Genomic DNA, 51,266 nt, shown 5'->3' with positions numbered 1-51,266 from the left:
GGGGGTTGCGGCCTGGGCGGTGACGGCGGTCAGGGCGAAGGCGGCGGCGGTAAGAGCGGTCTTGAACATTTGAGATTTCCTTTTCGAGGGTTGGTGTGTGTCTGTCTGCGTCGTCATAATGTAGTTTTTACACGAACAGTAAGTGTTGTAAAGACACTTAATGTCGGCCGCATGCAGAAATCTTATAACCCATTGATATATAATGATTTAAAATTTCAGATTCCGGTGGCTGAAGCGGCACGCCAGGTGGAATCAGCCCGACTCACACCGCCGACTCAGCGATTTGGACCCGTCACGGGCAGGCATTCCGAGCGAGAGACTCCACCTGCGGCGGCGTGCCCGGCGCCCCCCTTGTGCTCTTTACAAGCAGGGCGGACAAAAAATAGTGTCCACATCACACAAAGAGGTTCCGATGCCCTATTCCTATGAATACCCGCATCCGGCCGTCACGGCGGATGTCATCGTCTTCTCGATCATCGAGGGACGATTGAACGTCGTCCTGATCCGGCGGGCGGCGGAGCCGTTCAAGGACTGCTGGGCCTTGCCCGGCGGGTTCGTGCAGATGGACGAAGACCTCAAGGCCGGCGCGCGCCGGGAGCTTGCGGAAGAGGCGGGCATCTCTCCCGATCAGCTGGCGGGGCTGCCGTTCTTCCAGATCGGCGCCTATGGCCACCCGGACCGCGACCCACGCGAACGCGTGATCACGGTGGCCTTCGCGACACTGGTCCCGATGGACCGGGTGTCGCTCGTCGCCTCCACGGATGCGGCAGAGGTGCAGTGGTTCCCGCTGGACGACCTGCCGCCGCTCGCCTTCGACCACGCCACGATCCTGTCGGACGCGCGCGCGGCGCTCGCGCGCATGGTGGAGACCCGGCTGACCGACGAAGCCACTGCCGTCTTCGCCTTCCTGCCCGAGGCGTTCACGCTGGCGCAGGCACAGTCGGTGTTCGAGATCGTGAAGGGCCAGGACCTGGACAAGCGCAATTTCCGCAAGTGGATCGACGCGAACTGGGAGATCGAGGATCTGAAGCGCAAGACAACCGGCGGCCGCCACCGCCCGGCAGCGCTGTTCCGGCTGGTGGGACTTAAGGCGGGGTAGGACGGCCGGCCCGAAACGGGCGAAAGAGGACGGCGTTCATCGACGAGAACGCCGAGACCAAAGACGTCCGCATTCGCCCACGTAGGACGTGCATGTCCCTGCTGGGAGACCTGGTCCCCCGGACCCCCCTGGAGTATTTGGACCAAGATGGAGCAAGGGCGGCTTTTATGGGCGGCGCTGCATCGTGGGACCGGGCGGCCGTTGGCGGTGCAGGCGGTGGCGTTCCGGCCGCGCGCAGCGGGCTGGGTGTCTATAGGGTCGACCCGCTGGCGCGGGCCGATCCGCTGGGGGGCCAGCCCCCCAGACCCCCCTGGCGTATTTTCAACGAGAAGAAGCAGAGGGGGCGGGTTCAGGCGGGGGCGAGCGCGGTGGCGTAGAGGTCGAGGAGCTGTTCGGTCCAGCTTTCGGTGGTGCTGGAGAGCGTGGCGCCGTGGCTGCGGGCGTTGCGGCTCATCGTCTCGATCTCGGCGGCCGGCATGTCGCGGAGGCGGGTGACGGCGGCGTCGAAGCTGGCCGGGTCGAAGACGTCGAAGGAGAGGCCGGCGCCGAGGCGCTCGATCTCGGGCGCGAGGAGCGCGGTGTCGGAGACGAGGACCGGCAGGCCGCTTTGCACCGCTTCCGGGATCACCAGCGCGAAGGGTTCGGGGTGGTGCGAGGGCATCACCAGCGCGCGGGCGTCGGCCACCAGCGCGCCGATGCGGTTGGGTGGCTGCCAGCCGGCGAGCTCGACCTGCGGGTGGCTGCGGGCGATCGGGTCGCGCAGGGCGCCGTCTCCGATCAGGCGGAGGGGCGTGCCGGTGCGGGCGGCCGATTCCACGAGGTCCATGACGCCCTTGTCGCGTTCGAGGCGGCCGACATAGACGAGCCTGCGGTTGCGCTCGGCCGGGATGCGGCGTGTGGTGTAGGGCGTGGCCGGGTTGCGGATGACGCGCAGCAGGCTTTCGGGGTAGCCGGCGCGGGTGATCTTCGGCGCCACGTCGGGATTGATGACGACGAGGCCGGCCCAGGGCGCGCGGCGGTCGAGGCAGCGGAACAGCGTGGCGTGGCGGGCGACGCGCCAGAGCTTCTGGGCGTAGGAGCGCTTGTCGCAATTGGTGGCGAGGCAGGCGACGCCGAGCGGCACGCGGTGGCAGACCCGGTTGCGGCGGTAGTCCATGTACATGCCGTTGGGGCAGGCCAGGAAGGTGTCGTGGGCGTGCAGGACGGTGCGGCGGGCGACCCGGCGCAGGGCGGTGAAGATCGCGGGCGAGAGGATCTGCGCCCAGCCGTGGACGTGGTAGACCGTGCCGGGCCCGTCGTGGCGGTCGCGGATGCGGGCCACGAGATCGCGCGCGGCGGGGTCGTGGAGGCCCTTCGCCATGGTCTGCCATGGCGGGCGTTGCAGGAGGTCGGCGCTGCCCAGGGGCGCGATCTCGACCCCAAGGGCGCGGAGGTCGTCGTTCTCGCCCGCGTCGCCGCAGACGAAGGTGACGGGGATGCCGCGGGCGCGGAGCTGGCGGATGGACAGCAGGCAGAGCGCCGCGGTGCCGCCATTGGCGGTGCTGTGGTCGTTGATGACGACGACGCGGCTGGGGCGCGGGCGGTCGGCGCGGATCGGGCGCGCGTCGTTCATCGCGCCGCCTCCACCGTGACGCGCAAGCGGGTGTGGTCGCCGGTGGCGGTGGCGTTGGGGCCGAGGACGGCGTCGAGCCTGTCGCCGGGGGCGAGCGTGACCGGGCCGGCGGTGACGCGGCCGGGGGCGGTCAGGGTTTTCGTGGCGAGCGGGGTGCCGTTGTGGGTCAGCGTGATGGTGATGCCGTCGGCGCTGGCCGCGTCGGGGGCGGCCTCGGCCACGATGGTGACGGTTTCGGCCCGGGGGGCGCGGTAGCGGTAGAGAATTTCGAGCGGATCCTCGGGGCCCCAGGCGGAGGGCGTGGCCCAGCCGGGGCCGACGCGGACGGTGCCGTCGGCGTCGTAGCCGAGATAGGGCGTCCAGGGGACGCCGTCGCGCTCCTGGCCGGGGCGCGGGGCGAGCGGGTGCAGCGCGCCACGATGGCGGATATGGAGCGAGAAGGGGCCGTCGGCGCCCGTGTAGGAGAACTGGTCGAAGCTGTCGGCGCGGATCGTCTGGGGGCCGAGGCGGACGGTGTCGCCGAGGCGCGGTGACGGGCCGTCGGGGGGGCCGTCGGTTGGGCCCTCGGAAAGGATCAGGAGCGGCTCGGTGCGCGACAGGCGTAGCGGCGGGGCGGCGGGGGCGCCCGTGGGAGTGAGGGCGCGGAGGCCGTCGGCGAGCGCCACGCTGCGGGGCGCGCCCCAGAGGACGAGGACGCGGTCGCCGAAGCGGCAGGCATAGGTGAAGGGGTCCGGGGCGGCATCGGCGGCGGGGGCGCCCTCCAGGTGGTCGCGGATCAGGGCGTAGGTGCGGCCGACATCGGTGGGCGTCCCGTCCGCCGTGACCAGCGGGATCAGGCCGTCGCCGCGCGGACTGAACGGATACCAGACGGCGCGGGTCACGCCGGAGAGCGCCATCTGGCAATACATGCGCAGGAGGTAGCCGGGGGCGCGGGGCGCGTCGGTCGTGCCGAACTCGGTGATCTCGACGGGCATCTCGGCAAAGCCCGGCAGGGCGCGGGCGGCGGCGATCTGGCGGGCGATCTGTTCGGGTTCGGTGGTGTAGGGGTGCAGGACGAAGGCGTCCATGTGCTGTGCCCCGCCGGCCTGCAGCACCGCCTCGATCCAGGCGAGCGGGATGGAATGGGCGGCGCCGCCGAGGATGCGGATCTCGGGGTCGGCGGCGTGGACGGCCCGGGCCGACGCGGCCAGCAGGCGCACGTAGTCGCGGGCGCGGGCGGTCAGGTCGTCGGGCCAGCCCTCCTGCGCCGCGAATTCCCACGAGTTGAACTCGTTGCCGATCTCGACGCTGTGGATCGCGGGGAAGCGGTCGACGAGGGCGGCCAGGTAGGCGGCGAAGGCGGCCTGACCCTCGGGCGTGCGCGGGACCTGGCCGTTCTCCCAGCTCGGATGCCCGGTATAGGCCAGCAGGACGAGACCGGCGCCGCGCGCCGCCAGTACGGGCGCGTAATTTTCCCGCATGGTGCCGAAGACGAGGCGGGCGTCGGGCCGTTCGACATGCTCCCAGACGATCTCGTCGCGGAACTCGGTGATGCCGAGGGGCGCGGCGCCGTCCAGCGCCTCGGGCTGCCAGCCTTGCGCGAAGTTCGACGCGGCGCCCAGCACCGGCCCGCGCAGATCCAGCGCGGCGGCGGGCATGGCGGCGAGCGCCAGGCAGAGGGCGAGCCACCTCATCGGGATACGGCCAGCGGTTCGGCGGGCGCGGGCAGCGGGCGGGCGGTATTGGCGCGCACCACCACGCTGCTGCGCGACAGGCCCGCGATCAGCCCGGCGAAGATGAAGAAGATCGTGCCGAGGTTCGGCGTGGGCGCCGTGGGCATCGCGGCGATGACCTGGGCGAGGCAGGCGATCTTCAGCGCGCCGATCACGTTGTCCCGCCTGGCGTTGCCGGTGCCGTGCGGCGCGCGGGCGAGGCTGCCGAGGAAGATCAGATAGAACGCCGTGCCGATCAGCCCGAGGCTGCCGAGGCAGGAGACCAGCCAGTTGGAGGCCCGCACGCTGCCCAGGCCGGCGCCGATGCCCCAGGTGTCGACGAAGTTCTTCAGCGCCTGGACGTTCCAGCTCATCCGCTCGACGCCGGAGTCGCTTTCGAGCTTGTTCAGCAGGCTCTGGTCGATGAACTCGGTGATCGCGGGCACGAGGTGGTAGCCGGCGGTGAGCCCGACGGCCACGGCCCAGGCACCGGCGACGGCGAAGACGAAGAAGAAGGCGACGCGGCGCCGGAGCGCACCGATCCGCGCGGCATGGATCAGCCAGCCGGTCCCGTAGAGCGCCAGCAGCATCGCCAGCGCGACATAGGCGCCCGACGAGGTGGCGCGCAAAGTCGAGATCGCCGCCATGGCGACCATCGCCGTGGTCACGTGCGATTTCCCGGAGACGATCCAGTAGTGCAGCCAGAACCCCAGAAACAGCAGCGACACCGCGCCGTAGGCCGACGCCTCGGGCATGCCGCCGATCATCCGCTTCATGCCGCCCATGCTCGCGTACATCGCGATGTCGTAATTGGCGGTGCGGATCGGCTCCATCAGCATTTCGGTGCCGGTGGCCATGGTGATCACGTCGAGCCAGCCGAGGGCGAAATTCAGCGTCGTCGCCACGGCCAGCGCGCGCAGCACCGCCTTTTCGTCGGGGCGCATCCGGTAGAGCGTGGCCAGCGCGAGGAAGCAGGCGGCCGACAGCAGCAGATAGAAGGTCTGGGTGATGTTGCCCGAGGATGGGCGCAGCGGGATCGAGACGATGCCCTCGTCGTTGACCGCGCGCGACAGGCTGAAGATGTCGGTCTGCCCCTCGAACACGCGGGGGAAGAAGGCCGAGGCGATCAGGCCGTAGACGATGACCAGCAGCAGCCAGAAGCCGGGCTGGCCGGGGCGCAGCGTGCCCAGCATCCGGTCCGGGCCGCCGGGCGTCAGCGCCGCGAGCGCCAGCATGGCGCAGACGGTGAACTCGGCCGGCCCGATGGTGGCGCCGCCGACCGCCGGCAGGTTGAAGGCCGCGGCCGCGCCGAAAGGGACGAGTCCCACGAACATCCACAGCCCCCGATAGGGACCGACGGCGAACAGGCCGAAGATCGCGATCAGCGTCAGGAAGGTGCTTGGAACGATTTCCAAGGGCGCGGCTCCCGGGGCGGCGAATGACGGAGACAAGGCATACCACCGTTGCGCGACGGGTGAAGAGCCGGTGGCGTTGCCACATTTCTACCTTTGCGTGTATTAGCTAGTGACAAACACTCTGAGGGCGTATAGAAGGCCCCATAGTGGGAAAATCCGCGGTGCAGACCCCGATTCCCGGGGCTGTGCCGGTGTGAAAATGCCATGCTCCGGAGCGCCGCGCGCTTTCCGGATCGCGAACAATGCGGCGGGCATCATGTGATTGTCCCCGCGCATTGTGGCAATTTCCCGACCTCTTCCTGTCTTTTTTGACCCGCCCCGCAGAATCGGTGAGCGCTGGTCCTGTCTTGGTGGGCTGCGAGGGAACATTCCCTGCAACACGGTACAGGATCAGGGCGCCGCGGCCCGGGCAGATGACGCGCCAGCGCGTGCGCCATCCGCCCCGGCCGCAGCCGGGCGCCGGGCGTTCCGATGCTGGGAGAGAGTGGGTGATGAACAGGATGCTGAGCCATGCCGACGTCTTCGGGCGCAGCGACTCGCATCGGCCCGCGGCCCGGCGCGTCGACCCCGATGCGATCGAGGTCCGCGCGCTGTTCCGGCTGCTCGTCAAGCGGTGGAAGACGATCCTGGGCGCCTCGGTCGTCATCGCGGCACTGGTCTACGGGCTGGTCTCGCTGCAACCGCCAAGCTACCGGGCCACCGCCAAGATCCTGATCGACATGCGCACTGCCGAGGTCGTCACGCCGCAGTCCGAGGTGATCCGCTCGCGCGAGCCGTCGCAGCAGACGGTGAACGGCGAGATCGCGATCCTGCGGTCGAACCTGCTGATCTCGGACGTGATCCGCACGATGGGCTTCGAGAGGCTGGCACCGCTGGACCCCACGCCCGCCGACGCGACCGAGGCCGAGCGGATGGAAGGGCTGGTCTGGGCGATCCGCGAGAACCTGATTGTCTATGCCGAGGCCGACAGCTACGTGATCGTCTTGGAATTCACCGCCGGCGACGCGGATCTGGCCGCGGATCTGACGAACACCCTGGCCGACCGCTACATCGCCCAGCAGGTGGAGACCCGGCGCGAGACCATCGGGCAGGCCGCGAGCTGGCTGGAAGATCAGCTGAGCACGCTGGAGGCGAAGCTCGCGGAGAGCGAGGAGCGCATCTCGCAGATGCGCACCGAGAGCATCGTGGAGAACGGCGGCACGCTGGACAATGCCGCCCAGCAGATCACCACGCTCAACAACCAGCTCGTCGCCGCGCGGGCCGAGCGCGTCGCCGCCGAGGCGGAGCTGGAGCAGCTTCTGTCGATCCTGGAGAGCGGCGGCATCGAGGAGGCGGCCGCGGTCGTCTCCAGCCCCGCGATCGAGACGCTCCGGGCCGAGGTGCTGGAACTGCGCCGGCAGGACGCCTCCTGGGCCGAGACCGTCGGCCCCCAGCACCCGCGCCGCGCGTCGATCCTTGCCGATCTCGAACGGACGCAGGCGGATATCCGCGAGGAGGTGCAGAACGTCATCGCCGTGCGGCGCGGCGCGGTCGAGGTGGCGCGGCTGCGCGAGGAGAGCCTGAAGGAACATCTGGTCCGGCTGGAAGAGCGGGTCGTCGACATCTCGCGCGGCGAGATCGGGCTGCGCCAGCTGGAGCGCGAGACCGCCGCCGCGCGGCAGACCTACGAGGCGCTGCTGTCGCGGCTGACCGAGACGCGCATCCAGTCGCGCGCGCAGCAGTCCGAGGCCCGGCTGATCGAGCGGGCGACGGTGCCGGGCGGCCCCGCCGCGCCGCGGCCGACGCTGATGGCGGCGCTGGCCGGATCGGTGGCCTTCGCCGGGCTGACGCTGTTCGTGTTCTTCCGCGAGATGACCACGACCACCTTCCGCAGCGCCCGCGAGATCGAGGCGGAGACCGGGCTGCCGGTGCTGGCGACGCTGCCGCTGGGGTCGTTCAAGTCGTTGAAGAAGGCGCTTGGCCGGATCCGTCAGGCGCCCTACTCGATCTATGCCGAACGGATGCGGCAGCTGCGCACGACGCTGCTGATGCGCGACGAGTCGGTGATCTCGACCAGCGTGATGCTGCTGTCCTCGGTGCCCGGCGAGGGCAAGACCCTGACCGCGCTGGCGCTGGCGGAGATGGCGGCGCGGGCGCAGCGGTCGACCATCGTGGTGGATTGCGACCTGCGGCGCTCGCGGCTGCAGAAGAGCTTCGGCTGGAAGATGGAGCGCGACACCGGCGACCTGATCGAGGGGCGCTGCACGCTGGAGGAAGCGATCCACGTGCCCAAGGATCTGCCGTTCGACGTGCTGACCACGGCGCGGCCGCGGCCCGACCTGGCCGACGAATTGTCGAACCTGTGGCTGACACCGACGGTCGAGCAGCTCAAGGAAATCTACGACGTGATCATCATCGACGGCCCGCCACTTTTGGCGGTGTCCGACGCGGTGATCGTGTCGAAGGCCGCGGACACGCGGATCTATGTCGTCGAGTACGACAGGACCGAGCGCAGCGAAGTGCGCGACGGTCTGAGCATGCTGGAGGAATTTCAGCTGCCTGTAGAGGGAATGGTACTGAACAAGTTCGCCTCAACCGACAGCCGGGATTACAGCTATGGGTGAAATCGGCCAGACGGCGCGCGATCTCGCAGACCCGCCAGACATCGAACGGATCACGCCGGAGCGCGACATCGCCGATGTCATCCGGGCCGCGCCCTATGTGCAGCGGCGCGCCGCGCCGCGGGTGGCGCTGATCCATTACTGGCTGGTCGGGATGCGCGGCGGCGAGAAGGTGCTGGAGGCGCTGTGCCGGATGTTCCCCGAGGCCGACATCTACACCCATGTCTACGACCCCACGAAGGTCAGCGCGGAGATCCGCAAGCACCGGGTGCGCACCACCTCGATTGCCGGCCTGCCGCTGGCATCGCGGTTCTACACCAAATACGTCTCGCTGATGCCGCAGGCGCTGGAGCGGCTGGATCTGTCGGGCTACGACCTTGTCATCTCGTCCGAATCCGGCCCGGCCAAGGGCGTGATCCCGTCGCCGGAGGCGGTGCATCTGAGCTATGTGCATTCGCCGATGCGCTATATCTGGGATCACCACGCGATCTACCGGCAGAACTCCGGCCCGCTGACGCGGTTCATGATGGGACGTCTGACGCCGGCGCTGCGCAACTGGGACGTGGTCAGCGCGGCGCGGGTCGACGGCTTCGCCGCGAATTCCAGCTTCGTGCAGCGACGGATCATGAAGTACTGGCGCCGGCCGAGCGAGGTGATCCACCCGCCGGTGGACGTGGCCGCATTCGCGCCGCGGCCCGATACCGAGCTGGGCGAGTTCTACCTCTATGCGGGCGAGCTGACGGCCTACAAGCGGCCCGACCTGGCAATCGAGGCGTTCAACCGGCTGGGCAAGCCGCTGGTCGTCATCGGCGGGCCGGACAAGGCCGAGCGGGCGCTGGCGAAGACGGCGAACCGCAACATCCGGTTCCTGGGGCGGGTGTCGGACGAGAAGCTGAAACGCTACTTCGCCGCCTGCAAGGCGCTGGTCTTTCCGGGCGAAGAGGATTTCGGCATTCTGCCGGTCGAGGTGATGGCCGCGGGCCGGCCCGTCATCGCCTATGGCAAGGGCGGAGCGCTGGATACCGTGATTCCGGGCCGGACGGGTCTGCATTTCAACGAGCAGACGGCGGATGCGCTGGTGGCCGCGGTGGAGCGGTTCGAGCAGGAGAGGCTGGACCGGCTGCCGTCCGGGCCGATCATCGCCCATGCGCAGGGCTTCGACGAGGCGACGTTCCGGCGCAAGATGGCGGCGATGCTGGCGGCCTACGGCGTCCGCACGGCGACGGCGGCCGGCGCCGGCGCATGACCCTGCCCGTGGCGAGGCAGCACGGCGGGGCCGGCGCCCGGATGCGATCATGCGACAGGCGCTGACCTCGCCCTTCGCGGTCGGCGTCGCGTCGCGCGTGGGGGCGCAGATCTGCGCCTTCGCGCTGGTGCTCGTGGCGTCGCGGTCGCTCGACCTCGCCGTCTTCGGCAGCTTCGCCGTGGCGGCGGCCGTCTCGGTGATCTTCACGACACTGGTCTATACCGGCATCTACCACATCCTGCTGCGCAGCCCCGACATCGACCGCGACCGCGACACGTTCTTCGTGCTGCAGCTGGGCGTCGGAAGCGCCGGGGCCGCGGTGATGGTCGGGGCGGCCTTCCTGTTCGGCGACCCGTCGGAGACCGGCCCGGCCTATGCACTTCTGCGCCTCGCACCGATCCCGGCGCTGGCCTCGCTGAGCGCCTGGCTGGAATCGCAGCTGGTGCGCGCGGGGCGCATCCGCACCACCTCCAGCGCCGTTCTGGCCTCCGAGGTCGTGGCGCTGGTCACCGCGGTCGCGATGTTCCGGGCCGGCCAGGGGATCGACGCGCTGATCCTGGCGCGGTTCACCTCCATGGCGTTCATCGTCACGCTCTATCTCGGGCTGATCCGGCGCCTGCCGCGCCTGCGCCTGCGGCGCGACACGGCCCGCACCGCGCTGTCGGAGGCCTGGCCGCTCTGGGGGTCGGTGTCGATGGGGATGCTGTCGAACTACGGCGCCGACATCGTGCTGGGCGCCTTCCTGAACCCGGCGGCGGCGGGTGCCTACCGGGCGGGATCGCGGCTGGCCAACACCGCCGCCGACGTGGTGGTGCAGCCCCTGGGCACGATCAGCTGGGCCCGCTTCGCGCGGCTGGAGGCGAACAGCAGCCGGGCGCTGATCCGCACCGCCTGGACCGAGAACATGGCGCTGGGCTTCGCGCTGGTGATCCCGGCGATGCTGTCGCTGGCGCTGCTGGCGCCGGAGATCGTGGGCGTGCTGCTGGACCCGTCCTGGGCCGCGGCGACCGGCGTAGTGACGATCCTGGCGCTGGCGCGGTCGACCTATGTGCTGACCTTCCTTCTGGAGCCGACGCTGACCTGCCTGGGGCGCGGGCGGCAGCAGTTCTACGTGCGGCTGGCGGACGGGGCCTTGCTGGTGGCGCTGCTGCTGACCATCGGCCGGTTCTCGGCGGAGGCCGCGGCGGTGGCGGTGCTGATCAAGAGCCTGGTGATCTCGGTCGTGGGGCTGCGGGTGATGATGACGGCCGCGGATATCCGGCCCGCCGACCTGGTGCGCGCGATGGCGCCGGGGCTGGGGCTGGGTGCGCTGTGCCTGGTGGCGATCCTGGCCACGTCGGGGCTGCACGACCGGATGGCGGCGGCGCCGGGCCTGGCGCTGAGCGCCGGCGCGGTGGTGCTGGTCTGGTCGGGGGCGGTGGCCGGGCTGCTGCGGCGGCGGCTTCTGGTGCTGCCGACGCCCTGAGCCTCAAGGCCGGCGGATGTCGTAGACGACGCGGTCGCCCGCCACATCCACATGGTGGCAGCCGATCAGGCCCGGCGCCTCGGGCCCCGCCAGGTGGCGCACCCGGCGCTCGCGGTAGTCGGTGGCGCTGAGCGTCTCGATCTCCATGATGTTCAGGCCATGGCCGTAGGTGCCGTGCGAGTTGTCCTGCGACGGGCGGTAGAGCCGGCCGTTCAGCGCCGTGATCCGCCCTGCCCCGCGCGCGTTGCGCGAGCCGACAACCACCGGGTTCAGCGGATGCGGCGTAACCGTCTTCAGGTCGGGGCCGTCGGCGCGGAACAGGTGCAGCTCGCTGCAGAAATCGCCCAGGCTGTCGCGGCAGATGTTGGTGAACAGCCAGTAGCCGTCGCCGTCGGGGTGAAACACCGTGTCGGCGCAGGCCGTCCCCTCCAGCGCGGTGGCGTGCAGGGTCCAGCCGGTGGGAAAATCGGTCGCGCGCCAGACCTCCAGCCGGTGCGTCGCGCCGGTTTCGGGGACCATGAAGATGTCGCCGCCGTGCCGGAACACGAAGGGAAAGGACAGGTGCGTGCCGGTGTCGAGCGCCGGGCCGAGCGGCGTGAAGCCGTCGCCGTCCAGCCGGCCCACGGCGATGTGGCCGAGGCCGGTGGCATAGACGTATTCCTCGTAGAACAGCCAGGTGGTGCCGCCGTCCTCGAACAGGAACGGGTCGGCCCAGTAGCGGCCGGCCGGGGCGTCGAGCTCCTGCCCCTGGCGGTGGTCGAACTCCAGGATCGAGCCGCGGGTCAGGCGCAGGCAGAACCGGCCCGGCCGCCGGCCCCGCCGCTCGGCCAGCTTGTCCGAGAGGCGCCGCCCGACTTCGCCGGCCGTGCGGGCGAGGTAGCCGGGGAGCGCCGTGGCGGAGGCGGGTTCTGGTGAGGCATCGGCGGACGGGGCCGGCGCCAGCAGCCCCTCGGCCAGACGGGCCAGCGCGTGCTCGGCCAGTTGCGCGGCTTTCTCGCGCTGGAACATCCGGTTGCGGGCGGCGAGGAACTTGGTGTCGTAGGCGGCGTCGGCCAGGGTCTCCCATGCGGCGCCGGGCGCGGTCAGGCGGCAGAGCCGCACGCGGGACTCCGGTGCGCCGCGCAGCGCGTCGGCGACGCCGGCCGTGTCCGCCGCCGTCGACAGCCGCCAGAGCCCGTGGCGCGCGCGACGGGCCAGCGCCTCGGCGCCCTCGGCCGGCGCGAGGTCGAGGACGACATCGACCTCCGGCATGTCCCGAAGCGCGTCTTCGACGGTGAGCGCGGGCAGGTCGAGCGCATCGAAAGACGGCGTCGGCACGTGCGGCGGACGCGCGGCGACCCGCGCCTCCAGCGCGAGCAGCCCGGCGACGAGCGGCGGCGGGGCGGAGGGCGTGCGCGGCCCCTCGATCCGGGCCGCGAGGGCGAAGCGGGCGTCGCAGGCCAGCGTCTCCAGCAGCCGCGCGGCACCCGCATCCGGGGCCGCGCCGGCGGGCAGAACGACGGCGACGGCGATCCGGCCGGCTGTTCCGGCGTCTCCGAAGGCCACGTCCGCCCCGGCGGGCGACGTGCCCGGTCCGTTCCTTGCAAGCATTGCAGCACCCTGTTCGCGGCGGCGCGCGCGCCCCCTCGGCGCCGCCCCGCCGGCCCGGCCATTTCGGCTTTGGAGCCTGCCACGGCCGGGGCCGGCGATACAGGCTGGACCAGACCGTAAACAATCCGTTTCCGGCTCGGCACCTAGTTGAACAAGGCAAATTCGTGGCAAATTTGGGCGGAATTGGGGCGCCTTTGTGGCGCGGCATCTGCCTGGGGGGTAGGCCATGAAATTGCAGGAAATCGCGGGCACTGCGTCGCATTTCGACAGCGCCGCGGCACTGTCGCCGCGGAGGGACTTCCGCCCGCGGGCGGCGGACGATACGATCCCGGCCGCGAAGCTGGTTCTGGACAAGCTGGGGGCCGCCGTGGCGCTGGTGCTGTTCGCGCCGGTGATGGCGCTGATCGCGCTGTTGATCCTGGCGACGGAGCGCGGGCCGGTCCTCTACGGCCACACGCGGGTCGGCGCCGGCGGGCGCAGCTTTCGCTGCCTGAAGTTCCGCACGATGCGCACGGATTCCCAGGAAACGCTGGACGAAATCCTGCTGACGGACCCGATCGCGCGCGAGGAATGGCGAACCAGCTTCAAGTTCGACCGCGACCCGCGTGTGACGCGCCTGGGCGACTTCCTGCGGCGCAGCAGCCTCGACGAGCTGCCGCAGATCTGGAACGTGCTGCGGGGCGACATGTCGCTGGTCGGGCCGCGCCCGATCACCGCGAAGGAGGCGCCGATGTACGGCCCGCACTTCGCCGCCTACCTGTCGGTGCGCCCCGGCGTGACCGGGCTGTGGCAGGTCAGCGGGCGCAGCGACACCACCTATGACGAGCGCGTGGCGCTCGACCTGGCCTATGTCGACTCGGCCGGTTTGTGGCAAGATCTTGGCATCATCTGCCGCACGGCGACGGCGGTCCTGCTGCGCCGGGGCGCCGTCTGAGGCGAATCGCGGGCCGGCGCCATCGTGCGCCGGGCGGACACGGTTCCCGTCCATGCGCAATATTGTTGATCCCGGCCTCCGATCGTCCGAACGGAGTTGTGCCGGCGCGGAGCAGCCCGTAAGCCAGTTACGACGTCGTCCTCCGACGGCGCGCCCTGCCCCTTTGCCATCCCCGCGCACGCGCATCACCGAGATCAGACCAACGGACATGTCCACGCGGATCACGATCAACGGCAAGTTCATGAGCGGATCGGTGACGGCCGGCGGCGTCCACCGCGCCGCGCTCAACTTCTCGGCCGAGCTGTGCCGCCGCGCGACCGGGCAGTCGCCCTGCCGGATCATGGCCCCGGCGGTGCGGGACAGAACGAGCGTCGCGGCGATGGGGCTGCAGCCCGAGCTGCGGCCGGGCTGGTCGCGCGCGGGCGGCCAGGCGTGGGAAATGCTGGTGCTGCCGGCGCTCGCGCGGAAGGATTTGCTGATCAACTTCTGCAACCTCGCCCCGGTGCTGCACCCCAACAGCGTGGTGATGATCCACGACGTGCAGACGCTGGCCTTTCCCGACGCCTATCCGCGCCGGCAGGTCCAGGGCTATCGGCTGTTCTGGCCGATGATCGGCCGCCGGGCGCGGGCCGTGCTGACCGTGTCGGACTATTCCCGCCAGTCGATCGCCGAGCACGGGATTGCGCCGCTGGACCGCATCCACGTGGTGCGCAACGGCACCGACCATATCCTGCGGGCGGCGCCCGACGCGGGCGTGCTCGACCGGCTTGAGCTGCGCGGGCGGGTCTTCGCGATGACCTTCGGCACGACGCAGAGCTACAAGAACCTCAAGACCCTGTTCGCCGCCTTCGAGGATCCGCGTCTGGCCGAGATCCCGCTGGTGGTGGTCGGCGGCCCGCCGCGGCGCGACTACGACGCCCTGGGCTGGCGCATTCCGCCGAACGTCATCTTCACCGGGCACGTCGGGGACGGCGAGCTGCGCGCGCTCTACACCGCCGCCGGAGCGTTTCTGTTCCCGTCGCGGACCGAGGGGTTCGGCCTGCCGCCGGTGGAGGCGATGCATTGCGGCACGCCGGCGCTCGTGGCGCGCGGCGGCGCCCTGCCCGAGACCGTCGGGACCGGCGCCGAACTGGTCGACCCGCTGGACCCCGAGGCCTGGGCGCACGCGGCGGAGCGGGTGCTGAGCGACAGCGCGCATCGCGACGCCCTGGTGGCGCGCGGGGCGGCGCGGGCGGCGGAGCTGACCTGGCGCCAGGCGGGCGACGCGCTTTGGGACCGGGTATCGGCGCTTCTGTGACGCGGGATCAGGCGACGCGGGCGGTCGCACCCTCCGCCGCCGCGCGGATCGACGCGATATTGGCGCCATAGGCCGCGGGCTCGTCGGCCGAGCCGCCCCGGAACACGGCAGAGCCGGCCACAAGCACATCCGCCCCGGCCTTTGTCACCAGCGGCGCGGTCTCGGGCGTCACGCCGCCGTCGACCTCGATATGCACCGGCCGGTCGCCGATCATCGTGCGAAGCTCCGCGATCTTGCCGGTCATGTCGAGGAAGGACTGCCCGCCGAAGCCCGGGTTCACCGTCATCACGCAGACCAGGTCGGCGAGGTCCATCAGATGCGCCACCGCCGCCGCCGGGGTGCCGGGGTTCAGCGCCACGCCCGCCTTCATGCCGGCGGCGCGGATCGCCTGAAGCGTGCGGTGCGGATGCGGCCCGGCCTCGACATGCGCGGTCAGGATATCGGCCCCGGCCGCGGCATAGGCCTCGATGAAGGGGTCGACGGGCGCGATCATCAGATGCACGTCCATCACCGTGCGCACGTGCGGCCGGAACGCCGCCACGGCCGGCGGGCCGAAGGTGAGGTTGGGCACGAAATGCCCGTCCATCACGTCGACATGCACCCAGTCTGCGCCCTGGTCCTCGATGCCGCGGATCTCGCGGCCGAAATCGGCGAAATCGGCGGAGAGGATCGAGGGGGAGATCTTGATTCTGCGGTCGGAGGTCATTCGGCGGCCTCCCGTGCAACGGGGCGGTCCTGGTCCAGCCCTCCGCGGAACACGCGGCTGGCGCGAATGTCCGGCTCGGCGATGGTCGACAGCGCGGCGGCGTCGAGCGGGCCTTTCGCCTCCGAAAACAGCCGGTTGGCCTGGCGCAGGCGGGCGCGGTCCAGCGCGTTGCGGATCGAGCGGGCATTGGCGAAATGCGGCTGCGCGCGGCGCAGCGCGATGTAGTCGGCCATCGCCGCCCGCGCCTCGGGCGCGAACCGATAGCTCTGTTCCTCGAGCATCGTCTCGGCGATCTGCAGCAGCTCGGCGTCGGAATAGTCGGGAAAGTCGATGTGATGCGCGATGCGCGAACGGAAGCCGGGATTGGCGGCGAAGAACTTGTCCATCCGGTCGGCATAGCCGGCCATGATCACCACCAGATCGTCGCGGTTGTTCTCCATCACCTGCAACAGGATCTCGATGGCCTCCTGGCCGTAGTCGCGCTCGTTGTCGGGCTTGTAGAGGTAATAGGCCTCGTCTATGAACAGCACCCCGCCCATCGCCTTCTTCAGCACCTCCTTCGTCTTGGGCGCCGTGTGCCCGATATACTGCCCCACCAGATCGTCGCGGGTGACGCTGACGAGGTGGCCCTTGCGGATATAGCCCAGCCGGTGCAGCAGCCCGGCCATCATCCGCGCCACGGTGGTCTTGCCGGTGCCGGGATTGCCGGTGAAGGACATGTGCAGAGTCGGCGTCTCCTGCGTCAGCCCCATCTCGCGCCGCGCCTTGTCGACGAGCAGGAGCGCCGCCGTCTCGCGGATGCGCTGCTTCACGGGCGACAGCCCGATCAGCGCGCGATCGAGCTCCTCCAGCACCTCCCGCACGCCGGACGTCTCGTATTCCGCGGCAAGGTCGACCGTCGGCTCAGACATCGCTTCGCTCCTTCTTCTGGTTGAAAATATCCTCGGGGGGTCCGGGGGGCAGACAGCCCCCCGGGTCCGACGGGCCTCACCGCGCCTCCCAGCCGTATTTCTGCGACCGCCCGACATGATCGGTGCGCTGCATGTGGAACGCGGGCTCCTCGGCCGGGCGGTTGACGATGAAGGACATCATGACGGTCTCGAACCCGCGGGTGTCGTCGAAGGCCTGCACGCGGATATAGGCCTCCGGGTGCGCCTTGCGGCATTCGTCCAGCTCCATCATCACGCCCTTGGCGTCGCGGAGGTCGAACATCGGGTTGCCCCACATCTCCCAGTAGGTGTTCCGCGGGTGCGGGTCGTCGGTGTATTCCAGGCTCACGGCCCAGTCGCGGCCGAGGATGTACTCGACCTGCGCGGTGATCTGCGCGTCGTCGAGGTCGGGGAGGAAGCTGAAGCAGCCCTGGGTGATACGCATCTGTCGTCTCCTTTCGGCGTCGCCGGGTCGGGATCCGAATTTTCGTCGAAAATTCGGCGCCGCCCCGGCCGCGTTACATGGCGGGGGTTTCGGTCGGCACGAAGTCCGACGTGTCGGTCGAGGTGTAGTTGAAGGTGATGTTGCCCCAGGTCTCGAGCGCGGCCTCCAGCGGCTTGCACCACCTGGCGGCCTCGCGCAGGATCTCGGGGCCTTCCTCCTTGATGTTGCGGCCCTCGTTGCGGGCCAGCACCATCGCCTCCAGCGCCACGCGGTTCGCGGTCGCCCCGGCCTGGATACCCATCGGGTGGCCGATGGTGCCGCCGCCGAACTGCAGCACCACGTCGTCGCCGAAGAGATCCAGAAGCTGGTGCATCTGGCCGGCATGGATGCCGCCCGAGGCGACCGGCATCACCTTCTTGATGTCGCCCCAGTCCTGCTCGAAGAACAGCCCGCGCGGCAGGTCGACCGCGTTATGCGTCTCGCGGCAGACGTTGTAATAGCCCTGCACGGTCAGCGGGTCGCCTTCCAGCTTGCCGACCGCGGTGCCGCAATGCAGGTGGTCGACGCCGGCCAGCCGCAGCCACTTGGCGATGACCCGGAACGAGATGCCGTGCGATTTCTGCCGCGTATAGGTGCCGTGGCCCGCCCGGTGCATGTGCAGGATCATGTCGTTCTGCCGGCACCATTCGCTGATCGACTGGATCGCGGTCCAGCCGATGATCAGGTCGACCATCACGATGACGCTGCCCAGCTCCTTGGCCAGCTCGGCGCGGCGGTACATCTCCTCCATCGTGCCGGCGGTGATGTTGAGGTAGTGGCCCTTCACCTCGCCGGTCTGCGCCGTCGCCTTGTTCACCGCCTCCATGCAGTAGAGGAACCGGTCGCGCCAGTGCATGAAGGGCTGCGAGTTGATGTTCTCGTCGTCCTTCATGAAGTCGAGCCCGCCCTTCAGGCCCTCGTAGACGACGCGGCCATAGTTCTTGCCCGACAGCCCCAGCTTCGGCTTGGTCGTGGCGCCCAGAAGCGGCTTGCCGAACTTGTCGAGCCGCTCGCGTTCCACCACCAGGCCGGTGGGCGGGCCGCGGAAGGTCTTCACATAGGCGACGGGGAAGCGCATGTCCTCAAGCCGCGCCGCCTTCAGCGGCTTGAAGGAAAAGACGTTGCCGATGATCGAGGCGGTGAGGTTCGCGATCGAGCCCTCCTCGAACAGGATCAGGTCGTAGGCGACATAGGCAAAATACTGGCCCTCCTGCCCCGGCACCGGCTCGACCCGGTAGGCCTTGGCGCGGTAGCTGTCGCAGGCGGTCAGCCGGTCGGTCCACACGACCGTCCAGGTCGCAGTGGAGCTTTCGCCGGCGACGGCGGCGGCGGCCTCGATCGGGTCGACGCCCTCCTGCGGGGTGATGCGGAACAGCGCCAGGACATCGGTGTCCTTCGGCTCGTAATCGCCGTCCCAATAGCCCATCTGGGCGTATTTCAAGACACCGGCGGCATAGCGCTTCTTCTTGTCCTGGATCTCGGTGGGTTTGCTCATCTCGTTCATGTCCGGTCTCCTTGGTATGGGCGCCTCTCCGGCCCCCCGGGGCCGTCGTCGCGACGAAAGCCCGCAAGGGCTTGAGAAGCGGTCCCTTGGGTCAGGCGGCGCGGGCCGCGGCGATCTGCGGGTCCAGCGCGCCCGCGGCGTAGCGATTGGCCATCTCGTCCATCGGGACCGGCTTGATCTTTCCGGCCTGCCCGGCGGTGCCGAAGCGATCGAACCGGTCGCGGCAGAGCGTCTCCAGCTCCTCCATCGCCGGGATCATGAACTTGCGCGGGTCGAATTCCTCGGGCTTTTCCTGCGCGACCTTGCGCATCCGCCCGGTCATCGCCATGCGGCAGTCGGTGTCGATATTCACCTTGCGCACGCCCATCGCGATGCCCTTCTCGATCTCCTCGACCGGCACGCCCCAGGTCTGCGGCATATGCCCGCCGTACTGGTTGATCAGGTCCTGCAGGTACTGCGGCACCGAGGACGAGCCGTGCATCACCAGATGCGTGTTCGGCAGCTTCTCGTTGATCCGGCGGATCGTCTCCATCGACAGGATCTCGCCGTCGGGCTGGCGGGTGAACTTGTAGGCCCCGTGCGAGGTGCCGCAGGCGATGGCGAGCGCGTCGCATTTCGTGCGCATCACGAAATCCACCGCCTGCTCGGGGTCGGTCAGCAGTTGGTCGTGGCTCAGCTTGCCTTCCGCGCCCGAGCCGTCCTCGGCCGCCGCCTCGCCGGTCTCCAGCGAGCCCAGCACGCCCAGCTCGCCCTCGACCGAGGCGCCGACCGCGTGGGCGGCGGTGGTCACGCGGGCGGTGATGGCGACGTTGTAGTCGTAGGCGGCCGGGGTCTTCATGTCCTCCATCAGCGAGCCGTCCATCATCACCGAGGTGAAGCCGTGCCGGATGGCCGAGAGGCATGTGGCGTCGTTGTTGCCGTGGTCCTGGTGCAGCACGACCGGATTGTCCGGGTACATCGCGGCCAGCGCCTCGACCATGTGGCGCAGCATGATGTCGCCGGCGTATTTGCGGGCGCCGCGGCTGGCCTGCAGGATCACGGGCGCGTCGCAGGCCCGCGCCGCGCTCATGATCGCGAGGCCCTGTTCCATGTTGTTGATGTTGAAGGCCGGCACGCCGTAGCCGTGTTCGGCGGCGTGGTCGAGCAGTTGCCTCAGGGTGATGAGTGCCATGGTGGGTCCTCCCGGTCAGGCGGTTTCGGTCAGGCGGTTTCAGTGAGGCGGCGGGCGGCAGCGGCGACGGCCTCGGCGGTGATGCCGAAATGGCGGTAGAGGTCGGCCGCCGGGGCCGAGGCGCCGAAGCTGGTCATGCCGATGAAGGCGTCGTCGGGGCGCAGCATCGCGTCCCAGCCCTGCCGGACCGCCGCCTCGACGCCGACGCGGGGCGCGGGGCCGAGGGTGCGGGCGCGGTAGTCGGCGTCCTGCGCGGCGAAAAGCTCGAAGCTCGGCGCGGAGACGACGGCGACCGTCAGGCCCTCGGCGCTCAGCGTCTCGGCCGCCCTGAGCGCCAGCTCCACCTCCGAGCCGGTGGCGATCAGCGTCACGTCGCGCTCGCCGTCGGGTTCGCGCAGGAGGTAGGCGCCGCGGGCGGTCTTGTTGGCGTCCGAATGCTCGATGCGCACCGTCGGCAGCCCCTGCCGTGACAGGCACAGGACGGTCGGCGTCCGCGCGGCGGTCGCCGCGATCTGCCAGGCCTCGGCCGTCTCCACCGCGTCGGCGGGGCGGATCACGGTCATGTTGGGCATGGCGCGCAGCGAGGCGAGGGTCTCTACCGGCTGATGGGTCGGGCCGTCCTCGCCGAGCCCTATGGAATCGTGGGTCATCACGTAGGCGACCGGCACCCCCATCAGGGCCGACAACCGCATCGCCGGGCGGCAGTAATCGGCGAAGGCAAGGAATGTGCCGCCATAGGGAAAGAAGCCGCCATGCAGCGCGATGCCGTTCATCGCGGCGGCCATGCCGTGTTCGCGGATGCCGTAATGGATGTAGCTGCCCGAGAAGTCGTCGCGCGTCACCGGGCGCTGCGCCGCGGTGCGGGTGTTGTTCGAGCCGGTCAGGTCGGCCGATCCGCCCACGGCGGTCGGCAGGCACTCCGTCACCACCTCCAGCGCCATCTCGCTGGCCTTCCGCGTGGCCACCTTGGGCGCCTCCTTCGACAACTGCGCCTTCCAGGCGCAGAGGGCGGCGTCGAGCGTGGCGGCATCGGGTGCGGCGTGGGCGGCGCGGAATGTCTCGCGGCAGGGATGGCCGGCGAGGCGGGCGGCCCAGGCCTCGCGCGCGGCGCGGCCGCGGTCGGCAACGGCATGCCAGGCAGAGTAGATCGCGTCGTCCACCTCGAAGGCCGGCAGGGACCAGCCTAGCGCCTTTCGGGTGGCGGCGATCTCGTCCGCGCCCAGCGGCGCGCCATGGACGGTGTGGCTGCCCGCCTTGTTGGGCGCGCCGTGGCCGATCTCGGTCCGGCAGGCGATCATCGAGGGCCGCCGGTCGGCGCGGGCGGCCAGGATCGCCTCGGCGATGGCGGCCTTGTCGTGGCCGTCGACCGCCTGCACGTGCCAGCCGGCGGCGGCGAAGCGGGCCCGCTGGTCGGTCGAGGTCGACAGGTCGGTCGGCCCGTCGATGGTGATGCGGTTGTCGTCCCAGAACAGGATCAGCCGGCCCAGCCCGAGATGGCCCGCCATGTCGATCGCCTCGTGGCTGATGCCTTCCATCAGACAGCCGTCGCCGGCCAGCACGTAGGTCCAGTGGCTGGCCAGGTCGTCGCCGTAGCGGGCGTTCGCCATCCGCTCGGCCAGCGCCATGCCGACGGCGGTGGCGAGGCCCTGCCCCAGCGGGCCGGTCGTCGTCTCGATCCCCTTGGCGTGGCCGTATTCCGGGTGCCCCGCCGTCCGCGACCCCAGCTGCCGGAAGGCGCGCAGCTGGTCCATCTTCATGTCGTCATAGCCCAGAAGATGGTGGATCGCGTAGACCAGCATCGAGCCGTGGCCGGCGCTCATCACGAAGCGGTCGCGGTCGGGCCAGCCGGGCGCCGTGGGATCGACGGTGAGAAAGCGGTTGAACAGCACCGTCGCCACGTCGGCCAGCCCCATGGGTGCGCCGGGATGGCCGGAATTCGCCGCCTCTACCGCGTCCATCGCCAGAACGCGGACGGCGTCGGCCATGCGATCCTCCATCGCGGTTTCTATCGGGGTGATCTTGTTCATGAGCTCCCTCCTCAGGCGCGCTTGGAGTCGTGGACGAGGCGCAGGATCATCGGCGTGAAGATGAGCTGCATGGCGAGGTCGATCTTGCCGCCGGGGATCACCAGGCTGTTGGCCCGGGTCATCCAGCTGTCGTGGATCATCGACATCAGGTACGGGAAATCGATGCCGCGCGGGTTCTTGAAGCGGATCACCACGAGGCTTTCGTCGGCGGTCGGGATCCAGCGGGCGACGAAGGGGTTCGAGGTGTCGACCACCGGCACCCGCTGAAAGTTGATGTCGGTCTCGGAGAACTGCGGGCAGATGCAGTGCACATAGGCGTGCATCCGGCGCAGGATGGTGTCGGTCACCGCCTCGGTCGAGTAGCCCCGGCTGGCCTTGTCGCGGTGGATCTTCTGGGTCCATTCGAGGTTGATGACCGGCACCACCCCGATCTTCAGGTCGGCCAGCGCGGCGAGGTTCACCTCCTCGTTGACCACGGCGCCGTGCAGCCCCTCGTAGAACAACAGATCCGAGCCGTCCTCGAATGGCTCCCAGTCGGTGAAGGTGCCGGGGGCGGCGCCCCAGCGTTCGGCCTCCGCCTCGTCGTGGACGTAGTGGCGGGTATGGCCGGTGCCCGTCTCGCCGTAGCTGCGGAACGCCTCCTCCAGCTTCGCCAGCTCGTTGGCCTCATAGCTGAAATGGCTGAAGGTCTCGTCGCCCTCGGCCTTGCGCTTGTCGAGCTCGGCCTTCATCGCGGCGCGGTCGTAGCGGTGGAAGGCGTCGCCCTCGATGGACACCGTCTTCACGCCTTCGCGGCGGAAGATCTGGTCGAAGGTCGCCTTGACCGTGGTGGTGCCGGCGCCGGACGAGCCGGTCACCGAGATGATCGGGTGTTTCTTGGACATGGGTCTCTTTCTCAGGCGAGGAACAGGCCGCGGTTGCCGAAAAGCGACGACACCTCCGCCTCGGGCAGGTCGTGATAGACGGTGACGCGGTCCACCTTCTCGGCGGTGCCGAAGACGAAGGGCGTGCGGGCGTGCAGGCTGTCGGGCGTGCGGTCGAGGGTGCGGTGGATGCCGTCGGTGGCCTTGCCGCCCGCCTGCTCCACCAGAAAGGCGATGGGCGCGCATTCGTAGACCATCCGCAGCCGGCCCTGCGCGTAACTCGCGCGCTGGTCGGCCGGGTACAGGAAGATGCCGCCGCGGGTCATGATCCGGTGCGTCTCGGCCACCAGCGAGGCCACCCAGCGCATGTTGAAGTTCTTGCCGCGCGGCCCCTCGGCCCCGGCGAGGCAGTCGTCGATATAGGCGCGGATCGGCTTGGACCAGTGGCGGTAGTTCGAGGCGTTGATCGCGAATTCGCTGGCCTCGGCGGGGATCGCGGGGGCCTTGTCGGTTTCCTCGAACAGGCCGGTGCGGCGGTCGAGGACGAACATCCGCACGCCGGCGCCGAAGGTGATCACCAGCGCCGTCTGCGGGCCGTAGATGAAGTAGCCCGAGGCCAGGAAATCGTCGCCGCGGCGCAGGAAGCTTTCGTCGGCCTCCTCGGCGGCGGGCCGGATGCCGAAGATCGTGCCGATGGAGACATTGACGTCGATATTGGACGAGCCGTCGAGCGGGTCGATGGCCAGCGCCAGCGCGCCGTCGGGGTCCAGTTCGGCGACGTCCTCCTGCTCTTCCGAGGCATACCAGCGGATGCCGGTGCCCTTCAGCGCGGCGGCGAACGCCTCGTCCGCCATGACGTCCAGCGCCTTCTGCGCGTCGCCGTCGGTGTTCTCGCCGATCGTCTCGCCCAGCGCGCCGCCCAGGGCGCCCCGGCTGATGACGCTGGACAGGTCGGCCGCCACGGCGCAGAGCGCGGCGAGCGGCGGCTGCAGCGCCTGCGGGATCTCCGCACCGGTTTTGCCTGTCTGTGGCAGCATGACGAGACCTCCTCTTCCCGACGAAGTCGCACCTGGCGACAGGACTGGATATTCGCGAAACCGAATGGTAATGAAATTTAGAAATTCTGCATGAACCGTCAGGAAATCTGAATGAAGCGGATCGGCCAGATCACCCTGAAGCAGCTGCGCGCCCTGAAGGCGGTGGTGACCGAAAGCACGATCTCGGCGGCGGCGGAGCGGCTGCACCTGACCGGGCCGGCGGTCCACAACCAGTTGAAGACGCTGGAAGATTCGATCGGCAGCCCGCTATTGCAGCGGAGCGGCGCCGAGCGCAACACGCCGACGCCGCAGGGCCGTGCGCTACTGGCGGCGCATGACGAGATCCAGGCGGCGCTGGAGCGGGCAATCGGTCGCATCCGGGCGCTGGATTCGGGGCATAGCGGGCGCGTCGTGCTGGGCGTGGTGAGCACCGGGAAATATTTCGCGCCGCGAATCGTGGCGCTGCTGCAGAAGGAGATGCCGGAGCTGGAAGTGGCGCTGCGGGTCGGCAACCGGACCGAGACCATCGAGGCCCTGGCACGCGGCGAGTTCGACCTGTGCATCATGGGCCGACCCCCGCGCGAACCGATGGTCGACGCGATCCCGCTGGTCGAGCATCCGCATGTGCTGATCGCGGCGGCGGATCACCCGCTGGCGGCGCTGGACGAGGTGCCGCGCGCGGCGCTGCTGGGCGAGCGCTTCGTGATGCGCGAGGAAGGGTCCGGCACGCGCATCCTGGCGACGCGGTTCCTGGACGAGATCGGCGAGGGACGGATCGTGCCGATGGTGGAGATGACCTCGAACGAGACGATCAAGCAGGCGGTGCTGAACGGGCTGGGGATCGCCATCATCTCGGCGCACACGGTCGCCGACGAGCTGCAGTCGGGGCGGCTGGTGGCCCTCAGGTCCGAGGGGCTGCCGCTGGTGCGGCACTGGTACGTGCTGTCACGCTCCGATCAGCGGCTGTCGGCGGCGGCGGTCGAGGTACGCGACTGGATCGTGGCGCATGTGGAGGAGATCTTTCCGAAGCTCGGCGCGGCGTAGGCCGCGGCCTGGCTGAAATCTTCTGGAAGATTTCTTAAGGTGCAGAATTTTCTAGAAAATTCTGCGTGGCACGATCTTCTAGAAGATCGTGTTGGCCGATGGCCCGCGGCGCTAGCCCAGCCGTTCTGTCAGCTTGGCCAGGTGCGTCTGAAGCAGTTCCTCCGCCCGCTCGGGGCTGTCCGCCTCGGCGTAGCAGCGGAACTCCGGCGCGTTGCCGGAGGGACGCAGGTGAACGATGTCGCCGGTGGCGAAGGTGACGCGCAGGCCGTCGGTCTCGTCGACCTCCGCCTCGTCGCTGCCGGTGTCGAAGAAGGCGGCGCGGGCGGCGGCGTCGCCCCGCAGGCCGTCGAGGAACGCGGCCGAGTCCTCGGGCTCGATCCCCGCCACGCGGTCGGCCGCGGTGAAGCGCGCGGGCAGCGTTGCCACCAGGTCGGCCAGGGTCCGGCCCTCGGCCCGGGCGCGGGCCAGCGGCGCCAGGATCGGCAGCAGGCTGTCGCGGGTCATCAGCGGCGCAAGCGGACCCGCCGGCGCGGCGGCGGCGAAGCCCAGGAGGAAGCCGCCATTCGCCTCATAGCCCACGACCTTCTGGCCGGCCAGATCCTCCATCGCGGCGATCACATAGGGCGAGCCGATGCGGGTGCGCAGCACGCGGGAAAAGCCCATGCCGTCGACGGCGGTGTTCGACGAGACCGGGGTGCAGATCACCTCGGCCCCCAGGAAGCCGGCGGTCAGCGGCCCCAACACGTCGCCCGGCACGATACGCCCGGTCGCGTCGGTGACCATCGGGCGGTCCGCGTCGCCGTCGGTGGAGATCACGGCGTCGAGGCCGTGCTCGCGGCACCAGGCGTTCAGCATCCCGCGCGTGTCCGGGTCGACGGCCTCGGTGTCGACGGGCACGAACGTGTCGGACGGGGCGAGCGCCACGGCCATGCCGCCCAGCGCCTCGACCGCCTGCACCATGATGTCGCGGGCGACGGAGCTGTGCTGGTAGACGCCGATCTTGAGCCCGCCCAGCGCCGAGGCGCCGAAGGCGGTGGCATAGCGCGCGACATAGTCGCCGGCCGCCTCGTCGGTGTCGGTGACCTCCGGCGCTGTTTCGGGGGCGGTCTCGGGAGGGGTCCCCGGGGTGGTCCCGGACCCGGGGCCGAGGGCGGCGGAAATGCGCGCCTCGTCCGCCTTGGAGATCTCGCCGGTCGGCAGGTAGAATTTCAGCCCGTTGCGGTCGGCGGGGATGTGGCTTCCGGTGATCATCACCGCGCAGGCCCCGGCCTCCATGGCCGCCAGCGCCAGCGCGGGCGTCGGCAGGGCGCCGCAGCGGGTCACCGGCAGGCCCATCGCCCCGGCCGCCGCCGTCACCGCCGCGGCGATGCGCGGCGAGGACGGGCGCAGATCCCAGCCGACAAAGACGCGGCCGCCGGTGGGGCAGGAGGCGAGAAAGGCGCGGGTGTAGTCGGCGACGACGTCGTCGGTCAGCTCCGTCACCAGCCCGCGCAGGCCGCTCGTTCCGAATTTCGGGGCCATGGCGGCGCCTCCCTCGATCTAGCTGCGGGCGTAGATGTCCTCGTAGCGGGTGATGTCGTCCTCGCCCAGATAGGTGCCGGTCTGCACCTCGATCAGCACCATCGGCACCTTGCCCGGGTTCTCCAGCCGATGCCGGGCGCCGAGGGGGACATAGATCGACTGGTTCTCCGTCACCAGCTGCTGCGTGTCGTTCACCGTGACCCGGGCGGTGCCGTGGACGACGACCCAATGCTCCGAGCGGTGGTGGTGCGACTGCAGCGACAGCGCCGCGCCGGGATGCACCACGATGCGTTTCACCTGGAACCGGTCGGCCATCACCAGCGTCTCGAACCAGCCCCAGGGCCGGTGGTCCTTGGGGAAGGCCGTGGCCTGGCGGGCGCCCTTCGCCTTCAGAAGCTCCACCGCCTTCTTGACGTCCTGCGCGCAATCGGCGTCGGCGACGAGTACCGCGTCGGGCGTGGCGACGGCGAGGACGTTCTTCAGGCCGATGCCCACGATCTCCAGATCGCCGGATTCCGAGCGCAGGAGCGTGTCCTCGCAGTCGATCGCCTGCGCCGGCCCGGACAGGGCGACGCCGCGCGCGTCGGTCTCCATCTCGCGCCACACCGAGAACCAGTCCCCCAGGTCGGACCAGCGCGCGGAAAACGGCACGGCGCTGAGGTTGTCGGCCTTTTCCATCACAGCATAATCGATGGAGATATCGTCGGCTTCGGCCCAGGCGTCCGGATCGAGCCGCAGGAAACCGAGGTCGGCGTGGCCCTGCGTCACCGCCTGCCCCACCGGCTCCATCAGTTCGGGCGCATGGGTGCGGAAGGCGTCGAGGACGGTGCTGACCTTGAACAGGAAGATGCCGGCGTTCCAGAGATAGCGGCCCGCCTCCAGCATCTCCTGCGCCTTGTCCTCGTCGGGTTTCTCGACGAAGCGGATCAGGTCCAGGGGCCGCGCCTCGCCGTCCGGCGCGGTCTCCAGCTCCAGCCAGCCATAGCCGGTCTCCGCACGGTCGGGGGCGATGCCGAAGGTGACCATGCGGCCGCTCTCGGCCGCCGCGACCCCGACCTCCAGCACCGCGCGGAAGGCGTCGGCGTCGGGAATGACATGGTCGGACGGCGCGACGAGCATCAGCGCGTCGGGATCGGTTTGTTCCAGGTGCAAAGCGGCGGCCAGGACGGCCGGCGCGGTGTTGCGGCCCTCGGGCTCGATCAGGATGGCGCCGGGGTCGATGCCGGCCTCGTGCAGCTGTTCGGTGACGATGAAGCGGAAGTCGGAGCCGGTGACGATCAGCGGCGCGGCGAAGCCGTCGCCCGACAGCCGGCTGGCAGACGCCTGGAACAGGCTCTCGTCGCCCAGAAGGCGCACGAACTGCTTGGGATAGGATCGTCGCGACAGGGGCCACAGCCGCGTGCCCGAACCGCCACAGAGATGAACCGGAACGATCATGTCAATGCCTCGCCTGGCCGTAAAAGGTTGGGGTCAATCGGTTACTACCTGAATGTAGAAAGGCATTCGGTTTGGCAACCTCAAACGCGGGCCGCCCCGGCCCGGGCGGCCGGCCGTGGCGCCGCCGAGGCCGGGGTCAGGAGGCCGGCTTCAGAAAGTCCATCCCGGTGCGGAACGAGGTCTCGTCCGGCACCTCCATATCCTGCAGCGGCGGCTCGTCCGGGGCCTCGACGGCGCGGATCGCCGCGCGGGCCAGGAACGCGCCGGCGCGGTTGACGTCCTCGGAGACGGCCAGGATCGGCGGACGGAACAGTTGCAGGAAGTTCGCCGGCTCCTTGGAAACGAGGTCGACGTCGCGGCCGATGACACGGCCGCGCGCCTCCAGCGCCGCGACGACCGCCATCGCCGCCGTCATCGAGGCGCAGAGCACGCCGTCGGTCCCCGGATGCCGGGCCAGCCAGGTCGCCGTGGCCTGGCTGATCTCGGCGGCGCTGTCGTCGGAGGTGGCGTCGGGCATGACCGCCGCGGCGATCCCGGCCGCGGCGGCGGCCGCCTCGATCCCCGCCCGGATCTCCTGGGCATAGTTCTGCGCCATCGGCGGGGCGACGACCATGACGTTGCGCCGCCCCTCCTGGGCCAGCCGCGACACGCCCAGCCGCGCATAGGCGAAATTGTCGAAGTCGAAATAGGCGTGCCGGTCGCTCCAGACCGACCGGCCGTGGGTGGCGAAGGGAAACCCGCGATCCAGCAGATAGCGCAGCCGCGCATCCTGCGGCTCGATCTGGTTGAGGATCACCGCGTCGGCCGATCCCGTCTCGACGATGTAGCGCACCGGGATCATCGGGTCCTCGGAGGGCCGGTAGGGCGTGACGATCAGGTGATAGCGCGTGCCCTTCAGGCCGCCGGCGATGGCCGAGATCATCCGGGCGGTATGGTTCAGGATCTCGTGCTCGGTCGACAGGATCAGCGAGATCACGTTGGTCTTGCCGGTCTTCAGCCGCACCCCGGCGCGATTGGGGACATAGCCGATCTCGCGGGCGATTCGCTTGACCCGCGCCTTGGTCTCGGCGCCGATGTCCGGGGCGTCGTGAAGCGCGCGGCTGACCGTCGGCACGGCCAGACCGGAAAGCTCCGAAATCGTTCGGAGCGTCGGCTGCTTACGGTCGCCCGTGGCCATGTCGTGCCGTCCAACCCCCCAGCAATCCCGCGTTTTCTAGCCGCTCGCGACGCCGCGGTCTACAGCGCAGACGGCGGCAGCGCTATCCGTAGTTTCTGTCATGTTAGCGCTTGAAATGCAAATCTAAAACGTTATAGGGTCTCCGAAAACGATTTAGCAACAGGGAGGAAAGCGAAATGAAGAAACTGGCAATGCTGTGTGCGGCAACGGCGCTGACCCCGGTCGGCGCGGGCGCGGCCGAGCTTGAGGTGACGCATTGGTGGACCAGCGGCGGCGAGGCCGCGGCGGTGGCCAAGTTCGCCGAGGCGTTCAACGAGAACACCGAGCATACCTGGGTCGACGGCGCCATCGCCGGCGGCGGCGGCACGGCGCGGCCGGTGATGGTCAGCCGGATCATCGGCGGCGACCCGATGGGCGCGTTCCAGTTCAACCACGGCCGCCAGGCCGAAGAGCTGATCGAGGCCGGGCTGCTGCGCGACATGACCCATGTGGCCGAGGAAGAGGGCTGGAAGGAGATCGTCAATCCGCCCTCGCTCCTGGAGGCCTGCACGGTGGACGGCCGCATCTATTGCGCGCCGGTGAACATCCACTCGTGGCAATGGCTGTGGCTGTCGAACGACGCCTTCGCCGAGGCCGGGCTGGACGTGCCCGCCAACTGGGACGAGTTCGTCGAGGCCGGCGACGCGCTGCGCGAGGCGGGCATCCAGCCGCTGGCGCTGGGCGGCCAGCCCTGGCAAAGCTCGGGCCTGTTCAACGTGCTGATGGCCACGCTGGCCGGGCCGGAGGTGCTGGAGCAGATCTACGGCGAGAAAGACGCCGAGCTCGCCGCCAGCGACACCATGGCGCGGGTCTTCCAGGCGGCCGCCGACGCCCGCGAGATGGCGCAGGGCTCCAACGTGATCGACTGGAACCAGGCGACCAACATGGTCATCACCGACGCCGCCGGCGGGCAGGTGATGGGCGACTGGGCGCAGGGCGAGTTCGCGGTGGCCGGCGAGGTCGCGGGCGAGGATTATACCTGCATTCCGGGTCTCGGCGTGCACGAGGTGATCTCGACCGGCGGCGACGCCTTCTACTTCCCCGAGACCGGCGATGCCGAGACCGAGGCGGCGCAGGACGCGCTGGCGCGGATCCTCTTGAACCCCGACACGCAGGTGGCCTTCAACCTCGCCAAGGGCTCGCTGCCGATCCGCGGCGACGTCGACCTGACCGCGGCCAACGACTGCATGAAGAAGGGTCTGGAAATCCTCGAGGCCGGCAACACGATGCCGGACGTGAACATGCTGAACACCGAGGATACCAACAACCAGCTCAACGACCTGTTCGTCGAGTTCTTCAACGACCCGTCGATCACGCCGGAGGACGCGCAGGAGCGCTTCGTCTCGATCGTCGAGTCCGCCGAGTAACCACCACTCGCGACTGTCCGGCCCGCCCCGAGCGGCGGGCCGGTTTTCGGCCAACGACAGCCACGGGGGAGAGGCAGTCATGGCGTCTGGACGCCCGATCCAGCTTTTCCGGAACATGACGGCCAAGATCGCCGCGATTCCGATGATCCTGACCGCGCTGGTCATCTTCGTCGGCGGCACGGCCTGGACCGTCGTCTATTCCTTCACCAACTCGAAGCTCCTGCCGCGGGCGAATTTCGTCGGCTTGGACCAGTACGAACGGTTGTGGAACACCAACCGCTGGATCGTGTCGATCGAGAACCTGCTGATCTACGGCATCTGCATGCTGGTCCTGTCCTTCATCATCGGCTTCGTGCTGGCCGCGCTGATGGACCAGAAGATCCGGTTCGAGAACACGTTCCGCACGATCATCCTGTATCCCTTCGCGCTGAGCTTCATCGTGACGGGCCTGATCTGGCAATGGCTCTTGAACCCGGATTTCGGCGTGCAGAACGTGGTGCGCGGGCTGGGCTGGGTCAGCTTCGAGTTCGACCCGCTGAACAATTCCAGCATCGTGATCTACGGGGTCCTGATCGCGGGGCTGTGGCAGGGCACCGGCCTGGTCATGGTGCTGATGCTCGCGGGCCTGCGCGGGATCGACCAGGAGATCTGGAAGGCCGCGCGGGTCGACGGCATCCCGATGTGGAAGACGTACCTCTATATCGTCGTGCCGATGCTGCGGCCGGTCTTCATCACCAGCATCGTGATCATCGCCAGCGGCATCGTGCGGGTCTACGACCTTGTCGTCGCGCAGACGGCCGGGGGCCCGGGGATCAGTTCCGAAGTGCCCGCGAAATACGTCTACGACTACATGTTCCAGGGCCAGAACCTGGGCCAGGGCTTCGCCGCCTCGACGATGATGCTTCTGGCCGTGGCCATCGTGATCATCCCCTGGGCCTACCTCGAATTCGGGAGCCGGAACCGTGGCTAACCCTGCTACCATCTCCACCGCCGTCGCGGGCGCCGACACGCTGCCGCTCGACGGGCCGCAAGGGCCGCGGCCGCGCCCCCGGCTGTCGCGCCGCAACATCTTCATCTACGGCACGATGCTGGTGGTGGCGGTCTACTACCTGCTGCCGCTCTACGTGATGATCGTGACCTCGCTGAAGGGGATGCCGGAAATCCGGCTGGGCAACATCTTTTCCCCGCCGATGGAGATCACCTTCGAGCCCTGGGTGAAGGCCTGGGCCGAGGCCTGCACGGGGCTGAACTGCGACGGGCTGAGCCGGGGGTTCTGGAACTCGGTGAAGATCACGGTGCCCTCGGTCTTCCTGTCGATCGCGGTGGCCTCGGTGAACGGCTATGCGCTGTCCAACTGGAAGTTCAAGGGCGCGGACATCTTCTTTACCATCCTGATCTTCGGGGCGTTCATCCCGTACCAGGTGATGCTCTACCCCATCGTGATCATCCTGCGCGAGATCGGGCTCTACGGCTCGCTGGGCGGGCTGGTGATCGTGCATGTGATCTTCGGCATGCCGATCGTCACGCTTCTGTTCCGCAACTACTTCGCGTCGCTGCCGGAAGAGCTGTTCAAGGCGGCGCGGGTCGACGGGGCCGGGTTCTGGCAGATCTACTTCCAGATCATGCTGCCGATGTCGCTGCCGATCTTCGTGGTGGCGATGATCATCCAGGTCACCGGCATCTGGAACGACTTCCTGTTCGGGGTGGTCTACACGAAACCCGACACCTACCCGATGACGGTTCAGCTGAACAACATCGTCAACTCCGTCCAGGGGGTGAAGGAATACAACGTCAACATGGCCGCGACGATCCTGACCGGGCTGGTGCCGCTGGTCATCTACTTCGTCTCCGGCAAGCTGTTCGTGCGCGGCATCGCCGCGGGCGCCGTGAAGGGCTGAGGCATGGCTGCGAATTCTGTCGAAATCAAGAACCTGGACCTGTCGTTCGGCGCGGTGAACGTGCTGCAGAATCTGAACCTGCAGATCCCCGAGGGCGAGTTCCTGGTGCTGCTGGGCGCCTCGGGCTGCGGCAAGTCCACGCTGCTGAACTGCATCGCGGGGCTCTTGGACGTCTCGGGCGGGCAGATCTGGATCAAGGACCACAACGTCACCTGGGCCGAGCCGTCCAAGCGCGGCATCGGCATGGTGTTCCAGTCCTACGCGCTCTATCCGCAGATGTCGGTGAAGGGGAACCTGTCCTTCGGGCTGCGCAACGCCGGCTTCAGGAAGGCCGAGATCGAGGAGCGCGTGGCGCGGGCCGCGGGGATCCTGCAGATCGAGCCTTTGTTGAGCCGCAAGCCGGCGGCGCTGTCTGGCGGGCAGCGGCAGCGGGTGGCGATCGGCCGGGCGCTGGTGCGCGACGTGGACGTGTTCCTGTTCGACGAGCCGCTGTCGAACCTCGACGCCAAGCTGCGCGCCGATCTGCGGGTCGAGATCAAGCGGCTGCACCAGCGGCTGAAGAACACGATGATCTACGTCACCCACGACCAGATCGAGGCGATGACGCTGGCCGACCGCATCGCGATCATGCGCGGCGGCGCGATCCAGCAGCTGGGCTCGCCCGACGAGATCTACAACCGCCCCGTCAACAAGTACGTGGCCGAGTTCATCGGCTCGCCGGTGATGAATTTCCTCGAAGGCGAACTCACCGGCGCCGGTTTCGTCAGCGGTGGCGAGACCATCCCGACCGAGGGCTACACCTGGGCCGACGGGGCGGGCACCGGGCCGGCCTGGCTGGGTATCCGGCCAGAGCACGTGGCCTCGGGCGCGGACGCGGCGAAGAAGACCTACACGACCGAGATCGCGGTGGAGCTGGTGGAGCCGATGGGCTCGGACACGCTGGTCTGGTGCCAGGTCGCCGGGCAGCCGTTCCATTTCAACATGGATGGCCAGGAAAAGGTGGCGCCGGGCGACCGGCTGACCATCGGGTTCGATGCCGCCCGGGGGTCGATGTTCGACAAGGACAGCGAAGCGCGGCTCTGACGCGATTCCCGGAAAACTGAAACGCCGGGCCGCAACGCCCGCAAAAAAACGGATGGAATGATGGATTTCTCCTATCAGCTCTACAGCTCGCGTAATTTCCCGCCGCTGTCCGACACGCTGCGGATGCTGGCCGAAGCCGGCTATGCCCAGGTCGAGGGCTTCGGCGGCGTCTACGACGACCCCGACGCCCTGTCGGGCGGATTGCAGGAAAACGGGCTGACGATGCCCACCGGGCATATCGGCCTGGACATGCTGGAAAGCGACCCCGACCGCGTGCTGCTGCTGGCGCGGACGCTGGGCTTCGAGGCGGTCTTCGTGCCCTTCCTCATGCCCGACCAGCGGCCGGAGGACGCCGCCGGATACGCCGATTTCGGCCGCCGGCTGGTCGCGGCGGGCAAGCCGGTGACCGATGCGGGGCTGAAGTTCGGCTGGCACAACCACGACTTCGAGTTCCGGCCGCTGGCCGATGGCACCCGCCCGATCGAGGCGATGACCGCCGCGGCGCCCGAACTGCTGCTGGAGCTGGACCTCGCCTGGGTGCACCGCGCGGGCGAGGACCCGGTGGCGTGGATCGACCGCTATGCCGACCGCATCCTGTCGGTCCATATCAAGGACATCGCGCCCGCGGGCGAGAACGAAGACGAGGACGGCTGGGCCGATGTGGGCCACGGCGTCATGGACTGGCCGGCGATCAACGCGGCGCTGGAGAAGACCGACGTCGCCTATCGCGTCATGGAGCATGACAAGCCCAGCGACGACACGCGCTTCGCCCGGCGCTCCATCGCCACCGCGAAATCCTGGTAAGGAGGCGCAGGCATGGACAAGCTGAATGTCGGCATCGTCGGCTGCGGCAACATCTCGGCCGCCTACCTGCGCCTGGCGCCGCTGTTCCCGGCGCTGCAGGTCACGGCGGTGGCCGACATCGACCCGGACGCCGCCGCCGAACGGGCGGAGGAGTACGGCGTCAAGGCGCTGAGCGTCGAGGACATGATGGCCTCGGACGTGGACGCCGTCGTCAACCTGACCATCCCCGAGGCGCATGTCCCGGTGTCGAAGCAGGCGCTGGAGGCGGGCAAGCACGTCTACTCGGAAAAGCCCTTCGCGCTGTCGACGGCCGAGGGCGAGGAGCTGCGCAGCCTGGCCGAGGCGAAGGGGCTGCGCGTCGGCTCGGCGCCGGACACCTGGATGGGCGGCGCGCATCAGCTGGCGCGGGCGCGGATCGACGAGGGGCTGATCGGCGACGTGGTGGCCGGCAGCTGCCACGTGATGAGCCACGGGATGGAGCACTGGCACCCCAACCCCGACTTCTTCTTCCTGCCGGGCGCCGGGCCGATCTTCGACCTCGGACCCTATTACATCACCAACCTGGTCCAGCTGATCGGGCCGGTGAAGCGGGTGGCCTCGCTGACCACGTCGGCCACGCCGACCCGCACGATCCGGACCGAGGGCCCGCGGCAGGGCGAGGAAATCCCGGTGCGCACGCCCACGAACATCCACGCGCTGCTGGAGTTCGAAAACGGCGCGACGATCACCTTCTCGGCCAGCTGGGACGTCTGGGCGCACCGGCACGGGAACATGGAGCTCTACGGGCTCGAGGGCTCGCTCTTCGTGCCGGACCCGAACTTCTTCGGCGGCCAGGTCGACCATGCCGGCCGCGACGGACAGATCGCGCCGCTGGCGGCCTGGGACCACCCGTTCGGCCGCCCGAACCAGGAGCACCCGAAGCTGGGGCCGCTGGCCAACTACCGCACCGCGGGGCTGGCCGACATGGCGCAGGCCATCGTGGACGGTCGGCCGCATCGCTGCGCTCTGGAGCTTGCACTTCACGTCGTGGACGTGATGGATGCGATCCTGAAGGCGGGCGAGACCGGGACCTGGGTCACTCTGTCGACCACGTGCGCGCGGCCGGCGGCGCTCTCGCCTGCCGATGCTGCAACGCTGATGGAGGACTGAATGCGCTACGCCCCTGCCCCGGACCGTTACGACCGGATGCCCTATCGCCGCTGCGGGCGGTCGGGGCTGAAGCTGCCGGCGATCTCGCTGGGGCTCTGGCACAATTTCGGCCACGACACCCCGCACGAGGTGAAGCGGTCGATCTGCCGGACGGCCTTTGACCACGGGATCACCCATTTCGACCTGGCCAACAACTACGGTCCGCCCCCCGGCAGCGCCGAGGAAGCGTTCGGAGAGATCCTGCGCACCGATTTCCGCGGCCTGCGCGACGAGTTGATCGTGTCGTCCAAGGCCGGCTACACCATGTGGCCCGGCCCCTACGGCGACTGGGGCTCACGGAAGTACCTGGTCGCCTCCTGCGACGCCTCGCTGAAGCGGATGGGGCTCGACTATGTCGACATCTTCTACTCGCACCGCTTCGACCCCGACACGCCGCTGGAAGAGACGATGGGGGCGCTGGATTCGCTCGTCCGGGCCGGCAAGGCGCTCTATGTCGGGATTTCGTCCTACAACTCGCAGCGCACGCGCGATGCGGCAGCGATCCTGAAGGAGCTGGGCACGCCCTGCGTGATCCACCAGCCCTCCTACAACATGCTGAACCGCTGGGTGGAACGCGACGGGCTGAAGGAGACGCTGGCCGAACTGGGCATCGGCTCCATCGCCTTCACGCCGCTGGCGCAGGGGATGCTGACCAACAAGTACCTGGGCGGGATACCCAAGGGCTCGCGCGCGACGCAGGGCAAGACGCTGAAGCCCGACATGCTGTCGGAGCGGGCCATCGAGAACATCCGCAAGCTCAACGAGATCGCCGAGGCGCGCGGCCAGACGCTGGCGCAGATGGCGATCGCCTGGGTGCTGCGCGGCGAGGGCATCACCACGGCGCTGATCGGCGCGTCGCGGCCCGAACAGGTCGTGGATTGCGTGGGCGCGGTGGAGAACCTGGCGTTCACCGACGACGAGCTGGCGAAGATCGACGAATACGCGGACGAGGAGAAGATCAACCTCTGGGCGCGGTCGTCGGAAACCACCGAGGGGGCGGCGGAGCGATGAGCGCGCGGCCCTCCGACCGGAGGCAGAGCGCGTGATCCAGAACCCCGTCCTGCCCGGCTTCAACCCCGATCCGTCGATCTGCCGGGTGGGCGGGGATTATTACATCGCCACCTCCACCTTCGAGTGGTACCCGGGCGTGCAGATCCACCACTCGCGCGACCTGGCGACCTGGCGTCTCGTCGCCCGGCCCCTGAACGGGCCCGCGCTTCTCGACATGCGCGGCAATCCCGACAGCTGCGGCATCTGGGCGCCGTGCCTCAGCCACGCGGACGGGCGGTTCTGGCTCGTCTACACCGACGTGAAGCGCTATGACGGCTCGTTCAAGGACGCGCCGAACTACATCACCACCTGCGAGACCATCGACGGGGACTGGTCGGATCCGTGGTTCGTGAAGAACACCGGCTTCGACCCGTCGCTGTTCCATGACGACGACGGGCGGAAATACTTCGTCGTGCTGCAATGGAACCACCGCGGCCGCGGCACCGGCGGGAACCCGGCGCATGCAAGCTTCGACGGCATCCTGTTGCAGGAATGGTCGCCGGAGGCGGGGCTGACCGGGCCGTGCCGCAAGATCTACGACGGGACCGACCGGGGGCTGACCGAGGGTCCGCATATCTTCAAGCGCGACGGCTGGTACTATCTGACCGCGGCCGAGGGCGGCACGGGCTACGACCACGCCGTGACCATGGCGCGCAGCCGCGACATCTGGGGGCCGTACGAGACGCATCCCGAAAAGCACCTGATCGACGCCAGCCATGCGCCGGATCATCCGATCCAGCGGGCGGGGCACGGGCAGTATGTCGAGACGCCGGACGGTCAGGGCTATCACAGCTTCCTGATGGGCCGGCCCATTGCCGGGGCGGACGGGACCGGGCGGTATTGCCCGCTGGGCCGGGAGACCGGGATCGAGCGGGTGGTCTGGCGCGACGGGTGGCTGTGGCTGGAGGACGGCGGGACGCTGCCGCGGGTTGAAGTGCCGGGCCTTGTGGCGGCGGAGCCGGAGGCGCCGCAACCGTGCGAAACCGACTTTTCCGGCGACGTGTTGCCAGCCGAGTTCCAGTGGCTGCGCACGCCCGAGCCGGACCGCATCTTCCGGCTGGGCGACGGGGCGCTCACGCTGATCGGGCGGGAGAGTCCCGGAAGCTGGTTCGAGCAGGCGCTGGTCGCGCGGCGGCAGGAGCATTTCGCCTATGCCGCCGAGACAACGGTGGTGGCGTTCGAGCCGGAGACCTACCAGCAGAATGCCGGCCTCACGACCTATTACAACCGGTACAAGTTCCACGCCGCCCTGGTGACCCACGACCCGGATGCGGGGCGGTCGCTGGTGCTGATGTCCTGCGCCGGGGACTATCCGGATGGCGGGGTCGAGATGGTGGGCGATCCGGTGCCGGTGGCCGGCGGGCCGGTGGAGCTGCGGGTGGAGGTGGATCGCGCCACGCAGCGCTTCCTGTGGCGGCAGGGCGGAGACTGGCGGCCGCTGGGGCCCGAGCTGGACGCGGCGGTGATCTCGGACGAGGGCGGGCGGGGCGAGCACGGATCCTTCACCGGGGCCTTCGTGGGGATGATCTGCTTCGACATCACCGGGCTGGGGCGCGAGGCGCGGTTTTCGAGGTTCGCCTACCAGCCCGGGTGAGAGGCGGATGGCCAAGCGTCCGAGGTTGGACACGGGGTCAAGTACTTGATAGTTTTATAGTTACCGCTAACAGCGTGGGCGTCCGCCACGCTGCATGACGCAGTCGCATTCGAGTTGCGATGCTGGTCTCTGCGCCACCCGGCCTTAAGCCGCGGCCTGTCAGAGAGCCCCGAACACTGATGCCCCGCTACCGCGTGCAGCCCCGGGCGGAGACCTCCCAGTCCTCCGTCCGGCCGTCGGAATGACGGACGACAACGCGGTCGTGCAGGTTGCTGACCGGGCAGACGTGGTTGGGCAGGATCCACACCTTCTCGCCCAGCATCGGCGCGGGGCCGGCCGGGTCGGTGCGAACGATGCCGTGCTCCTCGGTCAGCTTCTCGATCACCGCGTCCGGGTAGTCGATCAGCAGCCCGTAGCCCGGATGCCCCTCGCCCGACAGGTCGCTGGTCAGGGTCTTGCTGCCGCAGTCCAGGATGAAATGGCCGGGCTGCGGCGTGCTGATCACCGTGGCCAGGACGTGCAGCGCGCAGTCGTCCAGGGTGCAGGCCCCCGAGATCACCGTGTTGCGGTCGTTGTAGATGTAGGTGCCGACGCGCAGCTCGTCGGCGACGCCCAACTCGTGCGAGCGGAAGGCGCCGGGGGTGCCGCCGCCCGACACCGTGGGGATGTCCAGACCGTCGGCCTCCAGCAGCGGGCGAAGCGCGGCGACGAAGGTCACGGTCGCCTCTGTCGTCGGGTAGGTCATGACACCGGCCAGGCGCAGGCCCTCGGTGTCGGCGACCTGGCGGGCCAGCGCGGCGGCCGCCTCGGGCGTGGTCACGCCGGTGCGGCCCATGCCGCTGTCGAATTCCACCAGCACGCCGATCGCGGTGCCGGCCTCGCGGGCGGCCGCCGCGGCGGTCTCCACCGCAAGCGGGCTGTCGGCGGCGACGGTGATGCGGGCCCGCGGCGCGAGGGCGGCCAGGCGGCGGGCCTTCTCGGCGCCGATCATCGGGTAGGAGATCAGGATGTCGTCACAGCCCCTCTCCAGCATCACCTCGGCCTCGGTCAGCTTCTGGCAGGTCAGCCCCACCGCACCCAGCGCCATTTGCCGCCTGGCCAGCTCCACGATCTTGTGGGTCTTGATATGCGGGCGCAGCTTCAGCCCGTGGGCGTCGCAATAGTCCTGCATCCGCCGCAGGTTGGCCTCGACCCGCGCGAGGTCGACGACCGGGATCGGGGTTTCCAGCGTTGCCACGTGTCAGTCCTCCACCGTGAGTTCGCGGGCCATCCTGTGGTTTCCGGCCATCAGCCCGCCATCGACCGGCAGCACGGCGCCGGAGATGAAGGCGGCGGCGTCCGAGGCGAGGAAGGCGATCGGTCTGGCGATGTCCTCCGGCCGGGCGACGCGGCCCAGCGGATACCACTTGGTCAGGCCGTCCAGCACGTCGGGCTTTTTCGCAATGCGCTCGTCCCAGGCCGGCGTGCGCACGGTGCCGGGGCAGACGATGTTGGCGCGGATGTTGTGCGGGCCGTATTCGGTGGCCATCGTGCGGGTGTAGCTGATCAGCGCGGCCTTGGCGGCGCTGTAGCCGGGCTGGCCGAAGGTGGCGAGGCCGTTGACCGAGCCGACCACCACGATGGCCCCGCCGCCCCGGGCCTTCATCCCGTCGACCACGGCGGCGACGGCGTTGAAGGCGACGCAGGCATTGTCGGCCAGCTCCTCGCGGAAGGCGCCCGGCGTGGTCTTGTCCAGCGTGGTGCTGGGGCCGCCGGTGAAGGCGTTGGCGACGACGATGTCGACCGGGCCGAGCTCTGCCGCGGCCCGGTCCACCGCCGCCTTGGCGGCGTCGAAGTCGCGCAGGTCGGCCGCCGCCCCGGCCACCGCGTGGCCCTCGGCGCGGCGGGCCTCGACCGCCGCCTGCACGGCGTCGGCGTCCAGGTCCATCAGGATCACCTTCGCCCCGTCGGCGAGGAACTCGCGGACGACCGCCGTGCCGATCCCGCCCAAAGCGCCGGTCACCAGCGCCACCTTGTTCTCCAGTCGCGTCACGCGCGTCTCCTCAGATCGCCGCCAGCGCGCGGCCGATCCGGTCCAGCCCGGATTGCCGCATGTGGCCGTGGTTGTAGAACCCGAACTCCCGCACGCCCGCCGCCGCGAAGCCCGCGACGGTGCCGGCGAAGGAGGCCTCGGTCCGGTGTTCGGGCGACGTCGGGCGCAGGACGGCGCGCATGTCGGGGCGGCCGATCTGCTCGGCCACGCGGGCGTGGTCGTAGAGCGCTGCGTCGCTGTAGAAACAGACCTCCAGCCCGTCGCAGGCGGCGTCGAGCGCCGCAAGGTCGCTGCCCTCGATCCAGGCCAGCGCCAGCGGCTGGTTGACCGACGGGATCACGTGCAGCGTGGCGTCCCGGCGCAGGCCGTCGCGGATGGCGGCGACCAGCGAGGTGACGACGGTGCAACGCCAGCGCAGGTAGGCGGCGAGTTCCGCATCGCGCACCAGTTCGGATTCGAGCCATCGCCGGTCGGCGGCCGGGTCCGGCTCGTCGGCGGCCGCCAGCGCGGTGTCCACGCGGCCGCGCACCCGCGCCTGCAGCGCGTCGGCGTCGATCCCGGCGGCGCGAGCGCCCTGCCGGCAATGGTCGCAGAAGCACAGGCCGAGATAGAATTCGAGCCGCGGGGACGAGCCGATCAGCGCGAATTCGTGGTGATAGCCGTGCGCGTAGGGCAGCCAGCCGGGGGTCTCCAGGGTCAGGCCGCGCACCGGGTAGCGCTCGGCGATGTCGGCGCAGAGCGTGACCGCGTAATCGCGCACCTCCGGACAGGACGGGCAGAGGCTGTAGTGCAGCGGGTCGCCGAAGGCGTTGCGGGTGACCGCGCCGGGGTGCAGGGCGCCGAGGCGGCTGTTGTGCAAAAGCACGACCCAGGCGGAGACGGCGACGGCGTCCTGCGCGCAGAACGTGCCCAGCACGTCCGTCTCGGCCGCCAGCGCGCCGATCTGCGGCCGGATCGCGCCGTATCTCTCGGGGGTCACGCGGCAATGGGCGACGCCGTCCTCGGGGAAGTAGACCCTGCCGGCCTTGCCGTGCGGCCGGATGAACTTGCCCGCGTGGTAGGAGGCGGCGATGGCGAGGGTGTCGAGGCCCAGCCGGTCCATCCGCGCGGTCAGCGCGGCCGGATCCTCCTCCGCCAGATCCCAAGTATATGCGTAGAGCGCGCGATAGGGCGCTGCCTGTGTCATGCCGATCCCCCTGGCCCCCCGACCCCTTGACCGAATGTCCTCCCGCCGATGCTAGCCATCCGCCCGGCGAAGCGCAAATGCCGCAACGGCTTGACGAAATCGCCGGCCGCCCCCTACCGTTCGCGGCGATCATGTCACCCACCGCCGGCACGTCCGGCCCAGCCGGAGCATCCCCATGTCCAAGGTCATCGAGCATTTCACCCATCCCGGCGCCACGGGCACCCCGCCGCTGAGCCCGGCGGTGCGCACGGGCGACTATGTCTGGGTCTCGGGCCAGGTGCCCTTCGGCGCCGACGGCCGCGTCGTGGGCCACGAGATCGCCGGGCAGACCGAGCAGGTAATGGCCAACCTGAAGGCGGCGCTGGAGCTGGCCGGCTGCACGCTGGACGACGTGTGCAAGACGACCGTCTGGCTCGCGGACGCGCGCGACTTCGCGAAGTTCAACGCGGTCTACGGCAGCTACTTCCAGAACGGATTCCCGGCGCGCACGACCTGCGAGAGCCGGCTGATGGCCAACATCCTCGTCGAGATCGAGGCGGTGGCGTACAAGCCGCAAGGGTAAGGCCGGCCGTCGCATTCTTGGCGGCGGGGCCGGACCGATCGTTTCGGGGGGAAGGGAAGGAGCGTGGCCGTGGCCGACCTCAGGATCGCCGTGATCGGCGCGGGCATCATCGGGCGCACGCATATCGAGACGCTGGGGCGGGTCGAGGGGATGGCGCTGTCGGCCATCGCCGACCCCGATCCGGCGGCGAAGGCGCTGGCGGATGCCCGGGGCGTCCCGTTCTTCGCCGAGGCCGCCGACCTGATCGCGGCGCGGGTCGCGGACGCGGTCGTGGTGGCCGCGCCGAACGACGCGCATCTGCCGCTGGGGCTGGAGCTTCTGGCCGCCGGGCTGCCGGTGCTGATGGAAAAGCCGGTGACCGCGTCGCTGGCCGAGGGCGCGGAGCTGGTCGCCGCGGTGGAGCGCACCGGCGTGCCGGTGCTGGTGGGCCATCACCGGCGGCACAACCCGATCATCAAGGCGGCGAAGGCCGCCATCGAGGCGGGCGAGATCGGGGAGCTGGTGACGGCCACGGTGATGAGCGTGCTGACCAAGCCCGCGCCCTATTTCGCCGCCTGGCGCGTCGTGGCGGGACAGGGCGGGCCGCTTCTGATCAACACGACGCACGAGATCGACCTGCTGCGGCACTTCTTCGGACCCGTCGCGCAGGTCACGGCCGTGACCTCCAACGCGCAACGCGACCTGCCGGTCGAGGACACGGCGGCGGCCATCCTGAGCTTCGAGCGCGGGGGCCTCGCCACCATCACCCAGACCGATGCGGCCGCCGGCCCCTGGGCCTGGGACGTGACGGCGGGCGAGAACCTCGCGCGGTTTCCGGCGCATGACACCATCGCCCATGCCTATGCGGGCACGAAGGCCGCGCTGAGCCTGCCGGACCTGTCGCTCTGGCGCCATCCGGGCCCGCCGGACTGGACCGTCGAGATGCGGCGAACCGCCCTGCCCCACACGCCCGGCGACGCCTATGTCGCGCAGCTGGCGCATTTCGGCGCGGTGGCGCGCGGCGAGGCGGAGCCGCTGAACAGCGCGGCGGACGGGCTGGGCACGATGACGGTGGTCGAGGCGATCCGCCGGTCCGCCGCCGAGGCGCGGCAGGTCTCGGTCGCGGAGCTGGCGCCGTAGAGGGCGCGCCGCGTCGGGGCCGGGCCCTTGCCCGGTGGCGGTGCGGGGCGGCCGGCAGCGGGAGTTGCGTATTTGGAACGAGAAGAAGCCCGGGGTGGTGCACTTCGGGGGGCGGTGTCCGGGGTGGCGGTCGGGCCGGGTCGGGCTCTTGCCCGGTGGCGGCGCGGGGCGGCCGGCGGCGGGATTTGCGTATTTGGAACGAGAAGAAGCCGGGGGTGGTGCGCTTCGGGCGGCGGTGTCGGGGTGGCGGTCGGGCCGGGTCGGGCCCTGGCCCGGTGGCGGTGCGGGGTGGTCGTCGGCGGGACTTGCGTAATTGGAACGAGAAGAAGCCCGGGGGTCGTGCGCTTCGGGGTGCGGTGTCCGGGGAGGCGGGGGCCGGATGCGCCTCAGTCCGCTTCCTGCGACAGGGCGGCTTCCAGCTTGTCCACGCGCTTTTCGGTCACGCCGACCGGGGCGGGCAGGTCTACGGCGGACCAGTCCCGCTCCTGCGCCGATTCCAGATCGAAGGCGCGGGCGCTCTCAATGTCTTTCAGTTCGTCCCAGCCCACCGGCACGGCGACCGGGGCGCCGGGATGGGCGCGGAGCGAGAACGGGGCGATGGCCGTCGCGCCGCGCTCGTTGCGCAGGTAGTCGATGAACACCCGGCCCTTGCGCTTCTTCTTCGACATCTCCGCGGTGTAGCGGTCGGGGGCGCGGGTCGCCATGAGCTGCGCGAAGATGCGGGCGTAGAGCTTCACCGTGTCCCAGCCGGCGGTGCGACGGAGCGAGACGATCACGTGGATGCCCTTGCCGCCGGTCAGCAGCGGCCAGGAGGCGAAGCCGAGGTCGGAGAGCGCATCGCGCACCTCGAAGGCGGCGGCGCGGACATCTGAGAAGTCCAGCCCCTCGTCGGGGTCGAGGTCGAAGACCATGCGGTCGGGGCGGTCCAGCCTGTCGCGGCGGCTGCCCCAGATATGGAGTTCCAGCGTGCCCATCTGCGCCGCCGCCACCAGCCCGGCGGCATCGGTGACGTACATGTAGGGCTCCGTCCCGCCATCGGATTCCTCGATCTCGACCGTCTTCAGGCCGTCGGGAAACCCCTTGCCCGCGTGTTTCTGGAAGAAGCGGTCGCCGCCCAGCCCCTCGGGCAGGCGGACCAGCGACAGGGGCCGGTCGGCCGCCGTCTCGAGGATGCGGTCGGCCATCGTCTCGTAGAAGCGGGCGACGTCGAGCTTGGTGACGCCGGCATCGGGATAGACCTTACGGTCGCCACTGCTGATCTCGACCCCGGCGACGGGGGTGCGGTCGTCTTCGGTCATGCGGTCATTGTCCAGGCGAACGGTGCGGGCGGGCTTGTCATCGCGCAGGCCCTGGTAGACGGCGTGGCGCAGCATGCCGTCGGCGGTGCGCTCGGCATAGTCGATCTCGGCGACGAGCTTCGGCGTGATCCAGTGGACGCCGCGCGCCTCGGCCCGCGGCACCTCGGCCGGGGCGGTCTTGCGTTCCAGGGGGCGCATGGCGTCCGACAGCTCGTCCATATCGTCGGCGTCGAAGCCGGTGCCGACCTTGCCGACATAGACGAGGTCGTCGCCGTCATGCGCGCCGAGCGCCAGCGAGGAGTAGGCGCGGCCGCGCTTGTCGCTTTCCTGCCAGCCGATCACGACGAACTCGTCGCGGCGGCGGCATTTGACCTTCAGCCAGCTCTTCGTGCGGCTGTGGCGGTAGGTGTCGGCCATGCGCTTGGCGATCAGCCCCTCGCCGCCGGCGTCGCAGACCCGGTCGAAGACCTCTGCGGCGTTCTCCTCGATCACCGGCGACAGCTGCGCCGGCCCCTCCGCCGGCATGTCGTGCCAGATGTCTTCCAGCGCCGCGCGCCGGTCGGTGAGCGGCTTGCCGGTCAGGTCGGTGCCGTCGCGGTCCAGCAGGTCGAAGGCATAGAAGCGAAAGGGGCCGCCGTTCTTGATCGCCTTCTGCAGGTTGGAGAAACCGTCCAGCCCGGCGCCGGCCACGATTTCCCCGTCGATCAGCGCGCTGTCGCAGTCGACCTGCGCGAAGGCGGGGGCGAGGCTTTCGAAGCGGTCGGTCCAGTCCTTGCCGTTCCGGGTGAAAACGCGCGGGCCGTCCTCGCCCAGCGCGATCAGCGCGCGGTAGCCGTCGAACTTCATCTCGTGCCACCAGCCGTCGCCGTCGGGCATCTCGTCGGACAGCGTCGCGAGCTGCGGCTTGGCGAAGCGCGGGCGCTTGCCCTCGTGCAGCGGGACCGGCTTCTTCTCCGACGCGATCTGGCGCATGGTGCGGTTGGTCGAGATGCTGCGGCGGTAGCGGCGCACGGGGTCGCGGGCACCGGCAGCCTCATCGTCCCCCTTGATCAGCAGCCAGTTCTCGCGCTTTTCCTTGCCCTTCATGAGCACGAGGTTCCAGTCGCCGGTCAGCCGCGCGCCGTGCAGGCGAAGGTGCAGGTGGCCCTTCTTCAGGCCCTTGTCGACGGGGTCCAGCGGCTCCCAGTAGCCGAGGTCCCAGAGCATGACCGTGCCGGCGCCGTAATTGTCCTCGGGGATCGTGCCCTCGAAGCCGATATAGGAGAGCGGGTGATCCTCGGTCCGCACGGCGAGGCGCTTTTCCGAGGTGTCGAAGGACGGCCCCTTGGTGATCGCCCAGCTGAGCAGCACGCCGTCCCATTCCAGCCGCAGGTCGAAATGGGTGCGCGTGGCATCGTGCTTCTGGATCGCGTAGCGCGGTGCGAGATTCGAACTGCGGCCGGCCTCGAAGGGTTCGGGCGTGCGGTCGAAGTCGCGGCGTTCGAGATAGTCGTCGAGCTTGTCCATCAGGCCGATTTCTTGGTCTTGCCGCCGGATTTGGATTTCGAGGACTTGGACCTGGACGATTTGCCGTCGGTCTTCAGGCTCTCCTTCAGCGCGGACATCAGGTCGACCACGTTGTCGTCGCCCTGCCGCGCCTCGCCCTCGCCGGTCCTGGCGCGCGGGGTCTTCTTGTTCTTGCGCTTGCGCTCGATCAGGTCGCGCAGCGCCGCGTCGTAGCTGTCCTCGAAGGCGGAGGCGTCGAAGCTGTCGGTCTTGCGGTCGATCAGCTCGGTCGCGACGTCGAGCAGCTCTTCGTCGGCCGGGTCGTCCTCGATATCGGAAAACAGCGGGTCGGCGGCCTTGATCTCGTCGGCGTAGTGCAGCGTCTCCAGCAGCAGCCCGTCGCCGCAGGGGCGCAACGCGCAAAGATATTCCTTGCCGCGCATGGTCAGCTGGCCCAGCCCCACCTTCTCCGTCTGGCGCAGGGCGTCGCGGACGACGCGGTAGGCGTCCTGGGCCAGCTCGTCGGTGGGCACCACGTAATAGGGCTTGTCGTAATAGAGCGGCGGGATCTCGGCGACGCCGACGAACTGCACCAGCTCCAGCGTCTTCTTGGTCTCCAGCTTGATCGCGTCGATCTCCTCGGGCTCCAGCAGCAGGTATTCGTCGTCGTCCAGCTCGTAGCCCTTCAGGATGTCGTCGCGGTCGACCGGGCCGATGCCGGGCACCGTCTTCTCGTAGCGCACGCGCTTGCCGGAGGGGCCGTGAATCTGCCGGAAGCTGACCCGCGCGCCGCGTTTCGTCGCCGAGTGAATCTCCACCGGAATCGAGACGAGCGACAGGCGTAGCTGACCTTTCCAGACGGCGCGCGAAGCCATGGGGTTCCTCCTTGTGTCACGGAACGAACGCACGCGGCGCCGATTTGTTCGACCCCGGCGCGGCGCCCGGCGGTCGCGGCGGGGCGGGGCGCGACTCGGGTGTGCCGTTCGGCGCGGGGAGTCGCGCGCGGCCGGAATTCTTCACCTGATCTAAATGTTTTAGCGGCGGGCGCGGCGGTGACAAGGCGGTCGTCCCGCCGGAAGCGGCCGCAGGGCGGCGCGCGCGTTAACAGATTGCTTTGGGAAAGCAAATCATAAACTTCATGAAAAAGTCGCATACAAAGGTTGAAACGACGCTTTTGAAAGTCATAATGCAGCCGCAGAGACATTCGCCGGAATTTTGCTTCGAGACATCGAAGCACAGGCGCAACGACGCGCCGTGAGCAGAGCCGCTCGCGAGCGAATGGTTTCACAAGGCGCCGTTGGGCGCAGCGACACAAACTGCATCGGGCCGACTTCACGCATCGCCGCACAACGGCGCCGCGAGGGAAGTGACCGGTTGGACGCATCGCGTCCGGCCTTTGGCCCAGAACGCAAGGGGACTGTAGACGATGAGCGACACACTCGCTGAAAACGCCGAACTCACAATGACCGACCAGGTCTATAGCGACGATCCGCTGAGCGACCGCGAGACGGATCACTATCGCAAGGAGTATGTCAGCACCTTCGTCGACAAGTGGGACGAACTGATCGACTGGCGCGGCCGGGCCGAGAGCGAGGGCCAGTTCTTCATCGACATCCTGCGCGCCCGCGGCAAGGAACGGGTGCTCGACGTGGCCTGCGGCACCGGCTTCCACTCTGTCCGGCTGACCGAGGAAGGCTTCGACGTGACTGCCGCCGACGGCTCGGCCGCGATGGTCGCCAAGGCGTTCGAGAACGGCCAGGCCCGCGGCCTGATCCTGAAGACGACGCAGGCCGACTGGCGCTGGCTGAACCGCGACATCGCGGGCAAGTACGACGCGATCATCTGTCTGGGCAATTCCTTCACCCACCTGCACGAGGAGAAGGACCGCCGCCGCGCGCTGGCCGAGTTCTACGCCGCGCTGAAGCATGACGGCCTGCTGATCCTCGATCAGCGCAACTACGACGCGATGATCGACAACGGCTATTCCACCAAGCACAAGTTCTACTATTGCGGCGACAACATCACGGCCGAGCCGGATCACGTCGACGAGGGGCTGTGCCGGATGCGCTATTCCTTCCCCGACGGGTCGTCCTACACGCTGAACATGTGCCCGATCCGCAAGAACTACATGCGCCGCCTGCTGCAGGAGGCCGGGTTCGAGCGGGTCCGCACCTATGGCGACTTCCAGGAGACCTATGCCGAGGACGACCCGGACTTCTTCATCCACGTCGCCGAGAAATCCGCGCTGCACCTGGTGCGCTGGGGCGATGTGGATGCGGACGGCCGCGAGGACATCCGCGACATCACCGAGGACTACTACGACAGCGACGACGCGGACACCTTCTACTCCACGATCTGGGGCGGCGAGGACCTGCATATCGGCCGCTACGCCGAGACCAAGGACATCCGCACCGCCTCCGACCGCACCATCGAGTCGATGATCGACCGGCTGCCGAAGCTGGACGAGACCTCGCGCGTGCTGGACATGGGCGCGGGCTATGGCGGCGCGATGCGGACGCTGGTGAAGAAGACCGGCGCCACGGCGGTGTGCCTGAACATCTCCGAGACCCAGAACGAGTACAATCTCGGCAAGATCCGGGCCGCCAAGCTGGGCCACAAGATCTCGGTGCGCCACGGCGTGTTCGAGGACGTGCCGGAGGCCGACGAAAGCGTCGACGTGGTCTGGAGCCAGGACTCGTTCCTGCACTCCGACCAGCGCGACAAGGTGCTGGCCGAAGCCTTCCGCGTGCTGAAGCCGGGCGGTCACCTGATCTTCACCGACCCGATGCAGTCCGACGCGGCCGACCCGGCCGAGCTTCAGCCGGTCTACGACCGCCTGCAGCTGAACAGCCTGGGCAGCCCCGGCTTCTACCGCGAAACCGCCGAGAAGCTGGGCTTCGAGACGGTGGAGCAGGAAGAGGCCGTCGCCGACCTGCGCGCGCATTACAGCCGCGTCCGCGAGGAGCTGCTGGCCAACTACGACAAGCTGCGCGAGGCCGGCGCCTCGAAGGAGTATCTCGACAAGATGGCCGTCGGCCTGGAGAACTGGGTGAAGGCCGCCGATGCCGGCCAGCTCGCCTGGGGCATCCAGCACTTCCGCAAGCCGGCCTGAGACAGGCAGAGGCCGGGGCGCAGCCGCGCCCCGGTCGTACCCAACAACCCGAAATGCAGCCAAGCTGCGAAACCGCCTGATCCGTCAGGCGCTGACTATACATGGAGGAAAGGGACAAGATGAGCGACAAGACCTGGCTCTTTACCAGTGAATCGGTGTCGGAGGGGCACCCCGACAAGGTCTGCGACCGCATCTCGGATGCCGTGCTGGACGCCTACCTGGACGCCGACCCGCAGTCGCGCGTGGCCTGCGAGACGCTCGCCACCACCGACCGCGTCGTGATCGCCGGCGAGGTGCGCGGCCCCGACGACGTGCGCCAGCATGTCGAGGAGATCGCCCGCCAGGCCATCCGCGACATCGGCTACGAGCAGAAGGGCTTTTCCTGGAAGACCTGCGCCGTCGAGAACCTGCTGCACGAGCAATCGGCCGACATCGCCATGGGCGTCGACGAAGGCGACAAGGGCGAGGAAGGTGCCGGCGACCAGGGCATCATGTTCGGCTATGCCTGCGACGAGACCGACGAGCTGATGCCGGCGCCGATCCAGTTCGCCCACCGCATCCTGCGCTTCATGGCCGAGGACCGGAAATCGGGCGTGCAGCCCAAGTTCGGCCCCGACGCCAAGAGCCAGGTGACGCTGCTCTACCGCGACGGCAAGCCGGTCGGCCTGGACACCGTGGTGGTCTCGACCCAGCACCTCGAAGGCGTCAGCCAGGACGAGGTCCGCGAGATGGTGAAGCCCTATATCGAAAAGGCCTTCCCCTCCGACTGGACGCTGCCGGACGACAAGCTGATCGTGAACCCGACCGGCAACTTCGTCATCGGCGGACCCGACGGCGACGCCGGCCTGACCGGCCGCAAGATCATCGTCGACACCTATGGTGGCGCGGCCCCGCATGGCGGCGGCGCGTTCTCGGGCAAGGATCCGACGAAGGTGGACCGCTCGGCGGCCTATGTGGCGCGCTACCTCGCGAAGAACGTGGTGGCCGCGGGGCTGGCCGCGAAGTGCCAGATCCAGCTTGCCTATGCGATCGGCGTGCCGGAGCCGGTGGCGCTCTATGTCGACACGCTGGGCACCGGCAAGGTGTCGGAGGACAAGCTGGCCACGCGCCTGCGCGAGATGGTCCGCCTGACGCCGCGCGGCATCCGCGAGCACCTGGACCTGCTGCGCCCGATCTACGCGCGCACCGCGGCCTACGGCCATTTCGGCCGGCAGCCCGAGGCCGATGGCGGCTTCTCCTGGGAGAAGACCGACCTGGCCGACGAGCTGGCGCGCAGCTTCGGCGCCTCCGTGGCGGCCGAGTAAGGCAGCCTGCTGCGGCGCGGTCCGGCCGGACGGCGCCGCACGGCGGAAGACACACGACCAGGACGGGCGGCCCGCAGGATACGGGCCGCCCGTTTCTCGTGGCGCCCTGCCCCGCCGCATGACCGGCGCCCGGCTGGCAGCGGACCACGCGAATATGGTACTGCCCCCGAGACACAAACCCGGAGAACACCGCATGACCCCGTTCGACCTGACCGACCGGACCGCACTGGTGACCGGCGCGAGCCGCGGCATCGGCGCGGCGATCTGCACCGCGCTGGCACGGTCCGGCGCCGACGTGATCGGCGTCTCCTCCAGCCTGCCCGACGACGGCGGCGATGTGGGCGCCGCGGTGCGCGACGCCGGCCGCCGCTTCGACGCGATCTCCTGCGACCTGGGCGACCGCGCCGCGATCCATGCGATGCTGGAGGAGCTGGCGGACCGCCGGATCGACATCCTGGTGAACAATGCGGGCATCATCCGGCGCGGGCCGGTGGCCGAGCACAGCGATGCCGATTGGGACGCCGTCATGGCGGTCAACCTCGACGCGCCCTTCCTGCTGACGCGCGAGATCGGGCGCGGGATGCTGGCGCGCGGCGACGGCAAGGTGATCTTCGTGGCCTCGGTCCTCAGCTTCCAGGGCGGGATCACCGTGCCCGGCTATGCCGCCGCGAAGGGCGGCATAGCCCAGCTGACCAAGGCCTTCGCCAACGAATGGGCGGCGCAGGGCGTGAACGTCAACGCGATCGCGCCGGGCTACGTGGCCACCGACAATACCGCGGCGCTGCAAAGCGACCCCGAGCGCGAGGCGCAGCTGATGGCGCGGGTGCCCGCCGGGCGCTGGGGCCGGCCCGAAGAGATCGCCGACCCGGTCGTGTTCCTCGCCAGCGACGCGGCGCGGTTCGTGCATGGGACGGTGCTGTCCGTCGATGGCGGCTGGCTCGGCCGGTGAGCGGGCGCGCAGGACGCGCGGCTCGGACCGGCCCGAGGTGATGGCCGCGACAGGGCGTCCCGGCGCGACCCTGAGGCCACCCGACGCCGAGCGGCGCCGTCAATCGGCATTCACGACCACGGTCGCGCCGTCGGCGGAGGCCAGCCGCAGGGGCGTGTCGTAGAGATCGCTCAGGACCGCAGAGGTCATCGTGTCGCTCCAGGGCCCGGTGCAATGCAGCCGCCCGGCCTTCAGCGCAACGCACCAGTCGGCATAGAGTCTTTCGGGATTAACCAGGCGCATATCCCGCAGCCTGGAAATAGTTTCTGCATTCAACCGGAGAGAACAGGTCGCATATCCTGCCGAGT

General features: G+C 69.3%; 41 protein-coding genes. 20 read left to right on the top strand and 21 right to left on the bottom strand.

Annotated elements, in window-relative coordinates:
- The first annotated feature begins 412 nt into the window (after window positions 1–412).
- Entirely contained in the window at window positions 413–1,099 is a 687-nt protein-coding gene (locus P1J78_RS13195; protein ID WP_275567838.1) for an NUDIX hydrolase, read from the top strand.
- Between the two features lie 349 nt (window positions 1,100–1,448).
- Here P1J78_RS13195 and P1J78_RS13190 read toward each other — a convergent pair whose 3' ends face one another.
- From P1J78_RS13190 to P1J78_RS13180, 3 genes are read right to left on the bottom strand one after another with little or no spacing between them, the layout of a single operon-like run.
- Window positions 1,449–2,711: a glycosyltransferase family 4 protein gene (locus tag P1J78_RS13190; protein ID WP_275567837.1), complete on the bottom strand. Its 1,263-nt coding sequence runs from the start codon at window positions 2,709–2,711 to the stop codon at window positions 1,449–1,451.
- A complete protein-coding gene (locus P1J78_RS13185) occupies window positions 2,708–4,384 on the bottom strand; it encodes a hypothetical protein (protein ID WP_275567836.1) in 1,677 nt (558 codons plus the stop codon). The genes P1J78_RS13190 and P1J78_RS13185 overlap by 4 nt, the downstream gene beginning before the upstream one ends.
- Window positions 4,381–5,817 (bottom strand): hypothetical protein, encoded by a 1,437-nt coding sequence (locus tag P1J78_RS13180; protein ID WP_275567835.1) that lies wholly within the window; start codon window positions 5,815–5,817, stop codon window positions 4,381–4,383. The genes P1J78_RS13185 and P1J78_RS13180 overlap by 4 nt, the downstream gene beginning before the upstream one ends.
- Before the next feature lie 491 nt (window positions 5,818–6,308).
- Here P1J78_RS13180 and P1J78_RS13175 point away from each other — a divergent pair, with 491 nt between their 5' ends.
- From P1J78_RS13175 to P1J78_RS13165, 3 genes are read left to right on the top strand one after another with little or no spacing between them, the layout of a single operon-like run.
- Entirely contained in the window at window positions 6,309–8,420 is a 2,112-nt protein-coding gene (locus P1J78_RS13175; protein ID WP_275567834.1) for a GumC family protein, read from the top strand.
- Window positions 8,413–9,663 carry a glycosyltransferase gene (locus P1J78_RS13170; protein WP_275567833.1) on the top strand — a complete coding sequence of 417 codons (1,251 nt, stop codon included), beginning with the start codon at window positions 8,413–8,415 and terminating at the stop codon, window positions 9,661–9,663. The genes P1J78_RS13175 and P1J78_RS13170 overlap by 8 nt, the downstream gene beginning before the upstream one ends.
- 49 nt (window positions 9,664–9,712) lie before the next feature.
- The gene (locus P1J78_RS13165; RefSeq protein ID WP_275567832.1) at window positions 9,713–11,128 is read left to right on the top strand and encodes an oligosaccharide flippase family protein; all 1,416 of its coding nucleotides are present in this window, start codon (window positions 9,713–9,715) and stop codon (window positions 11,126–11,128) included.
- Window positions 11,129–11,131: 3 nt separating this feature from the next.
- Here the strand turns inward: P1J78_RS13165 and P1J78_RS13160 are convergent, their stop codons facing one another.
- Window positions 11,132–12,718 carry a glucosamine inositolphosphorylceramide transferase family protein gene (locus P1J78_RS13160; protein WP_275567831.1) on the bottom strand — a complete coding sequence of 529 codons (1,587 nt, stop codon included), beginning with the start codon at window positions 12,716–12,718 and terminating at the stop codon, window positions 11,132–11,134.
- A 226-nt stretch (window positions 12,719–12,944) separates the two neighbouring features.
- Between P1J78_RS13160 and P1J78_RS13155 the strand changes: the two genes are divergently transcribed.
- Both P1J78_RS13155 and P1J78_RS13150 read left to right on the top strand, forming a co-directional pair.
- Window positions 12,945–13,652, top strand: coding sequence for a sugar transferase (locus P1J78_RS13155; protein ID WP_275567830.1), 708 nt, complete (start codon window positions 12,945–12,947; stop codon window positions 13,650–13,652).
- 208 nt (window positions 13,653–13,860) lie between these two features.
- Window positions 13,861–14,949: a glycosyltransferase family 4 protein gene (locus tag P1J78_RS13150; RefSeq protein ID WP_275567829.1), complete on the top strand. Its 1,089-nt coding sequence runs from the start codon at window positions 13,861–13,863 to the stop codon at window positions 14,947–14,949.
- 7 nt (window positions 14,950–14,956) lie between these two features.
- Here P1J78_RS13150 and rpe read toward each other — a convergent pair whose 3' ends face one another.
- From rpe to P1J78_RS13110, 8 genes are all read right to left on the bottom strand, one after another.
- Window positions 14,957–15,655: a ribulose-phosphate 3-epimerase gene (gene rpe / locus P1J78_RS13145; RefSeq protein WP_275567828.1), complete on the bottom strand. Its 699-nt coding sequence runs from the start codon at window positions 15,653–15,655 to the stop codon at window positions 14,957–14,959.
- A complete protein-coding gene (gene cbbX, locus P1J78_RS13140; RefSeq protein WP_275567827.1) occupies window positions 15,652–16,566 on the bottom strand; it encodes a CbbX protein in 915 nt (304 codons plus the stop codon). The genes rpe and cbbX overlap by 4 nt, the downstream gene beginning before the upstream one ends.
- Window positions 16,567–16,642: 76 nt before the next feature.
- The gene (locus tag P1J78_RS13135) at window positions 16,643–17,029 is read right to left on the bottom strand and encodes a ribulose bisphosphate carboxylase small subunit (RefSeq protein WP_275567826.1); all 387 of its coding nucleotides are present in this window, start codon (window positions 17,027–17,029) and stop codon (window positions 16,643–16,645) included.
- Window positions 17,030–17,102: 73 nt separating this feature from the next.
- Window positions 17,103–18,572 carry a form I ribulose bisphosphate carboxylase large subunit gene (locus tag P1J78_RS13130; RefSeq protein ID WP_275567825.1) on the bottom strand — a complete coding sequence of 490 codons (1,470 nt, stop codon included), beginning with the start codon at window positions 18,570–18,572 and terminating at the stop codon, window positions 17,103–17,105.
- Window positions 18,573–18,663: 91 nt separating this feature from the next.
- Window positions 18,664–19,743 (bottom strand): class II fructose-bisphosphate aldolase, encoded by a 1,080-nt coding sequence (gene fba / locus P1J78_RS13125; RefSeq protein WP_275567824.1) that lies wholly within the window; start codon window positions 19,741–19,743, stop codon window positions 18,664–18,666.
- A 29-nt stretch (window positions 19,744–19,772) separates the two neighbouring features.
- Window positions 19,773–21,770 carry a transketolase gene (gene tkt / locus P1J78_RS13120; RefSeq protein WP_275567823.1) on the bottom strand — a complete coding sequence of 666 codons (1,998 nt, stop codon included), beginning with the start codon at window positions 21,768–21,770 and terminating at the stop codon, window positions 19,773–19,775.
- A gap of 11 nt (window positions 21,771–21,781) precedes the next feature.
- On the bottom strand, window positions 21,782–22,654 hold the full coding sequence (locus P1J78_RS13115) for a phosphoribulokinase (protein WP_275567822.1): 873 nt from the start codon (window positions 22,652–22,654) through the stop codon (window positions 21,782–21,784).
- Between the two features lie 11 nt (window positions 22,655–22,665).
- A complete protein-coding gene (locus tag P1J78_RS13110; RefSeq protein WP_275567821.1) occupies window positions 22,666–23,670 on the bottom strand; it encodes a class 1 fructose-bisphosphatase in 1,005 nt (334 codons plus the stop codon).
- Between the two features lie 111 nt (window positions 23,671–23,781).
- Here P1J78_RS13110 and P1J78_RS13105 point away from each other — a divergent pair, with 111 nt between their 5' ends.
- Window positions 23,782–24,714, top strand: a complete 933-nt coding sequence (locus P1J78_RS13105) for a LysR family transcriptional regulator (RefSeq protein WP_275567820.1) — start codon at window positions 23,782–23,784, stop codon at window positions 24,712–24,714.
- Between the two features lie 111 nt (window positions 24,715–24,825).
- On the opposite strand, the gene P1J78_RS13100 is transcribed toward P1J78_RS13105, so the two are convergent.
- From P1J78_RS13100 to P1J78_RS13090, 3 genes are all read right to left on the bottom strand, one after another.
- On the bottom strand, window positions 24,826–26,235 hold the full coding sequence (locus P1J78_RS13100) for a phosphomannomutase (RefSeq protein WP_275567819.1): 1,410 nt from the start codon (window positions 26,233–26,235) through the stop codon (window positions 24,826–24,828).
- 18 nt (window positions 26,236–26,253) lie between these two features.
- Window positions 26,254–27,672: a mannose-1-phosphate guanylyltransferase/mannose-6-phosphate isomerase gene (locus tag P1J78_RS13095; protein ID WP_275567818.1), complete on the bottom strand. Its 1,419-nt coding sequence runs from the start codon at window positions 27,670–27,672 to the stop codon at window positions 26,254–26,256.
- Between the two features lie 136 nt (window positions 27,673–27,808).
- Window positions 27,809–28,849: a LacI family transcriptional regulator gene (locus P1J78_RS13090; protein ID WP_275567817.1), complete on the bottom strand. Its 1,041-nt coding sequence runs from the start codon at window positions 28,847–28,849 to the stop codon at window positions 27,809–27,811.
- Between the two features lie 176 nt (window positions 28,850–29,025).
- Here P1J78_RS13090 and P1J78_RS13085 point away from each other — a divergent pair, with 176 nt between their 5' ends.
- From P1J78_RS13085 to P1J78_RS13050, 8 genes are all read left to right on the top strand, one after another.
- Window positions 29,026–30,255, top strand: a complete 1,230-nt coding sequence (locus P1J78_RS13085) for an ABC transporter substrate-binding protein (protein ID WP_275567816.1) — start codon at window positions 29,026–29,028, stop codon at window positions 30,253–30,255.
- Between the two features lie 79 nt (window positions 30,256–30,334).
- Window positions 30,335–31,225, top strand: coding sequence for a carbohydrate ABC transporter permease (locus P1J78_RS13080; protein WP_275567815.1), 891 nt, complete (start codon window positions 30,335–30,337; stop codon window positions 31,223–31,225).
- The gene (locus P1J78_RS13075) at window positions 31,218–32,153 is read left to right on the top strand and encodes a carbohydrate ABC transporter permease (RefSeq protein WP_275567814.1); all 936 of its coding nucleotides are present in this window, start codon (window positions 31,218–31,220) and stop codon (window positions 32,151–32,153) included. The genes P1J78_RS13080 and P1J78_RS13075 overlap by 8 nt, the downstream gene beginning before the upstream one ends.
- 3 nt (window positions 32,154–32,156) lie before the next feature.
- Complete coding sequence (locus P1J78_RS13070; protein WP_275567813.1) at window positions 32,157–33,236, top strand: ABC transporter ATP-binding protein; 1,080 nt, start codon at window positions 32,157–32,159, stop codon at window positions 33,234–33,236.
- Between the two features lie 60 nt (window positions 33,237–33,296).
- A complete protein-coding gene (locus tag P1J78_RS13065) occupies window positions 33,297–34,040 on the top strand; it encodes a sugar phosphate isomerase/epimerase family protein (protein WP_275567812.1) in 744 nt (247 codons plus the stop codon).
- Between the two features lie 12 nt (window positions 34,041–34,052).
- Complete coding sequence (locus P1J78_RS13060) at window positions 34,053–35,189, top strand: Gfo/Idh/MocA family protein (RefSeq protein ID WP_275567811.1); 1,137 nt, start codon at window positions 34,053–34,055, stop codon at window positions 35,187–35,189.
- A complete protein-coding gene (mgrA, locus tag P1J78_RS13055; protein WP_275567810.1) occupies window positions 35,190–36,239 on the top strand; it encodes an L-glyceraldehyde 3-phosphate reductase in 1,050 nt (349 codons plus the stop codon).
- Window positions 36,240–36,270: 31 nt separating this feature from the next.
- Window positions 36,271–37,872 carry a glycoside hydrolase family 43 protein gene (locus P1J78_RS13050; RefSeq protein WP_275567809.1) on the top strand — a complete coding sequence of 534 codons (1,602 nt, stop codon included), beginning with the start codon at window positions 36,271–36,273 and terminating at the stop codon, window positions 37,870–37,872.
- 187 nt (window positions 37,873–38,059) lie between these two features.
- Here P1J78_RS13050 and P1J78_RS13045 read toward each other — a convergent pair whose 3' ends face one another.
- From P1J78_RS13045 to P1J78_RS13035, 3 genes are read right to left on the bottom strand one after another with little or no spacing between them, the layout of a single operon-like run.
- Entirely contained in the window at window positions 38,060–39,109 is a 1,050-nt protein-coding gene (locus tag P1J78_RS13045; protein WP_275567808.1) for an alanine racemase, read from the bottom strand.
- Between the two features lie 3 nt (window positions 39,110–39,112).
- The gene (locus tag P1J78_RS13040; protein ID WP_275567807.1) at window positions 39,113–39,904 is read right to left on the bottom strand and encodes an SDR family oxidoreductase; all 792 of its coding nucleotides are present in this window, start codon (window positions 39,902–39,904) and stop codon (window positions 39,113–39,115) included.
- A 10-nt stretch (window positions 39,905–39,914) separates the two neighbouring features.
- Complete coding sequence (locus P1J78_RS13035; RefSeq protein WP_275567806.1) at window positions 39,915–41,090, bottom strand: alpha-galactosidase; 1,176 nt, start codon at window positions 41,088–41,090, stop codon at window positions 39,915–39,917.
- 175 nt (window positions 41,091–41,265) lie between these two features.
- Here P1J78_RS13035 and P1J78_RS13030 point away from each other — a divergent pair, with 175 nt between their 5' ends.
- Window positions 41,266–41,652 carry a RidA family protein gene (locus tag P1J78_RS13030; RefSeq protein ID WP_275567805.1) on the top strand — a complete coding sequence of 129 codons (387 nt, stop codon included), beginning with the start codon at window positions 41,266–41,268 and terminating at the stop codon, window positions 41,650–41,652.
- Between the two features lie 69 nt (window positions 41,653–41,721).
- A complete protein-coding gene (locus P1J78_RS13025) occupies window positions 41,722–42,771 on the top strand; it encodes a Gfo/Idh/MocA family protein (RefSeq protein ID WP_275567804.1) in 1,050 nt (349 codons plus the stop codon).
- A 386-nt stretch (window positions 42,772–43,157) separates the two neighbouring features.
- On the opposite strand, the gene ligD is transcribed toward P1J78_RS13025, so the two are convergent.
- Window positions 43,158–45,575 (bottom strand): DNA ligase D, encoded by a 2,418-nt coding sequence (gene ligD / locus P1J78_RS13020; RefSeq protein WP_275567803.1) that lies wholly within the window; start codon window positions 45,573–45,575, stop codon window positions 43,158–43,160.
- Window positions 45,575–46,429: a non-homologous end joining protein Ku gene (ku, locus tag P1J78_RS13015; protein ID WP_275567802.1), complete on the bottom strand. Its 855-nt coding sequence runs from the start codon at window positions 46,427–46,429 to the stop codon at window positions 45,575–45,577. Before ku ends, ligD begins: the two co-directional genes overlap by 1 nt.
- A 551-nt stretch (window positions 46,430–46,980) precedes the next feature.
- Between ku and P1J78_RS13010 the strand changes: the two genes are divergently transcribed.
- From P1J78_RS13010 to P1J78_RS13000, 3 genes are all read left to right on the top strand, one after another.
- Window positions 46,981–48,666, top strand: coding sequence for a glycine/sarcosine N-methyltransferase (locus tag P1J78_RS13010; protein WP_275567801.1), 1,686 nt, complete (start codon window positions 46,981–46,983; stop codon window positions 48,664–48,666).
- Window positions 48,667–48,785: 119 nt separating this feature from the next.
- Window positions 48,786–49,970, top strand: a complete 1,185-nt coding sequence (gene metK / locus P1J78_RS13005) for a methionine adenosyltransferase (protein ID WP_275567800.1) — start codon at window positions 48,786–48,788, stop codon at window positions 49,968–49,970.
- 193 nt (window positions 49,971–50,163) lie between these two features.
- Entirely contained in the window at window positions 50,164–50,919 is a 756-nt protein-coding gene (locus P1J78_RS13000) for an SDR family oxidoreductase (RefSeq protein ID WP_275567799.1), read from the top strand.
- Window positions 50,920–51,018: 99 nt separating this feature from the next.
- Here the strand turns inward: P1J78_RS13000 and P1J78_RS12995 are convergent, their stop codons facing one another.
- Window positions 51,019–51,201 (bottom strand): hypothetical protein, encoded by a 183-nt coding sequence (locus P1J78_RS12995; protein WP_275567798.1) that lies wholly within the window; start codon window positions 51,199–51,201, stop codon window positions 51,019–51,021.
- Between the last annotated feature and the right edge of the window lie 65 nt (window positions 51,202–51,266).

This window comes from Psychromarinibacter sediminicola, assembly GCF_029168335.1.
Classification (GTDB): domain Bacteria; phylum Pseudomonadota; class Alphaproteobacteria; order Rhodobacterales; family Rhodobacteraceae; genus Psychromarinibacter; species Psychromarinibacter sediminicola.
Note: the sequence above shows the minus strand (reverse complement) of the source record. Positions and strands in the feature narration are given on the sequence as shown.

Bases quoted from the DNA above. Each gene is read 5' to 3' on its own strand.
- P1J78_RS13115 (WP_275567822.1), bottom strand. From the start codon at position 22,654: ATGTCCAAGAAACACCCGATCATCTCGGTGACCGGCTCGTCCGGCGCC.
- ligD (WP_275567803.1), bottom strand. From the start codon at position 45,575: ATGGACAAGCTCGACGACTATCTCGAACGCCGCGACTTCGACCGCACG.
- P1J78_RS13195 (WP_275567838.1), top strand. From the start codon at position 413: ATGCCCTATTCCTATGAATACCCGCATCCGGCCGTCACGGCGGATGTC.
- P1J78_RS13000 (WP_275567799.1), top strand. From the start codon at position 50,164: ATGACCCCGTTCGACCTGACCGACCGGACCGCACTGGTGACCGGCGCG.
- mgrA (WP_275567810.1), top strand. From the start codon at position 35,190: ATGCGCTACGCCCCTGCCCCGGACCGTTACGACCGGATGCCCTATCGC.
- P1J78_RS13100 (WP_275567819.1), bottom strand. From the start codon at position 26,235: ATGGCCCCGAAATTCGGAACGAGCGGCCTGCGCGGGCTGGTGACGGAG.
- P1J78_RS13070 (WP_275567813.1), top strand. From the start codon at position 32,157: ATGGCTGCGAATTCTGTCGAAATCAAGAACCTGGACCTGTCGTTCGGC.
- P1J78_RS12995 (WP_275567798.1), bottom strand. From the start codon at position 51,201: ATGCGCCTGGTTAATCCCGAAAGACTCTATGCCGACTGGTGCGTTGCG.
- P1J78_RS13185 (WP_275567836.1), bottom strand. From the start codon at position 4,384: ATGAGGTGGCTCGCCCTCTGCCTGGCGCTCGCCGCCATGCCCGCCGCC.
- P1J78_RS13155 (WP_275567830.1), top strand. From the start codon at position 12,945: ATGAAATTGCAGGAAATCGCGGGCACTGCGTCGCATTTCGACAGCGCC.
- fba (WP_275567824.1), bottom strand. From the start codon at position 19,743: ATGGCACTCATCACCCTGAGGCAACTGCTCGACCACGCCGCCGAACAC.
- P1J78_RS13170 (WP_275567833.1), top strand. From the start codon at position 8,413: ATGGGTGAAATCGGCCAGACGGCGCGCGATCTCGCAGACCCGCCAGAC.
- P1J78_RS13095 (WP_275567818.1), bottom strand. From the start codon at position 27,672: ATGATCGTTCCGGTTCATCTCTGTGGCGGTTCGGGCACGCGGCTGTGG.
- P1J78_RS13135 (WP_275567826.1), bottom strand. From the start codon at position 17,029: ATGCGTATCACCCAGGGCTGCTTCAGCTTCCTCCCCGACCTCGACGAC.
- metK (WP_275567800.1), top strand. From the start codon at position 48,786: ATGAGCGACAAGACCTGGCTCTTTACCAGTGAATCGGTGTCGGAGGGG.
- P1J78_RS13190 (WP_275567837.1), bottom strand. From the start codon at position 2,711: ATGAACGACGCGCGCCCGATCCGCGCCGACCGCCCGCGCCCCAGCCGC.
- tkt (WP_275567823.1), bottom strand. From the start codon at position 21,770: ATGAACAAGATCACCCCGATAGAAACCGCGATGGAGGATCGCATGGCC.
- P1J78_RS13160 (WP_275567831.1), bottom strand. From the start codon at position 12,718: ATGCTTGCAAGGAACGGACCGGGCACGTCGCCCGCCGGGGCGGACGTG.
- P1J78_RS13175 (WP_275567834.1), top strand. From the start codon at position 6,309: ATGAACAGGATGCTGAGCCATGCCGACGTCTTCGGGCGCAGCGACTCG.
- P1J78_RS13035 (WP_275567806.1), bottom strand. From the start codon at position 41,090: ATGACACAGGCAGCGCCCTATCGCGCGCTCTACGCATATACTTGGGAT.
- cbbX (WP_275567827.1), bottom strand. From the start codon at position 16,566: ATGTCTGAGCCGACGGTCGACCTTGCCGCGGAATACGAGACGTCCGGC.
- ku (WP_275567802.1), bottom strand. From the start codon at position 46,429: ATGGCTTCGCGCGCCGTCTGGAAAGGTCAGCTACGCCTGTCGCTCGTC.
- P1J78_RS13130 (WP_275567825.1), bottom strand. From the start codon at position 18,572: ATGAACGAGATGAGCAAACCCACCGAGATCCAGGACAAGAAGAAGCGC.
- P1J78_RS13150 (WP_275567829.1), top strand. From the start codon at position 13,861: ATGTCCACGCGGATCACGATCAACGGCAAGTTCATGAGCGGATCGGTG.
- P1J78_RS13080 (WP_275567815.1), top strand. From the start codon at position 30,335: ATGGCGTCTGGACGCCCGATCCAGCTTTTCCGGAACATGACGGCCAAG.
- P1J78_RS13085 (WP_275567816.1), top strand. From the start codon at position 29,026: ATGAAGAAACTGGCAATGCTGTGTGCGGCAACGGCGCTGACCCCGGTC.
- P1J78_RS13030 (WP_275567805.1), top strand. From the start codon at position 41,266: ATGTCCAAGGTCATCGAGCATTTCACCCATCCCGGCGCCACGGGCACC.
- P1J78_RS13060 (WP_275567811.1), top strand. From the start codon at position 34,053: ATGGACAAGCTGAATGTCGGCATCGTCGGCTGCGGCAACATCTCGGCC.
- P1J78_RS13110 (WP_275567821.1), bottom strand. From the start codon at position 23,670: ATGCTGCCACAGACAGGCAAAACCGGTGCGGAGATCCCGCAGGCGCTG.
- P1J78_RS13105 (WP_275567820.1), top strand. From the start codon at position 23,782: ATGAAGCGGATCGGCCAGATCACCCTGAAGCAGCTGCGCGCCCTGAAG.
- P1J78_RS13065 (WP_275567812.1), top strand. From the start codon at position 33,297: ATGGATTTCTCCTATCAGCTCTACAGCTCGCGTAATTTCCCGCCGCTG.
- P1J78_RS13165 (WP_275567832.1), top strand. From the start codon at position 9,713: ATGCGACAGGCGCTGACCTCGCCCTTCGCGGTCGGCGTCGCGTCGCGC.
- P1J78_RS13010 (WP_275567801.1), top strand. From the start codon at position 46,981: ATGAGCGACACACTCGCTGAAAACGCCGAACTCACAATGACCGACCAG.
- rpe (WP_275567828.1), bottom strand. From the start codon at position 15,655: ATGACCTCCGACCGCAGAATCAAGATCTCCCCCTCGATCCTCTCCGCC.
- P1J78_RS13090 (WP_275567817.1), bottom strand. From the start codon at position 28,849: ATGGCCACGGGCGACCGTAAGCAGCCGACGCTCCGAACGATTTCGGAG.